Annotated in this window: 44 protein-coding genes and 1 other RNA gene (2 of these 45 cut by a window edge); 18 read left to right on the top strand and 27 right to left on the bottom strand. The window is 36.1% G+C overall.

Going from position 1 to position 57,671, the window contains the following annotated elements; genetic code table 11:
* From chiA to LPB89_RS10500, 8 genes are all read right to left on the bottom strand, one after another.
* On the bottom strand, positions 1 to 842 hold the start of the coding sequence (chiA, locus tag LPB89_RS10535; protein ID WP_230701702.1) for a T9SS-translocated chitinase ChiA. Its footprint begins 3,898 nt before the window's first position; the window shows 842 of its 4,740 coding nt (coding positions 1-842); its start codon is at positions 840 to 842; its stop codon lies beyond the left edge, outside the window.
* A gap of 508 nt (positions 843 to 1,350) precedes the next feature.
* On the bottom strand, positions 1,351 to 3,417 hold the full coding sequence (locus LPB89_RS10530) for a beta-N-acetylhexosaminidase (protein ID WP_230701701.1): 2,067 nt from the start codon (positions 3,415 to 3,417) through the stop codon (positions 1,351 to 1,353).
* A 157-nt stretch (positions 3,418 to 3,574) separates the two neighbouring features.
* On the bottom strand, positions 3,575 to 5,512 hold the full coding sequence (nagB, locus tag LPB89_RS10525) for a glucosamine-6-phosphate deaminase (RefSeq protein WP_230701700.1): 1,938 nt from the start codon (positions 5,510 to 5,512) through the stop codon (positions 3,575 to 3,577).
* A 114-nt stretch (positions 5,513 to 5,626) separates the two neighbouring features.
* A complete protein-coding gene (locus LPB89_RS10520; protein ID WP_230701699.1) occupies positions 5,627 to 7,216 on the bottom strand; it encodes a RagB/SusD family nutrient uptake outer membrane protein in 1,590 nt (529 codons plus the stop codon).
* Positions 7,217 to 7,226: 10 nt separating this feature from the next.
* Positions 7,227 to 10,244 (bottom strand): SusC/RagA family TonB-linked outer membrane protein, encoded by a 3,018-nt coding sequence (locus LPB89_RS10515; protein ID WP_230701698.1) that lies wholly within the window; start codon positions 10,242 to 10,244, stop codon positions 7,227 to 7,229.
* 332 nt (positions 10,245 to 10,576) lie between these two features.
* Positions 10,577 to 11,602: a glycosyl hydrolase family 18 protein gene (locus LPB89_RS10510; protein WP_230701697.1), complete on the bottom strand. Its 1,026-nt coding sequence runs from the start codon at positions 11,600 to 11,602 to the stop codon at positions 10,577 to 10,579.
* Positions 11,603 to 11,698: 96 nt separating this feature from the next.
* Entirely contained in the window at positions 11,699 to 13,216 is a 1,518-nt protein-coding gene (locus LPB89_RS10505) for a SusD/RagB family nutrient-binding outer membrane lipoprotein (RefSeq protein WP_230701696.1), read from the bottom strand.
* Positions 13,217 to 13,227: 11 nt separating this feature from the next.
* Positions 13,228 to 16,416, bottom strand: a complete 3,189-nt coding sequence (locus tag LPB89_RS10500; RefSeq protein ID WP_230701695.1) for a SusC/RagA family TonB-linked outer membrane protein — start codon at positions 16,414 to 16,416, stop codon at positions 13,228 to 13,230.
* A 271-nt stretch (positions 16,417 to 16,687) separates the two neighbouring features.
* Here LPB89_RS10500 and LPB89_RS10495 point away from each other — a divergent pair, with 271 nt between their 5' ends.
* From LPB89_RS10495 to LPB89_RS10485, 3 genes are all read left to right on the top strand, one after another.
* On the top strand, positions 16,688 to 17,740 hold the full coding sequence (locus tag LPB89_RS10495) for a sensor histidine kinase (RefSeq protein WP_230701694.1): 1,053 nt from the start codon (positions 16,688 to 16,690) through the stop codon (positions 17,738 to 17,740).
* A complete protein-coding gene (locus tag LPB89_RS10490) occupies positions 17,730 to 18,431 on the top strand; it encodes a LytTR family DNA-binding domain-containing protein (RefSeq protein ID WP_127338755.1) in 702 nt (233 codons plus the stop codon). Before LPB89_RS10495 ends, LPB89_RS10490 begins: the two co-directional genes overlap by 11 nt.
* A 177-nt stretch (positions 18,432 to 18,608) precedes the next feature.
* The gene (locus LPB89_RS10485) at positions 18,609 to 20,084 is read left to right on the top strand and encodes an MFS transporter (RefSeq protein ID WP_230701693.1); all 1,476 of its coding nucleotides are present in this window, start codon (positions 18,609 to 18,611) and stop codon (positions 20,082 to 20,084) included.
* Between the two features lie 81 nt (positions 20,085 to 20,165).
* On the opposite strand, the gene fsa is transcribed toward LPB89_RS10485, so the two are convergent.
* Positions 20,166 to 20,822 carry a fructose-6-phosphate aldolase gene (gene fsa / locus LPB89_RS10480; RefSeq protein ID WP_230701692.1) on the bottom strand — a complete coding sequence of 219 codons (657 nt, stop codon included), beginning with the start codon at positions 20,820 to 20,822 and terminating at the stop codon, positions 20,166 to 20,168.
* 337 nt (positions 20,823 to 21,159) lie between these two features.
* Between fsa and LPB89_RS10475 the strand changes: the two genes are divergently transcribed.
* The 6 genes from LPB89_RS10475 to LPB89_RS10455 all read left to right on the top strand — a co-directional run bounded on the left by LPB89_RS10475 (position 21,160) and on the right by LPB89_RS10455 (position 24,544).
* Positions 21,160 to 22,425, top strand: coding sequence for an ATP-binding protein (locus LPB89_RS10475; RefSeq protein ID WP_230701691.1), 1,266 nt, complete (start codon positions 21,160 to 21,162; stop codon positions 22,423 to 22,425).
* A 22-nt stretch (positions 22,426 to 22,447) separates the two neighbouring features.
* Positions 22,448 to 22,930, top strand: coding sequence for a hypothetical protein (locus LPB89_RS10470; protein ID WP_230701690.1), 483 nt, complete (start codon positions 22,448 to 22,450; stop codon positions 22,928 to 22,930).
* A 13-nt stretch (positions 22,931 to 22,943) separates the two neighbouring features.
* The gene (locus tag LPB89_RS10465) at positions 22,944 to 23,192 is read left to right on the top strand and encodes a hypothetical protein (RefSeq protein WP_230701689.1); all 249 of its coding nucleotides are present in this window, start codon (positions 22,944 to 22,946) and stop codon (positions 23,190 to 23,192) included.
* 9 nt (positions 23,193 to 23,201) lie between these two features.
* Positions 23,202 to 23,375: a hypothetical protein gene (locus tag LPB89_RS22030; RefSeq protein WP_370635508.1), complete on the top strand. Its 174-nt coding sequence runs from the start codon at positions 23,202 to 23,204 to the stop codon at positions 23,373 to 23,375.
* A 10-nt stretch (positions 23,376 to 23,385) separates the two neighbouring features.
* The gene (locus LPB89_RS10460; protein ID WP_230701688.1) at positions 23,386 to 23,832 is read left to right on the top strand and encodes a DUF4304 domain-containing protein; all 447 of its coding nucleotides are present in this window, start codon (positions 23,386 to 23,388) and stop codon (positions 23,830 to 23,832) included.
* A 283-nt stretch (positions 23,833 to 24,115) separates the two neighbouring features.
* Complete coding sequence (locus tag LPB89_RS10455; RefSeq protein ID WP_230701687.1) at positions 24,116 to 24,544, top strand: DUF5958 family protein; 429 nt, start codon at positions 24,116 to 24,118, stop codon at positions 24,542 to 24,544.
* Positions 24,545 to 24,728: 184 nt separating this feature from the next.
* Here the strand turns inward: LPB89_RS10455 and LPB89_RS10450 are convergent, their stop codons facing one another.
* Together LPB89_RS10450 and ffs are read right to left on the bottom strand one after the other, a co-directional pair.
* Positions 24,729 to 25,532, bottom strand: coding sequence for an SDR family oxidoreductase (locus LPB89_RS10450; protein WP_230701686.1), 804 nt, complete (start codon positions 25,530 to 25,532; stop codon positions 24,729 to 24,731).
* 188 nt (positions 25,533 to 25,720) lie between these two features.
* Positions 25,721 to 25,818: signal recognition particle sRNA small type (gene ffs, locus LPB89_RS10445), an RNA gene on the bottom strand.
* 88 nt (positions 25,819 to 25,906) lie between these two features.
* Here ffs and LPB89_RS10440 point away from each other — a divergent pair.
* Positions 25,907 to 26,956 carry a glutaminyl-peptide cyclotransferase gene (locus LPB89_RS10440; RefSeq protein ID WP_230701685.1) on the top strand — a complete coding sequence of 350 codons (1,050 nt, stop codon included), beginning with the start codon at positions 25,907 to 25,909 and terminating at the stop codon, positions 26,954 to 26,956.
* 164 nt (positions 26,957 to 27,120) lie between these two features.
* Positions 27,121 to 28,359, top strand: coding sequence for an imidazolonepropionase (gene hutI, locus LPB89_RS10435; protein WP_230701684.1), 1,239 nt, complete (start codon positions 27,121 to 27,123; stop codon positions 28,357 to 28,359).
* A gap of 50 nt (positions 28,360 to 28,409) precedes the next feature.
* Here hutI and LPB89_RS10430 read toward each other — a convergent pair whose 3' ends face one another.
* Positions 28,410 to 29,288 carry a hypothetical protein gene (locus LPB89_RS10430; protein WP_230701683.1) on the bottom strand — a complete coding sequence of 293 codons (879 nt, stop codon included), beginning with the start codon at positions 29,286 to 29,288 and terminating at the stop codon, positions 28,410 to 28,412.
* 97 nt (positions 29,289 to 29,385) lie between these two features.
* Here LPB89_RS10430 and LPB89_RS10425 point away from each other — a divergent pair, with 97 nt between their 5' ends.
* Both LPB89_RS10425 and LPB89_RS10420 read left to right on the top strand, forming a co-directional pair.
* Positions 29,386 to 30,423: a formimidoylglutamase gene (locus LPB89_RS10425; protein ID WP_230701682.1), complete on the top strand. Its 1,038-nt coding sequence runs from the start codon at positions 29,386 to 29,388 to the stop codon at positions 30,421 to 30,423.
* A gap of 133 nt (positions 30,424 to 30,556) precedes the next feature.
* A complete protein-coding gene (locus LPB89_RS10420) occupies positions 30,557 to 31,807 on the top strand; it encodes a DEAD/DEAH box helicase (RefSeq protein WP_230701681.1) in 1,251 nt (416 codons plus the stop codon).
* Here LPB89_RS10420 and LPB89_RS10415 read toward each other — a convergent pair.
* The 3 genes from LPB89_RS10415 to aroC all read right to left on the bottom strand — a co-directional run bounded on the left by LPB89_RS10415 (position 31,804) and on the right by aroC (position 36,513).
* Complete coding sequence (locus LPB89_RS10415) at positions 31,804 to 33,993, bottom strand: response regulator (protein ID WP_230701680.1); 2,190 nt, start codon at positions 33,991 to 33,993, stop codon at positions 31,804 to 31,806. The two genes, LPB89_RS10420 and LPB89_RS10415, sit on opposite strands and share 4 nt — an antisense overlap.
* A gap of 125 nt (positions 33,994 to 34,118) precedes the next feature.
* A complete protein-coding gene (locus LPB89_RS10410) occupies positions 34,119 to 35,399 on the bottom strand; it encodes a dicarboxylate/amino acid:cation symporter (protein WP_230701679.1) in 1,281 nt (426 codons plus the stop codon).
* Positions 35,400 to 35,454: 55 nt separating this feature from the next.
* A complete protein-coding gene (gene aroC / locus LPB89_RS10405) occupies positions 35,455 to 36,513 on the bottom strand; it encodes a chorismate synthase (RefSeq protein WP_230701678.1) in 1,059 nt (352 codons plus the stop codon).
* Positions 36,514 to 36,701: 188 nt separating this feature from the next.
* Between aroC and LPB89_RS10400 the strand changes: the two genes are divergently transcribed.
* Together LPB89_RS10400 and LPB89_RS10395 are read left to right on the top strand one after the other, a co-directional pair.
* Positions 36,702 to 37,526 carry a UDP-2,3-diacylglucosamine diphosphatase gene (locus tag LPB89_RS10400; RefSeq protein ID WP_230701677.1) on the top strand — a complete coding sequence of 275 codons (825 nt, stop codon included), beginning with the start codon at positions 36,702 to 36,704 and terminating at the stop codon, positions 37,524 to 37,526.
* Positions 37,527 to 37,646: 120 nt separating this feature from the next.
* A complete protein-coding gene (locus LPB89_RS10395) occupies positions 37,647 to 38,144 on the top strand; it encodes a porin family protein (RefSeq protein ID WP_230701676.1) in 498 nt (165 codons plus the stop codon).
* 79 nt (positions 38,145 to 38,223) lie between these two features.
* Here the strand turns inward: LPB89_RS10395 and LPB89_RS10390 are convergent, their stop codons facing one another.
* From LPB89_RS10390 to LPB89_RS10360, 7 genes are all read right to left on the bottom strand, one after another.
* Complete coding sequence (locus LPB89_RS10390; RefSeq protein ID WP_230701675.1) at positions 38,224 to 38,646, bottom strand: protease complex subunit PrcB family protein; 423 nt, start codon at positions 38,644 to 38,646, stop codon at positions 38,224 to 38,226.
* Positions 38,647 to 38,669: 23 nt separating this feature from the next.
* The gene (gene bshA, locus LPB89_RS10385) at positions 38,670 to 39,806 is read right to left on the bottom strand and encodes an N-acetyl-alpha-D-glucosaminyl L-malate synthase BshA (protein ID WP_230701674.1); all 1,137 of its coding nucleotides are present in this window, start codon (positions 39,804 to 39,806) and stop codon (positions 38,670 to 38,672) included.
* Between the two features lie 354 nt (positions 39,807 to 40,160).
* A complete protein-coding gene (locus tag LPB89_RS10380) occupies positions 40,161 to 40,643 on the bottom strand; it encodes an ABC transporter ATPase (protein ID WP_132035213.1) in 483 nt (160 codons plus the stop codon).
* An 89-nt stretch (positions 40,644 to 40,732) separates the two neighbouring features.
* Complete coding sequence (locus LPB89_RS10375; RefSeq protein ID WP_230701673.1) at positions 40,733 to 41,524, bottom strand: (Fe-S)-binding protein; 792 nt, start codon at positions 41,522 to 41,524, stop codon at positions 40,733 to 40,735.
* Between the two features lie 135 nt (positions 41,525 to 41,659).
* The gene (locus tag LPB89_RS10370) at positions 41,660 to 42,997 is read right to left on the bottom strand and encodes a (Fe-S)-binding protein (RefSeq protein WP_230701672.1); all 1,338 of its coding nucleotides are present in this window, start codon (positions 42,995 to 42,997) and stop codon (positions 41,660 to 41,662) included.
* Between the two features lie 5 nt (positions 42,998 to 43,002).
* Complete coding sequence (locus LPB89_RS10365) at positions 43,003 to 43,968, bottom strand: MlaD family protein (RefSeq protein ID WP_230701671.1); 966 nt, start codon at positions 43,966 to 43,968, stop codon at positions 43,003 to 43,005.
* A gap of 50 nt (positions 43,969 to 44,018) precedes the next feature.
* Positions 44,019 to 45,146, bottom strand: coding sequence for an N-acetylmuramoyl-L-alanine amidase (locus tag LPB89_RS10360; RefSeq protein ID WP_230701670.1), 1,128 nt, complete (start codon positions 45,144 to 45,146; stop codon positions 44,019 to 44,021).
* 82 nt (positions 45,147 to 45,228) lie between these two features.
* Here LPB89_RS10360 and LPB89_RS10355 point away from each other — a divergent pair, with 82 nt between their 5' ends.
* Both LPB89_RS10355 and LPB89_RS10350 read left to right on the top strand, forming a co-directional pair.
* Positions 45,229 to 47,937: a putative LPS assembly protein LptD gene (locus tag LPB89_RS10355; protein WP_230701669.1), complete on the top strand. Its 2,709-nt coding sequence runs from the start codon at positions 45,229 to 45,231 to the stop codon at positions 47,935 to 47,937.
* Between the two features lie 86 nt (positions 47,938 to 48,023).
* Positions 48,024 to 48,404 carry a RidA family protein gene (locus LPB89_RS10350; protein WP_230701668.1) on the top strand — a complete coding sequence of 127 codons (381 nt, stop codon included), beginning with the start codon at positions 48,024 to 48,026 and terminating at the stop codon, positions 48,402 to 48,404.
* A 131-nt stretch (positions 48,405 to 48,535) separates the two neighbouring features.
* On the opposite strand, the gene LPB89_RS10345 is transcribed toward LPB89_RS10350, so the two are convergent.
* The 5 genes from LPB89_RS10345 to LPB89_RS10325 all read right to left on the bottom strand — a co-directional run bounded on the left by LPB89_RS10345 (position 48,536) and on the right by LPB89_RS10325 (position 56,778).
* The gene (locus tag LPB89_RS10345) at positions 48,536 to 48,910 is read right to left on the bottom strand and encodes a methylglyoxal synthase (RefSeq protein WP_230701667.1); all 375 of its coding nucleotides are present in this window, start codon (positions 48,908 to 48,910) and stop codon (positions 48,536 to 48,538) included.
* A gap of 12 nt (positions 48,911 to 48,922) precedes the next feature.
* Positions 48,923 to 49,774 (bottom strand): N-acetylglucosamine kinase, encoded by an 852-nt coding sequence (locus LPB89_RS10340; protein WP_230701666.1) that lies wholly within the window; start codon positions 49,772 to 49,774, stop codon positions 48,923 to 48,925.
* 130 nt (positions 49,775 to 49,904) lie between these two features.
* Positions 49,905 to 50,909 carry a type I glyceraldehyde-3-phosphate dehydrogenase gene (gap, locus tag LPB89_RS10335; protein ID WP_127338725.1) on the bottom strand — a complete coding sequence of 335 codons (1,005 nt, stop codon included), beginning with the start codon at positions 50,907 to 50,909 and terminating at the stop codon, positions 49,905 to 49,907.
* A gap of 89 nt (positions 50,910 to 50,998) precedes the next feature.
* A complete protein-coding gene (gene pfkA / locus LPB89_RS10330) occupies positions 50,999 to 51,985 on the bottom strand; it encodes a 6-phosphofructokinase (RefSeq protein WP_230701665.1) in 987 nt (328 codons plus the stop codon).
* A gap of 305 nt (positions 51,986 to 52,290) precedes the next feature.
* Positions 52,291 to 56,778 (bottom strand): translocation/assembly module TamB domain-containing protein, encoded by a 4,488-nt coding sequence (locus LPB89_RS10325; RefSeq protein ID WP_230701664.1) that lies wholly within the window; start codon positions 56,776 to 56,778, stop codon positions 52,291 to 52,293.
* A gap of 206 nt (positions 56,779 to 56,984) precedes the next feature.
* Here LPB89_RS10325 and tsaD point away from each other — a divergent pair, with 206 nt between their 5' ends.
* Positions 56,985 to 57,671, top strand: partial view of a tRNA (adenosine(37)-N6)-threonylcarbamoyltransferase complex transferase subunit TsaD gene (gene tsaD / locus LPB89_RS10320; protein ID WP_230701663.1) — the 5' portion only. It continues 336 nt past the right edge of the window; 687 of the gene's 1,023 nt are visible here — the first part of the coding sequence; it begins with the start codon at positions 56,985 to 56,987; the stop codon falls past the right edge of the window.

Below are 57,671 nucleotides of genomic sequence, written 5' to 3'. Positions count from 1 at the left end.
GTCGCTCCGTAAAGTGGGTCATTTGTGTTTCCGCTGGCGTACAATGGTGCATTGTAGCAGGTTTTATCATACCAGTTTCCACCAAAATCATAGCCAAAATAAGTAATATAATCACAATACGTCGAAATGTCTTCTGTCATTCCGTACTGTGCTCTGTTAGATGGGCCTAAATATTGCTGCGCCACTTTTCTAACATTGTTTCCGGCTGCAATCGTAACCAATTTATTGGGCATTGCCTGACGCATTGCTTTCAGTAAATACACTAAATTCTTGTTGTCGTCCGGGCTGTACTTTTGTGGAGGAATTGGTGCCCCGTTGATCACCTCGGTACCGTCTGTTCCTCCGGAAAGAGGATATTCCCAGTCAATGTCGAATCCGTCAATAAATGGATAAGTAACAATGAAGTTCGCCATATCTGCAGCCAAAGCGGCTCTTGCTACCGGGCTGGCGGCAATTGGAGAAAGATCCTGACCTTTGGTCCATCCTCCAACAGAAATTAAAATTTTTAAATGCGGATACTTTTCTTTTAACTTTTTCAAGTCATAAAAGTTCCCTTTTACAGGGGCATCCCACGGAATTCCGCCTTCCATATGCTCAAAATCAGCATAGGTATCCAAACAATGAAGTTTTGTATTCTCCGGATGGGCAGGGTCAAAAGTTGTCCCATAAAAAGAATAATTCAAATGCGTCAATTTACTTCCGTCAATTTTCGGAACGTTAAAGTCCCTCGCATAAATGGACCATTGCGCATAATACCCCACTACTTTCTTTCCGTGAGCTGGTTGGGCTGACGCGAGTAAGGGAAACAATAACAATAAAAGCAATCTGTAATAATGTTTCATAATTAATAAATATTGGTTAATAGAAAAAAATATTCCAATTACAATCACTTACATACTGAAATTCAGTACATAAAAACGATAATCGGGATTCAACTGACTGCAAATGGAAACTTTGCAATCATTGGAAATTAATTCGATTTACTTCTATAAATAAATATTACTATTACTGATTCTACCATAATCATTAGCAAATAGTATTGATTGATATTTATGTATACTTCTTTTTTAAAAAATTAGTAATAAATAAAAAAAAGATAAATTTGGGGGGCAATTCTACTTTCTAAAATTCTACTTTATTGTCATGTTTTTGGGTATTCTTTTATTTGGTTTTTAAAGGTTAATAAATATTTTAATGGTTATTTTTATTATTGATTCTGAATTTATTTTTGAAGTTTAAAAGAGCCGTTATAAATTCGTCACTATAATTATCTCTACCAGAAACGTTCTGATAGAGATAACTAGACAATCTGGTAACTTAAACTTACTAACTACTAATTCAAACCAAACTTTATATTAATTTCTTTAAACTTTTGTAAACAGCCAGCTCCACATCAGCATGATCCTTGGAGTCACATTCTTCTACCAGTTTTTTCAGATCATCTGCTTTTAAAGTTGATTTGTTATCCAAAACAAGTAATAATTGTTCCGACACATCATTCAGCTTTTTAGCTAAAGGCAAAATAGGCTGAACTAAAGGTGCATTGGCACTCAATTCATTTAAACCTTTGTTGACGGCAATCCACTTGTTCAAATATGCCACTACTTTTGCCTTATTATCCGTTGATTTATTGGTTAAATATTGATTTACTGCATCATCAAAGGCCAAAGCATCTTTAGCATCCGGTGTACAGGCGTCTGCAAAAAGGGTAAACGGAGAATACATCTGATATTCAGTTCCGCCTTTATTGCGTTTATATCCTTTTAACGGTTCACAAACATTCGAAAATTCGCTCAGCGGTTTTATGTTCTGATTGTTCGCGATGTTTCTTAAGATAACTGCTTTATTGCGAATGTGTGTCAATCCGAGTTCTTCTAATCTAAACGAAACTACTTCAAGTCGTTTACGCATGTTTGCCACATCGGTAACCGTTTCGGCAGACCATAGTCTTTCTGCAATTGCAGCTGTTCTCGGCCAAACTCTTGAATCTATTGTTGTTGGTGTTGCAAGCTCTGTCCACATGGTGGCTTCTCCTCCTAAAATCCTTGCTTTTTCCTCGGCAGATAAATCGGCTCCTTTTGGCATCGGATCATTCAGGTAATGACTTTCTACCGGATACATCAAATCGATATAATATCCGTTCGACAAAACGGTTTTGTATCCTTTTTTTACGGCGTCTACCAATGATTGTCCTGCAATAACTCCTTCATTTGGTCCTCTCCACGAATGTATGATGGCATCTTTTGACATGTTTTTTGTCAAAATTTCTTCCCATCCCATGAGTTGTTTACCATGTTTTTTAAGCATAGGCACCAGCTGCATCGTGAAATACGTTTGTAATTCGTGGTTGGTCGCTAGCTTATTTTTCTTTTTAAACTCCTGAATTTTTGGATTTGCGTCCCAATCTTTCCCTTCGTTTTCATCTCCCCCGATATGAAAATAAGACCCGGGAAATAGAGGGCACACTTCGTCAAATAATTCACTAAGTAATTGATATGTTTTAGGATTTGAAGGATCTAATGTTGGCGAAAAAATACCTGCATTTCTTTCAATTCCATAGGTCGCAATAGCAGTTCCCTGAATATTTTTTTCTGCAGTTCCTCCAGTCAGCGTAATCACTTTACTGCCAATTTCCGGGTAAGCGGTTAAAATGGCTGATCCGTGGCCGGGAACATCTATTTCCGGAACTATCAAAATACCGCGCTCATCAGCATATTTTACGATATTTTTAATTTCCTCCTGTGTGTAATACAATCCATCCGAAGCCAGTTCTATTAGTTTTGGATGTTTTTTTGTTTCAATTCTCCATCCCTGATCGTCTACTAAATGCCAGTGAAAAACGTTCATTTTCATAGCTGCCAGTGCGTCAATATTTCTTTTGATCACATCAACCGGCTGGAAATGCCTGGCCGCATCGATCATCAGGCCTCTCCAGGTAAATCTTGGAAAATCTGAAATCTGGGAGTTTGGGAAGTAAAATGAGGTACTATTATTCTGTACCATTTGCAATAACGTTTCGAGGCCATGTAGCGCTCCTAAATCGCTGGTTGCGTTTATTGTAATTTTGTTCTGAGTGATATCCAGATGATAACTTTCATCTTCATATAAAGCAATCTTTCCGCTTTTGGTACAATTAATCTGTAACTCGGCTGTAGGAACTTCATTTAATTTTGCAATAAAACCCTGTTCGAAAAAGATACCGGTTCTACCATCTAAACGACGTAAAAAACGTGTTACACCGCCAAAGATTCTTGGATTTGGATTTCCGGTAATGTTTACTTTAAAATTTCTGGTTAAAGTAAAATTTCCTTCATTTAATACAATACTCTGAGGCCAGGGCATAAGGTTGAGCTGCTCTTTCTGAATCTGAGCGCCGGAGGTGAAACCCGCTAATAGTAGGACTAATAAATATTTCATTTTAATGTTTTTGAAAGATGTTATCCGGAGACAACATTAATAATAGATAAAGAAACAAAACTCAGAAGGATCTCTGCTGAACCTCACTTTCCTTATGAGATCCATCTGATTTTTGTAATTTGATTCGCTCTCACCCGAATCGGTTTAAAAAACAACTTTAGTAATCAAAACGTTTAAAGGCTTCAATTGCTTCATATTCAGCCAAACCTAATTCATCATATAAGATGGCTGTATTTTTATTACGGTCCTCTGCCCTCACCCAAAATTCCCTGGAATCATTTCCCTGAAACATTACCCTGTCTTTTTGGGACTGGTGGTATAAAATCGCGTGACGTTTCAATAATACTTCTGATGGAGAAAGCGGAACAGCCATATCAATTTCGTGAATATCCCATTCGTGCCAGGCTCCTCTGTACAGCCATAACCAGCAGTCATCCATGTATTTCTCCGGTTTCAATTGCTTCATAGCTGCAAAGATCGCATTCAGGCAGACTTCATGTGTTCCGTGCGGATCAGCAAGATCGCCTGCTGCAAATACCTGATGTGGTTTTATTCTGGCAATGATATCCTTTACGATGGCAATATCTTCAGGTCCCAGCGGGTTTTTCTTTACTTGTCCGGTTTCATAAAACGGAAGATCCAGAAAATGTGTGTTTTCATCTTTTAAGCCAATGTATCTTGTAGCTGCATAAGATTCCCTTCTTCTGATTAGTCCTTTTAATTTTCGAACTTCCAATGAATCAATCTCATTTTCTGACTTATTATTCAAAAATTCAATTATAGATTTAAAATTTATGGCACTTGTTGCATCACCCACAAAATCTTTGGCAACTTCAGCAAATTTTAAGGCTTCGTCGTCTGTAACGGCTATATTTCCGGAGGTTTGATATACTACGTGTACATCATGCCCTTGTTTTATCAATTTTGAAAAAGTTCCTCCCATAGAAATGACGTCATCGTCAGGGTGTGGACTAAAAAGAATCACTCTTTTTTTGGCCGGATTGGCTCTTTCCGGACGATGTGAATCGTCGGTATTTGGTTTTCCGCCTGGCCATCCGGTAATGGTGTGCTGTAATACGTTGAACATATTGATGTTCAGATCATAAGCAGAACCTTCTTGCGCCAAAAGATCAGACATTCCGTTATTGTTGTAATCACGGTCTGTTAATTTTAAAATAGATTGTTTTGTTTTTTGGCATAACCAAACAATTGCTTTGCTTTTTAATTCTTGTGTCCAGATACATTCTCCTACTAACCACGGTGTTTTAAAACGGGTTAATTCTACTGCTGCAGACTGATCCAATACGAAAGTGGCATTGGGATGGTTTTGTAAAAAAGTGGCAGGAACTTCAGAACTGATATCACCCTGAACGGTTCTTTTGATGATATCGGCCTTATTTTGTCCCCAGGCCATTAATACAATTCTTTTTGATCTCATGATGGTAGAAACTCCCATGGTAATCGCCCTTTTCGGAACGTTATCTATCCCATTAAAATCGGAAGAGGCATCTACTCTTGTAATGTGATCCAGTGTTATGATACGTGTTCCGGAGTTGATATGTGATCCCGGCTCATTGAACCCTACGTGGCCGGTACGTCCTATACCTAATAATTGAAAATCAAGACCTCCTGCGTTTTTAATATTCATTTCGTAATCGATACAATACTGATTGAGTTCTTCGATTGCAACGGTACCATCCGGAATATTAACATTTTCAGGTTTAATATCAATGTGATTAAAAAGATGCTGGTGCATGAAATAGTGATAGCTCTGATTGTTCTCTTTTGTCATCGGATAATATTCATCCAGGTTAAAAGTGATCACGTTGCTAAAACTCAGGCCTTCTTCTCTGTGCATTCGCACCAATTCTTCATATACTTTTATAGGAGAAGAACCTGTTGCTAAACCTAATACGCAAGATTTACCTTTCTCTTGTTTAGATCTGATTAACTGAGCGATTTCATGTGCTACAATTAGGGAAGCTTCCGCAGAATTTTTGAAGATTTCATTATGGATTTTTTCAAATCTGGTTTCTTCAAATTTTCCCGCGCTTTTATAGCTGATATCAGGTTTAATTTCTAAAGCACTTTTCATTTTTTTCTTTTTATAGTAATTACCCTTTTGGTTTATGAAATGGTATAAGTAACTCTCATTACTTATACCATTTTCCAACCAAACTTATATTCTTTAACTTTTGATATTATTTTTTTAGAAATTTGGAGCTGTAGTATCCCACCAAAGTCTTGTGCCTCCGGTATCAGGACCATTAAGTTTAGCAATACCTGAATCTACTCCAGCCTGATTGCTTGCTTTTTCAGATTGAACGAAATTAATTCTACGTACTCCTAAAGTGGATGAAATTGTTCCGCCACTATTATTTTTAAGTACAGGGAATAATTTAGGATACCCCGTTCTTCTGTAATCTGACCATGCTTCCTGACCTTCAGGGAAGCCTGCAATCCATTTTTGAGTAATAATTTTTTGCAATTTTACCTCATTAGTAGCAGCGTCACTCCAGGCAACTGTAACATTGTTGACTGCTGGTGAGTTATTTACCGGGAACTCAGGATCAACATATGCTTTAGGCAATTTTGTATTATCAGCAATATAAGCTGCTACTCCTGACGCATCTCTTTGTCCAAATGAAGCAGCGATACCTTGCTCGTACAATGACTTAGCATCGCCTCCCATATCCCAACCTCTCAATGCACCTTCGGCTCTAAGGAAATAAGCCTCTGCAGTAGTCATTAAAACTATTTCGTTTGTTTTTGCAACAGCTCCTAAACCGGAAAAATCCTGATGATCTGCTTTTGCTGCAATTTCAATTCCAGTACGAACGCCTTTATATTGACCTGTAAATTGGGTTGATTGATCAAAATAACTTTCGATTCTAGGATCATCATATCCGCCCATTATAGATTCCATATCAGCAGACATACGAATATCCAGCCATGAACCGCTAATTGTTGCAAGTGGATTTGTGTAAACCGGAGATACAATCTTAAACAAATCTGCATTTGATGCCATAACTCCAAATTTGTGAGCTACTGCCTTTTCTGCCTGTATTTTAGCTAATGCAGGATTAACTTTTACAATACGCATGGCCAATCTTAAACGCAATGTATTCGCAAATTTCACCCATTGTTTATATTTACCTTTGTAGCCAGATAAATCAGTTGTCTTAAAAGTAGCTTCACCAGTATCTCCGTCATCAACTCTCTTGGTTAAATCTGCTACAGCAATATCCAACTCATTAAAAAACTGGTTATAAACTTGTTCCTGGCTATCATATTCTGTAGTAATGGTATTTCCATATTTAGAGTAGATAATAGGACCAAAAGTATCTGTTAGCCTATGCATCCCTTCAACTTTCAAAATCAATGATAAGGAATAAAACTGATCAAATTTACCTTTTGATTTTCTTTCAATATCTACTGCATTATACATTACGTTTTTATATGCATAATCCCATATAAATCCATTCCAGCCATCAACTAACGAGTAAGTTGTGTTATTTACACCTCCTGCAAAACCAGTTGGTGTAGCCATGTATCCTGACCAGATATCACTATTAAGATTTTGCTGTAATTGGTATACCCACTCAAAATTTGCGGTGATTACCTGTATATTATTAAATATTGGTGCAAAACCTTGTTTGATATGGTTGAAATCCTGTTCCAATAGTTCGGGTGTAATTCCCTGTTTATTGGTGTTAATTTCTTCAAAATTATCTGTGCAACCAAATGTGGTCAACAATGATAAACAGACAGCTGCTTTTGTTATATTATTTAGTTTCATGTTTTTAATTTTAGAAAGTTACGTTTAAATTAAGACCGATACTTCTAGTAGATGGTAAACCATAAATATCTACTCCTTGTAAACCCTGACCTGTACTTAATGCAATGTTTGGATCAAAAGGTGCATCTTTGTAAATAAAGAATAAGTTTCTGGCAATTAAAGAAATACTGGCAGATTGAATAAAAGGTAAAGCTTTAGGATTGAAATTATATCCTACAGATACTTCTCTTACACTCACATTTGTTGCATCATAAATATATTCACCAGTAATACCGGCTCTTCCTCCAACTTGTGTGTAATATGATTGTGCCGGTATATTCGTTACTGCAACACCATCACTAGCTCTAACTGCGTTCACTGCTACTCCACCTGCATTTCTTGCATCACCTGAGGCTTTTGAAACTCCAAATGAATCATTTTGCGCTTCCGTTAAACTCATGACATCTCCTCCAAAACGCCCGTCAATTAATACGTTTGCAAAGAAAGAACCAAACTTAAATGAGTTTGAAAAACCTAACATAAAATCCGGATTAGAATTTCCAACTTCTTCGAAATCAGTTTTTTGAAAAGTACCATCATCATTCATTAAAATTCTTCCCTGAGCATCTTTTTTGAAGTTGATACCTTCAATTACACCATAAGGCTTTCCTTCAATTAAAGCATATCTGTAACTATTTACACCTGCTTCAGTTAAATTAACTCTACCACCTAATTCAGTAGGAATTTCTTTTACCTTATTTTTGTTTTGAGAAAAATTCACAGTGGTATCCCAGGAAAATTTATCTCCTCTGATAATTCCTCCGCTTAAAACGACCTCGATACCTTTGTTTTCAATACTTCCTGCATTGATTCCGTAAAAATCATATCCAAGATCATTAACTCCCGCTACTACTTGCAGGTATTGATTTTTAGTTTCAGAATTGTAATATGAAACTTCAAAACCTAATCTGTTGTTGAACATTCTCCATTCTGTACCAAACTCAAATTCAGATTTCAGCTCAGGTTTTAATTTTTCACCTGGTCTTGGTCCTACTTTAGGATTTATTCCTGATACGCCTGGAGCAGAATAATAAGTTGGATTACTAACAAAAGGATAAATATCATTACCAACTTTTGCATACGTACCACGAACTTTACCAAAGTTGATCCATTCTGGTAATGTTGTCATTTCGCTAATAAGGGCAGTTAAACCTACAGATGGATAAAAATATGGATCTGACACTGTAGATGACCAGTCATTTCTTCCTGCAAGATCTAAGAACAACATATCTTTATATCCAAAAGTAGTTGCAGCAAATACTGATTGCACTTCTCTTTGAGAGTCCACAGTTTGATAATTACCTGTATTATTATTGAAATTATGAAGTGTAAACCAGTTTGCAATACCTAATCCGCCACTGATTCCAGAATCTAAAATTGTCTTATCGTTTGTTAACGTATTAGTGATACTTGCACCAATATTTGCATTGAAAGAAAAATCAGTTGCAATTTTTGTATTGATTGTGGCTATTAAATCACCATAACGTTGAGTACTCAAAGAGTTTTCATTAATATATCTTCCGTTTACATTAGAAAGGGTACCTTGTGTGGTAGCATATATTTTTTTATCAAAAATACTTGTTACTCTGTTGTAACTATATCTTGATGCAATAGTTAACCAATTGTTTGCTTTATAAGATAAAGATAATGCTCCATTAAAAAAGTCATTTTTATCTTCAGATTTGTTTCTGTTAATTGCCCAATATGGATTTTGCATAATATCTCTGTTCGTCATCCAGTTTTGAGCCATTAAATTTCTAGAGGGATTATATACCTCGAAATTATTTTTATAATACTCAAAATCATTTCCTCTTGGCATTAAATAAACACCAGTCAAAGGATTAAAGTAAAATCCATTTACCGGTTTATTAGCAATAGTCTGGCTTGTATAATTTGCATTTGCTGCGAAAGTTAATTTATCACCAAAAAATTTAGCTGTTTGTCGAATACCAAAATTATTTTTCTTCAAGCTGTTGCCAGGAACAATACCTGTAGCAGATGTATTAGCATAAGAAAATGCAGTTGAAGAAGTTTCAGTACCTAGTGAATAACCTACCGATGTAATTTGAGTAGTTCCTGTATTAAAAAAATCTTTTACATGATCTGGTGTTTTTTGTTTAGCACCCCAAGATTCATCTGCTCCGGCGGCAGCAATATAATCTGTTTGAAATTTAGGCATGTATGCCGCTTCCTCAAAAGTTGTAACAGAAGACGCGGTAATATTTGCTTTACCACTTTTAGCTTTTTTTGATGATAGTAAAATTACTCCATTAGCTCCTTGAGATCCATATAACACAGAAGCTGCAGCACCTTTAAGTACAGTCATCCCTTCATAATCATCTGGATTTACAAGAGAGATTACATCTCCTCCATCACGGTTACCTCCCGACAAACTACCAAATGAATCATTTGGCTGGCCTGAACCTGAATTCAACATCGGAATACCATCAATAACATATAAAGGCTGGCTATTAGAAATTGAAGAATTTCCACGAATAACTACTTTTGTAGATCCACCTGTACCACCTGAACTTTTAGTTACAGCAACACCGGCAATTTTACCGGCTATTGTATTGATAACGTTAGCATCTTTTACACGAGTTAACTCTTCCCCTTTAAGCTCCTGAGCGGCATAAGTCAAAGATTTTCTGGTTTTCTTGATACCCAATGAAGTTACCACAACTTCGTTAAGAGCATTTGAAGCTGCCGGAACTAATTTAACATTAATTGTAGCGGCATCACCTACCACTATAGACTGTGTTTCAAGACCTACATAAGTAAAAACCAATGTTTGTCCTTTTTGTGCTTCGATTGCGTACAAACCGTCAAAATCGGTTGTAGCACCTTTTTGACCTCCTTGTACAGCAACAGATGCCCCTGGTAACGGCATCCCATCAGAATCTGTAATAATACCTTTGACACTTTTTACCTGTGCAAGCGAAACCTGCGCAGTAAAAACAATCATAAAGATTAAGAAAATTTTTTTCATGTTTATTTATTTTGTTAGTTATGGTGTAAATTTATTCTTAACGTATTGTTAAAAAAAATAAATTATACAAACGGTTATTTTTTTTAAACCAACGACATAAAACAATCAATAATACGTTTTGCGAAAACGTTTTCTCCTTATTAAATTCTGTCATTTATTTAAATTTTACAATATTATATACATCAATTTAACTATTTCTTTCTCATGCTGCAATTTTCAATAAGTCTTTAAAAATGTGCTGTTTAGATAAGAAATTAAGATTTTTTTAATAAAAATTATTGCATGTCTGCAGAATAGCAATTATTTATTTTTATGCTACAATCTCATTGAATTTAATTACCGCACAATCCGGTAGTTTTAAATTTTAAACTGGTATATTGTTTATGAATTACCTCTAATAAAGAATAGTCGCCAAAAGAATCCTGTGCGAGTTCCCAAATCATAATTCCTCCGGTATATTGAGAAGCATATTCCACTTTTTGTGCAATTGTAGGTCTTCCGTTATAATAAATTTTTCCTAATTCATCCTGATCTGCAAATTGAGGTCCGACTTCTACAATCTGGCCGTATGTGGAGCTGGTCACCGTTGCATAAGTAAAATTATAACCGTAAAAAGGTACTCCCAGCGTTATTTTCTCACTTGGAACATTTTGAAGTTTATGCCAAAAATCAATTCCGTCCCTGGCATTGCTCATCGAACTGTGCTGACCGGGATTATTGGGTGTCCACGGCCCTGTACTGTCATAAGACATTATATTGATAAAGTCGAATGCATTTAAGGCTGCTGAATTTATATTTTCGAAACGGGAATTATTGGGCAATGCGGCTGTTAAAAGTTTTTTATGCTCCGTAAGGCCTTTTCTTAATTCTAAAACAAATCCGCTATAACCCGGCGTTACGGCTTCCCATTCGAGATCCACATCGACTCCGTCAAGATGATGAAGCTCCACAAAGTTTAAGATACTTTGAATTAAAACGGGCCTGTTTTCGGCCTTATCAATTAAAAAAGACCAATTGGCTGCCTGTTCTTCCGATAATACGCCGCCTGCCAGTGAAATACTGATTACAATAGTAGGATTAACCGATCTGGCATATTGTATAAGAGCATCGATATCTCCGTTGAAAATCAGGCTCCCGTCTTTATTGGGATTTGCAAAAGCAACATTCAGATGGGTCAGTTTACAAAACGGTATCGAAGTCATTTTACTGATATTATCCGAAGATAAATACCCCACTACCCTTGCTGTTTTTGTTTTGGTTTCCTCGGGATCTGATTCTTTTTGCGTGGTACAGCTATAAACGGAAATAAGCGAACTTATAAAAAAAAGGATGCCTAATAAGGCTTTATTTTTTATCATAATTTTGAAATTTTAAACGTGCTGTTTGTAATTTTAATTAGATTGAAATAATACCTTATCAGGCATAACTTTATTCTTTGTATTTTTTTAGGATTTTTAGTTTACATCCCACCAGACTTTATTTAACCAGTCATTCGTACCTCCCATTCTGGAAAGGGCATCCAGATAGTTTTTGGAGTTTTTCTGCATCTCATCGTTTGGATAATACAAACGTGTCGGAGTTACGCCCTGCGTTTCCGAATCCGGATTGGTTATCGGTAGTAAATGCGGATATCCTGTTCTTCTCCAGTTGGAATAAGCTTCGATGCTATTAAATAAATAAGTCACCCAAAGCTGCGTGGCAATTTGTTCTTTTTCGGTTCCGGCCACTAAAGGCTTAGCTGACAAAAACGTATTGATAGCCGTCTGGCTTGCCGCAGGAGCACCATACACTTCTAATTGTTTAATGCCTGCTTCAACCCCCTTTTTATAATAATCGGCTGCTGCACCCGTAACCCATCCTCTGTAGGCAGCTTCAGCCAATAGCAATTGTGATTCTGAATAACTCACATGTAAAAACGGAGTAGTTTTAAGCTTTAAATAAGGCTGAATACCCGAAATTGCGTTCGAACCACCCGGCATATCCCATTGAAAAACTCCGGGAACATTACCCACATATAATTCTTCTCCCGGTGCAGGAGGTCCCCAGTTTGCACTTCCGGTTTTAGCTGTAGCCAGCATGGTTAATCTTGGATCGCCATTATTTCTTAAGAAATCAATCATCAAAGAACTAAAGTGATCTGCATGCTCGTTTCCGATAAAAGCATAAGACAATCCGTTACCTCTGAAATCAAGTGCTCCCGGAGTATCATTGAAAGGAAAATCCAAATGATGCATTACGCAGTTATCAGCATTACTTTCGAAAACACCATTCTGAAAAGCGGCCTTTGCCTGTTTTTCAGCTTCAGCAGGGCTTACTTCAGAGATTCTCATTGCCAGACGCAAACGCATGGTATTGGCTAATTTTTTCCATTTAGTAATATCGCCATCATAAAACAAATCTCCTTTTACAGCACCACCATTAGCATTCAGCTGTGTAAAAGCTTCTTGAAGTTCTGTAAAAAAGGCATTGTAAATATCTTGCTGTTTATCGTATTTAGGCGTTACTATTCCTTTAGAAAATCCTAAACCGGCTTCTGAATAAGGCACATCACCATAAATGTCCGTCAGACGTTGTGCAATCATTACTTTCATAATTTTGGCAACAGCGTTCATATTAACAGCTGCAGGATCTCCACTGGTTTTTTCCAGCACGTCTACAATACTTTTCATTTCATTAGAATAACCATTTCTCCATAAAGCGGTAGCATAGTCATCATTTTTCTTGAATTTGCTTCCAAATTCCGTCACGTTCCAGGCACCGGCGTAGTGCTGTACAAATCCTCCGGAATAGATTAGGTTTGCTCTCCATTGGTAATACCCGTCACCGGACATACACAATTGGGTAAATCTCAGCTGGCCAGCAGGATTTGCAGATAACGCCACCGGATCTTTTTCCAGTTCGTCAAAGTTTTCAGTACAGCCAACCATCGTAAATAGGGAGAGTACGGCTATTATTATTTGTTTAAATTTCATAATTTATTTTTTTAGAATGTAACTTTAAGATTAAACCCATATGATCTTCTAAACGGTAATGAACCATACTCAAAACCTTGTCCGTTTCCTGAAGTATACATAGATTCCGGATCAACGTTTGGCAAATCTTTATTAAAAGTCAATAAATTTCTTGCGAATACCGAAAAATAGATACTGTTGATTTTTGCTCCGTTGAAAACACTTTTTGGTATCGTATACCCTAAACTTACCTCTCTTAATTTTACATAAGAAGCATCATAAATAAATGGTGCAGGTGTATTGTTAAAAACACTGTTCCAGTAGTCCTGAGGATTTACAGGAGTAGTGTTTTTTACATAATTCGGATTATCAGCTGTTCCTGTATTTACAACACCCTCCACAACATATCCCGCAGTAGGAACCCAGGTGGACTGGCTAAAGTTAGGATCGTTTGCCACGGCCTGTGCTCTTGCGGCATTGTAAGCATCCCTGCCTTCTGTAGTTACATCTAAAAGTCCTTTCTGAGCGGCAAGTGAATTGGTCATAGAATAGACATCCATTCCAAATTTCATGTCAATTAAAAACTGAAGCGTAATTCCTTTATAAGAGAAACGATTCGTTAAACCCGCTGCCCAGTCCGGAAGTCCTTTTCCTAAAGCAACTTTACTGTCTGTGAACATAGGCATTCCGTTGGCTCCAACAATCTTTTCTCCGGACGGAGTTTTAAGAAAATCTTTTCCGATAATGGTTCCGTATTGTCCACCCACCTGCGCTACGATTGCAGCACCGGCCCAACGGGCTTCAGAAATCGTATAGGTGTCAATATCCGGGTGTAAGGAAAGAATTGAGTTTTTATTCTTAGAAAAGTTTAAATCTATTCCCCATTCAAAATTCTTTGTTTTCACTGGCGTACCGGACAAAAACAACTCAATACCTTCGTTACGTAATTCACCTGCATTTACAGAGATATACTCATATCCCGAAGTAGCAGAGGATGGCAAATCAATAGTCTGATCTGAAGTGTCTTCACGATATACCGTAATATCCGCTTTCAGCCTGTTTTTAAAGAATGAAGTCTCAAGTCCGAATTCAACTCCGGTTTTAGACTGGTACGTTAAATCAGGATTTGGTGCCGAAGTATTTTTAATATTCACCACACTACCACCGCTATAAGAAGAATAAGTAGTATAGTTTAATGCATTTTTATAGGCTCCCGGCGCGTTGGAAACCTGTGCCCAGGAAGCTCTTAATTTACCATAAGAGAACGTATCACTTTGAATACCAAAAGCATCAGAGAATATAAAACCTAACGAAGCTGCAGGATAAAAAGCATCTTTATTGATTACGCTGAACCAGTCATTTCTTCCTGTAAACTCAGCATATAAATAACCTTTATAATCTAATTTTGCAGAACCGTAAACTGAATTTGTTCTGGTTCTGGTTTCCAATGGTGCATTTTCTGTCTGATTGGAGAAATTACTGATGTACTCTGTTCCCTTTTCGATAATGTTAGTACCGAATCTTGAATTCTGCTGTCTTCTGAAATCTCTTCTGCTGGTTCCTAAAATTCCTGAAAAAGTAAGGTCACTTGCTAATTTAATATCGCTAAAAGTGGCGATGATATCTGTATTCATTTCAGAAACCGTAATATTATCCAGTCCAAGATAACCATTGTCCCTTCCCGGCCAGGTACTTCCGGCAGCCATAAAATCCTTGGCACCGAAAACATAAGTATCCAAACCGGTTCTGAACGTTAATCCCATCCATTTTTTAAGCTGGTACGTTCCGGTAACATTCCCCATAAAACGGTTTTTAGTAGAGGAGTTATGGTTTTCATTTACCACGAAATAAGGATTTAACGAATACACATTGTTATTCCATTGGTACATGGATCCGTTTGCCGGGTTTTCATAATTTTTAAGCCATGCCTGATCGATATTCGGTGCCAGACCACTTAAAGAATAACCCACATTATTAGGAGAATCCCCTAAACCTGGTCTGTTATTGGTATTTTCAACCATGTAATTTACATTGGCATCCAAAGTAAATTTATCTGATTTTATCGTTGCATTTAAGCTGGCATCGTTTCTTTCCAGACCTGTATTTGGAATAACGTCTGCATTTTTAAGATTATTGAATCCAAAACGAACAAATGCATTTTCACTTCCGCCGGATAACGCGACTCCGTTTGTAGTAGTAAATCCGGTTCTGAAGAAATCCTGAATATTATTCTCCACTTTAGCATAAGGTCTCATAGAACCGTCAAATATTTTCACTTGCTGTCCTACTGATTGTGAGAACTTTGGCCCCCAGGCATTCGTTGTATATCCGTATATTTCGGAAGGTGCTTTGGTCGGGTCCGGCAAAATCCCGTTAGATCCTGTACCGTAATCGCTTTGGTAATCACTGTATTTTGCATTTACACGGTCAAAGCTTACACCACTTGTTAATTCAACCTGTAATTTTCCTTTAGTTCCTTTTTTAGTCGTAATTAAAATAACTCCATTTAACGCTCTGGAACCGTACAATGCTGCCGCAGCAGCTCCTTTTAGTACTGTTAAGCTCTCAATGTTATTTGGATTAATGCTGGAAATTCCATCTCCGCTGTCTCGTCCGTCAAACCATTTGCTGGTAGCGGCACTATCGTTAGACAAACCGGTGTTGTCAATAGGAACTCCATCAACAATATAAAGCGGCTGGTTATTTTCACCTATACTCGAAATACCCCTGATAATCACCCTGGTACTTCCTCCTACTCCTGTTGCAGGAATAGAAACATCGACACCGGCAATTTTTCCGGAAAGTGCTGTCGCTACGTTGGTCGTAATAACTTTACTCAACTGGTCTCCTTTTACATCCTGAACGGCATAACCCAGTTCTTTCTTCTGTCTTTTAATCCCTAATGCCGTAACTACAACTTCATTTAAATTTTGTGCATCTTCTGTGAGCACAACATTTACAGTAGTGGAACCCGCTACAGTTACTGTCTTAGTTTTAATTCCTAAATACGAAAAAACAAGAACATCACCTGTTGATGCCTGTATCGTATAGATTCCATCATAATCAGATTGACTTGCTGTGGCTGTTCCCTGGATAAGAACAGTTACTCCCGGTAATGGCAATCCGTTTTGATCACTTACTAAACCTTTGATTGTTTTTACCTGGGCAAGCATGACTTGCGTAGTAAAGAAAATCATAAATATTAACACAATTTGTTTCATTTTTGTCATGGTTTTGTTGGTTAAGCGATAAAAATATTGTTAAAATTAACATAAATAAAATATTTTAAACAAACAGCCCAAAATCTTAAACAAACGACACAAAACAATCAACATTATGTTTTACGAAAACGTTCTATCCGAAAAATATACCATCATTTCCATTTTTTTTTAAAATTTTATTCAAAAGAATTGCGTTTTAACCTGTAATTGTTTAAAGTTGCAAAATCTTTATTCAAAAAGACAAACACTCGTAATTCCTTAAAAAATAAAGTTGAACGAACTTCAGAAATTAAAATTCGACATAAAGCTTCAGAACCATATTTGGTTTTGGGGAAGTTATTTCACTCTTAATTTTTTAAGATGGGGAGCTTACTTCAACGATTACCCTTATTCATTCAAATCGAATCTTATTGAGTTTTCGCTGCACATTCCTTTGGTCTATTTTAACCTTTTTGTTTTAGTGCCGAAATTTGTTTTAAAACAGAAATACATCCAGTATACCTTTGCCTTAATTGTAAGCCTGTTTGGAATTTATTTATTGAAGACTGCCCTTACCTATTATATTATATCCGAAAATATCTGGCCGGAAGCCAATCGCGAATACCATCCCTTCGAGATCAACCATATCGTCGCGGTTTGTATTGGGGAATTATACGTTCTGGCAATGGCATCGTCGGTGTACCTTACCTTAACCTGGCTACGCGAAAGGGAAAGAAACAGGTCCCTTCGGGAAAACCAATTCAAGATCAAGCTAAAATATCTTGAAAACCAGATTCAGCCCCACTTTTTCTTTAACACCTTAAACAATTTGTATGCGCTGTCACTCGAATCTTCCAATAAGGTTCCGGATGTAATCATCAAATTGTCCAACCTGATGGAATATGTGCTGTACGATGTAAAAGGAACCAAATTCGTGCCGCTCATCAAAGAAATCGACTACATTCAGAATTACATCGAAATTGAAAAGTTGCGTTTTGAGAATGTGGAAGTTACCATAAACCTGGAATCGGATATTGAAGACGTGGTAGTACCTCCGCTGATATTCATTTCACTGGTCGAAAATGCATTTAAACACGGTGGCTTAAACAATAAAAACTTAAAAATAAAGATTAATTGTAAAGTTATCGATACTAAAATGTTAGATTTTGAAATCCTAAATAATTTTGTAATTTCACCAAATCTTAACTCAAAAGGCGGTATCGGATTAGCCAATACTAAAAAGAGATTAAAATTAATTTACAAAAATAATTTCAGTTTAAAGCATAAAACGAAACTCAATTACTATATAATCCGTTTGCAAATACCTATTCGTAATGAAAATTAAATGCGTGTTGATTGATGATGAGCCATTGGCAATCAAAGTCCTGCAAAATTATTTCAGCAATTTTACTGACTTTGAAGTTATAGGTACTTTTAATAATTCTCTGGAAGCGCTCGATTTTATAAACAGTACTGCTGTTGACGCTGTTTTTTTAGACATTAACATGCCTATGATGACCGGTTTTGAATTAATCAGCCTGATTGAAACCAAAACCAAAGTGATCATCACGACAGCTTTCCGTGAATTTGCAGCCGAAAGCTATGATCTCGATGTGTTGGATTATCTGGTCAAACCCATTCCGCTGCCCCGATTTATAAAGTGTATCAATAAAATCACAACCGAATTTAATGTAAAAAATAATATTAAGGTAGAAACCACAAAAGGCGACTCCCATATTTTCATCAAAGTAGATAAAAAGATGATGAAAATTAATATTGAGGAAATCCTGTTTGTCGAAGGAATGAAAGAATACATTAAAGTCGTGACCCCTGACAAAACCTATATTACCCATAAATCACTGACTTCTTTATCGGAAGAATTACCTGCTGACCGTTTCCTGCGCATCCACAAATCGTATGTTATTGCCCTGAACAAGGTAAAATCCATTGAAGGGAACCGTATCCAGATCCAATCTTACACCATTCCTATTGGCCGTAACTACAGCAAAGAGGTCAAAAATAAGATTCTGGAATAAAACTCCTTCTAAATTCCGCTTTTCAATAGGTTTAAAATTAACACTTTGTTGAAAAAATACTGTTGTTGGTTTAAATTTAACATTATTTGTGCCTTTTTATTTTTTTTTGATATACTTAACAAATATATTTACGGTCTTCAAAAAACATAAATAATAAAATTAACCTTTACTACTACTATGAGTTCAGAAAATGTACAAACCAAGTGGGGGCAATTTATCTCTTTGATAATCGTCTTCTTCTTTTGGGGTTTTGTCGGATCGGCCAATGACATCCTTATCCCAGTATTCAAAAAAGTATTTACCTTATCTCAGGTTCAGTCACAATTGGTGGCCTGGGCTTTTTACGCTGCATACTTTGTAGGATCAATTATCTTCTTTTTAGTATCCCTAAAATCAGATGTTTTACAAAAATTCGGATACAAAAAAACCCTTTCTGCCGGATTAATTCTTTCTGCAGTGGGTTCCTTTTTATTCGTTCCTGCTGCCACAATGGAAAGTTTCCCTTTCTTTTTAACGGCTTTGTTTACGGTAGGTTTAGGATTTTCGATTCAGCAAATTGTAGCCAATCCGCTTGCTATTAAAATGGGAAGCCCGACTACCGGAGCACACCGTTTGACACTGGCAGGAGGTGTAAACTCTTTCGGAACTACTATTGGTGCCATCCTGTTGGGAATTGCCCTTTTTGGAATGGGAGACAACAAAAAAACAAACCTTTCTCTAGAAGATATCAAATTACCTTTTATCATTTTAGGACTTGCCTTTATTCTGGTGGCGGTTTTCATGTATTTTTCTAAAATCGAAGATCCGGCTAAAATAGATGAAGAAGAAGCTAAATTAGAACACAAACATGCTAAATTCAGCATTTTAGACTATCCGCAATTGTATTTAGGAATGTTGGGAATCTTTATTTATGTGGGAACTGAGGTAACCATCATTAGTAATTTACCAGCCTTATTAAAAACAAACGAGTTCGGTAATATTTTAGAAGATGCTATCTCTCCTTTTATTGCATTGTATTGGGGAAGTTTAATGATTGGCCGCTGGAATGGTGGTGTCAATGTTTTCAATACCTCAAACTTAGTAAACACGGCGCTTAAATTTATCGTACCGGCTTTGGCTTTTGGCGTGATTATCGGAGCAAACGTTTTTGCTGCGCATGATGTTTCGTCTTTCTATATTTATCCAATCTGGATCTTACTATTTATTGCGGTAAGTTTTGTAGGTGGGAAAAATGCCGGAAAAACATTAATGCTTTTCGGAATCTCCGGTTTATTAATGATGGTTGCCGGATTAGTGTGCCCGGATACGGAAATTGCTAAATTCTTCTTTATTTCAGGAGGATTGTTCTTATCGATCATGTGGCCTTCTATCTTCGATTTAGCGATCGCAGGATTAGGAAGAAACACCGGAAAAGCTTCGTCTTTCCTAATCATGATGATTCTTGGTGGTGGTGTTATTCCATTAGTTCAGGGAAGTATCTGTGATTTAGACGCAACGCATCCAAACGGAATATTAGGTATTACTTACACGCACTTCTCTTATATCGTACCTTTACTTGGTTTTGCTTATTTAGCGTTTTACGGCTTCTATTGCCCTAAAATATTAAAAAGCCAGGGCGTAAGTCACGTTCAGAGCGAAGGAGGAGGACACTAAAATCTCCTGAAAAACAACATAAAAAAAGACCCGTTTTACGATTGTAAAACGGGTCTTTTTTATATTTAAATCCTGAAAAAACTATTTGTTTCCTTTCTCAAAATCAGCTACAAACTGAGCCAGTCCGATATCGGTTAAAGGGTGTTTCAACAAACCGTAAATAGCAGAAAGAGGTCCGGTCATTACATCAGCACCAATTTTAGCGCAGTTAACGATATGCATCGTATGACGTACGGAAGCAGCAAGAATCTGAGTCTCATACCCATAGTTATCATAGATTTCTCTAATTTCCTCAATCAGGTTCAGACCATCTGTAGAAACATCATCCAAGCGGCCAATAAACGGAGAAACATAAGTGGCACCTGCTTTTGCAGCCAATAAAGCCTGACCCGCAGAAAACACCAACGTCACATTGGTTTTAATTCCTTTATCAGAGAAATATTTAGCAGCCATAACACCTTCTTTTGTCATTGGCAGTTTTACTACGATCTGCTCGTGCAATTCAGCCAGTTCTTCACCTTCTCTGATCATTCCGTCAAAATCAAGTGCATTAACTTCAGCACTCACATCACCTTCAACAAGATTACAAATAGCAACGTAATGCTTTAGAATATTATTTTTTCCGGTGATTCCTTCTTTTGCCATCAATGACGGATTTGTCGTTACACCATCCAAAACACCTAAAGCCTGCGCTTCTTTAATCTGAGCTAAATTAGCTGTGTCAATAAAAAATTTCATATTTATTTATATTTAATTGTGTTCATAATCGGGGCGTGACCCCATTTTCAAAAGGCGCGCTCCACAAACCGCTTATTCGCGCCTTTCGCAAATGCGGTCGGGCTATCCGTACTACTTTGGTAGTTCACTCCTATCCCTCACGCAAATCGTCGTAAAATTACAACTAATAATTTCAAAAATTAAACTCTCCAAAAATAATTCTGAAATTAAAAGCCCTTTGCCTTTAAAACTTAAATCGCCTGAAAGGGAAATATTTTGTATTTTTAAAAAAAAATTAAGTTAGAAAGTGCCAGAAGAAAATTTCAAACAAGACATTCTCAATATCCAGAGTATACCAATGATCCCTAAATTACTAAGTGTAATTTGCCAGACCACCGGAATGGGCTTCGCAGCAGTGGCCCGGGTAACCGAAGACCGATGGATTACCTGCGCCGCCGAGGATCATCTGGAATTTGGTTTAAAACCAGGTGATGAACTGGAAGTACGAACAACAATCTGCAACGACATCCGACAAAACATACAACCTGTAATTATAGATAACGTAAGCGAAGATCCCGATTTTCATGACCACCATACGCCTGCCATGTATAAATTGCAAAGTTATATTTCGATTCCAATTATACGTCAGGACGGCACTTTCTTCGGAACGTTATGCGCTATCGACCCAAAACCAAACAGCCTGAAAACATTTAAAGTACTTGAAATGTTTCATCTTTTTGCGGACCTGATTTCTTTTCATATCGCAGCCGTAGAGCAGGAAGTCGCGAGCAAAACCATACTGAAAGAAAAAAGCAGTCTACTCGAAAAAACAGAAGGCCAGAAAAAACAAGCCGAAAAACTAAAATCAGATGTAGAGAAAAAGCTGATCGAAAAAAATATTTCCCTGGAAAAAATGAACAGCGAACTCGAAGCTTTCAACTATATCTCGAGTCATGATCTTCAGGAGCCTCTAAGGAAAATTCAGCTTTTTACGGATATTATCGAAAAAGGAGAAATCGAAAACCTTTCTGAAAAAGGCAAACATGCCTTTGATAAAATCAGGATTTCCGCTTTCAGAATGCAAAACCTGATAAATGACCTGCTCCTCTATTCCAAAACCAAATTTGACGAACGAAAGTTTGAATCAAAAGAGCTGAACAGCATCGCAAACGAGGTTATTGAAGACCTTTCAGAAGAGGTACAAAACAAAAACATACACTTTGAAATAGGGAATTTAGGTCAGCTGCCTGTAATCGAATTTCAGTTCAGACAGCTGTTGTACAACCTGATCAGCAATTCGATAAAATTTTCCGATCCGGATCGCGAACTTACTATTAAAATAACCGCAAAAACCACTAGCAGCTCAGATTCCGATTACGCAAAACTGCTTCCCGATACCAAATACTGCAACATCACCATCGAAGACAATGGGATAGGCTTTGATCCCGCATATACCGAAAAAATATTCGGTCTCTTTCAGGCCTTGCATACCAAACCCACAAAAAGCACCGGAATCGGACTTACCATCGTAAAACGAATTGTAGAAAACCACAAAGGATTCATCAAAGCCGAAGGCGCCATAAACAAAGGGGCTGTTTTTAATATTTATATTCCTGTGGCGTAACCGCTCGCAATTCTCTTAAACTATGCCACAATTTGTTCTTGAAAACAATCAAGTAAAGTTCAGTGTCCGAAAGTCACCTTTTATCATTCGACTGGTGTTATATTTTTTTGCTTTTGCCTTTTTTATTTTCCCAACTGCCGGAACAATCGCTTCCATCGCTTTAGGAGAAGGTTTACATTTTGGATTTATAATCGGAATCGGGATTTTTTCCCTTCTAGGATTCTATTTATTGCGAGTAGCATTATGGAATACGTATGGTGAAGAAATTATAGCATTTTCAAAAAATGAAATTATTTACGAAGCCAATTACGGATGGTTTCGCGATGCTAAAAAAACAATTAAAAACGAAAACCTTACTTATTTCGTTTCACCAATTGGCTACGAAGAAGACAATGAAGGCATCCTGATTCTGGACAATGGAAAAGAAATCATTGAATGTGCCGTTAAAATGCCACAACAGCAAATTGAGGAACTGATAATGTTGTGTAAAAACAATAAGTTTTAAAGCTGCGCATTCTATGAAGACTTCGGGGAGCTGGGGCTTAGGAGCTGCAGCCCCTTCAGGAATAGTTGATGGAATTAATGCTCTTATTTATTTAGGAAGGGGACAAAATGCAAATGCAGCAATTGCGGTAATTTCTATAATTCCATATGTTGGAGATGCGGCCAAAGGTATTAAATATACTAAATCGACAATGAAAATTGGTCAAGAGATGCATACGGCATATAAAGTTGCAGATGAAGTTGCAGACGTCGCTATAAAGTAATACAGAGGAATAAAAGGTATTCGTCCAGATTTTGTTGATTTTAGCACAAAGACAATTTATGAACTAAAACCATTCAATCCACGAGCGATGAGAGCGGAAAAAAAACAATTAAAAAATTATAAGGCGGCTTTTGAAGAAGCTTATCCTGGAACAATTTGGACTACAGTTTTAGATACATACTAAAAAGTAAAAAATGGAGAAAAAGGAATTAGTTAAATTTATGGATGAAATTTTCACACCCTTAGAATTCAAACGAAAAGGAAACAATTGGATTTCAAATGGAGAATCAATTAACAGAATTATAAATCTGCAAAAATCGCAATACAGTAATGCTTTTTATATTAATTATGGATATATATTGAATAATTTGCCTCTTGATAATTGGACTTCTCATGTAGATACTCGTTTAGCATTTAATGAAAAAGAACACCAAAAAGAACTAAATGATTTACTTAATTTGGAGAATGATATTGATAGAGATAAAAGGTTTTCTCTTTTAAAAGAAATAATCAATAAAAAAGTAGTAAATGAGGTGGAATCGGTTTTTAGTGAAGATGATGTTTTAAAAGTTTTGAAGAAAAAAGAGTTTTTGTATACAATACCACCTTCGGTACTGAAATACTTTAATTTAACAATATAATAGATAGCAATTAAATAAAGCCACTCCATAACGGAGCGGGAATATGATGATTTAGTGTCATATTGTAATACAATTTATACACCTATTTATTCTAGCATACCAGAGGAAATAAGAGGTAAAGCAATTGTGTAACCTATTTTGTTTATTATTGTATACCTTACAATTAAATTTCCAGCAAACCAACAACTGATAAAAATGAAGCGTGATGCTGGCATTTTTACTTATGCAATTCAAACAGAAAATATACATCAATTGTATCCCTGAAAGCAATTAAATTAAATTAATGGAAATAGCAAAAGAAATAGAAGTTAATAAATATGCACAGAATGTCATCGATATAGAAGATTTGATAGTTGTCTTTAATTCTTTTGATTTAAATGAGAAAAAAAAATATCTAAACGATCTGCTTTTTTTCATTTTACAATCTAAAGCAAAAGATGAAGATATTGAGCCTGCTATAGAACAAAGTAAATTGAGAAAAACATACACACCATGTGTATTAATACAAAAAGGAGTTGCTACACATAATCTAAAAAGACTTCTGGAACTTCCTGAAAACGAACTCAATAAATCGCTAATATTACTTTTAAATTTATTTAAAATAGCATACCAAAAAAGATTTGAAACTGAAAAAGTTGACACATATAAATGGTGGTATTGGGATCTCTCTGATAATAAAAATATTGAACTTATTTTGAAAAATTATAAGTAAAATGATTGGTGGCGACATCATTTTCAATTATCAATTTGTAAACTTCAATAAAGTACTTGAACGCAATATTAGATTACACCAATTAATTTAAATACAAGCCCTTGATTTAAGAAGTATATCTTATGAAACGCTATGCAAATGCTAAGCGTTTCATTTATAGTAATCACCAATTATCAGTTCACTTTTACAACTTATAATGATTCATCAACATCTTCTCATAAACCGTATCCGGAAGAATTCGCTTTAATACGATGGAAAATTTCTGCATAAAAACACCCACTTTGTAGTGCACATTTGGCTTTTTAGCCTGCATGATTTTATAGATTGCTTCAGCCATTTCGTTCGGATCGCTTCCGGAATCTACGTGTTCGTTCATGGTAGAAAGGACGTCTCCGTACACTTTTTCGTAGGCAGAACCTGAAATTACAGGGGCATGATAACGTCCCGCAGCAATATTAGTCGCAAAATCGCCCGGTGCCACGTTGGTGATATCGATTCCGAAAGATTTAACTTCCATACGCAAGGCTTCGGTAATGAGTTCCAGTGCCCCTTTTGAAGCCGAATAAACACTTCTGTAGGGCAATCCCATATAGCCCGCAATAGAGGTAATATTGATAATCAGACCTGATTTTTGTTCGCGCATTTGAGGCAAAACAGCTTTCATGACCTCAATCGGACCAAAGAAGTTGGTTTCGAAATTATTCTTGATTTCCTGCATCGGAATTTCTTCCAAAGGTCCGGTAATGCCAACTCCTGCATTATTAATTACGACATCTAAACGTCCGGTCGTGGCAATAATTTTTGCAACCGCCGTTTGTATGGAATCTGCATTTCGAACATCTAAGGCTACAAGAGGAAAAACAGAATTAAATACTTTTTCAGGATTTCGGCTGGTTCCGTAAACGGTGAATCCTTTTTGATGTAAAAATTCTCCAATAGATTTTCCGATCCCTGAAGATCCTCCGGTAATTAAAACGACTTTATTCATTATTAGGTTAGATGTTAAATGTTAATACGTTAAATGTGATTGTCTATAATTAGATCTGAATGCATTAGGTAAAACTTCTAACCTCTCACATATTACTTCTAACTTCCGACAGGTCCAAAAATAAAAAAATCCTCCATAAGGAAGACCGCTTTTGTATTAATTCTAAAAAAGAATTTCGATAAAATAAAAAATGGCAAGCGACCTACATCGCACCGCTCAACCACGTACCCTTGCTATGTTCCCATCCTGGGGGAGTCTGCAGGAGCTGGTCGTGTAGGACTTGCCGGTGCAAATATACAATCTTTTTATATTTTTGCAAGAGCTTTGTTGCTATAAAAATATCGTCGTATATTGGCTTATTCAAATTTTTAACTATGAAAAAATATAACTTCCTAGCTGTCATTTTATTAGGAATCACATTAATCGGATGTAACGGTGCAAAAAAAGGTGAAAATTCTTTATTTACAATCGATGATTCGGCTTTTCCGGCACATTTTACCTCAAAAGAATCCGTTTCTATCGCTATTTTAAATCCAAATTCGAAAGAAATTGACAGCATTGTTTATTTGGTAAACGATAAAAAAGTGGGAAGCACAAAAGGTGCTGAGAAATTCAAATTTGAATTAAAAGATCAAAAATTAGGATACCAATACTTAAAAGCAACCGCTTATTATGGTTCTGAATGGTCTGATGCAACCAAAAGAATCGAATTGGTTTCCGATATCGAACCAAAATTAATGAAATATAAAATCCTAAATACGTATCCTCACGATACAAAAGCTTTCACCGAAGGTCTGGAATTTCATGACGGTGTTCTATTTGAAAGCACCGGGCAAAAAGGGGATTCTTATTTCAGGGAAGTCGATTATAAAACCGGTAAAGTAATTACGCAGGTTGATCTTCCCGGTGAATATTTCGGAGAAGGAATTACTTTTATCAACGGAAAAATATTTCAGTTGTCATGGGAAGAAAAAACAGGTTTTATCTACGATGCAAAGACTTTCAAACTTGAAAAAAAATTCAAATACGATAAAGATCTTGAAGGCTGGGGTATGACGAATGACGGAAAATACATTTACCATTCTGACGGAACGGAGAAAATCTGGAAAATGGATCCGGCGAATCAGAAATTAATAGATTATATCAACGTGTATTCCGGAACTTCAAAGATCAAAGCCATCAACGAATTGGAATACATCAACGGGAAATTTTATGTAAATGTGTGGCAAAAAGATGCCATTGCTGTGGTGAATCCAATTTCCGGAGCAGTGGAAGGAATTTTGAACATGTCTGAATTGCGTAAATTCATCAAACATCCGCAAGCTGAAGTTCTAAACGGAATTGCTTACAATCCGCAAACCAAAACTATTTTTGTTACCGGAAAATACTGGGAGAAAATGTTTGAAATAAGCGTTTCAGAATAACAATAAAAAAACAAATTTTCAATTTTTAAATTCCAAATTTCAATAGTAAAACACAAATTTCACAGATTTTCACGAATTGATTGGTGATAATTTGTAAAATTTGTGTTTTTATTTTTCCTCTATATCACTTAAAAACAGCATTGTATATATATTAAATCAACATCATGATAACTTTAATTACTAATATAAAAGAACTGCTGCAGGTTCGGGAAACTTCCGTTTCTAAAGTTTCAGGATCCGAAATGGCAGTGCTTCCCTCCATCAAAAATGCTTTTTTAATTTTAGAAGAGAATCTAATCGCTGATTTCGGCGAGATGAAAGACCTTCCTGAAATTAAGGCAGATAAAATTATTGATGCCACCGGGCGAATCGTTTTACCTGCGTGGTGCGACAGTCACACCCATATCGTATACGCCGGGAACCGCGAGCAGGAGTTTGTAGACCGGATTAACGGACTTTCCTACGAAGAAATCGCCAATCGAGGCGGCGGAATCTTAAATTCAGCCCTTAAATTAAATGCAGCTTCTGAAGAGGAAATTTACGAGCAGTCCAAACTTCGCTTAGAAGAAGTAATGCATCTAGGAACCGGGGCCGTTGAAATAAAATCAGGATATGGTTTAACAACAGAAGGCGAATTAAAGATGCTTCGCGTGATAAAAAAACTCGCAGAAAATTATCCAATTGCCATAAAAGCGACTTTTTTGGGTGCTCACGCTTTTCCATTACACTACAAAGAAAACAAAGCAGGTTATATCGATGAGATTATTACCAAAATGCTTCCGGAAATTACCAAGCATACACTCGCTGATTATATTGATGTTTTTTGTGAGACAGGGTATTTTTCTGTAGAAGAAACCGAAAAAATCATGGAAGCGGGAATACAATACGGTCTGATTCCGAAGATTCATGTGAATCAGTTTAATTCTATTGGGGGAATTCAGGCCGGAATCAAATTTAAAGCCCTTTCTGTCGATCATCTTGAAGTTATGACCCCGGAAGACATTGAAGCTTTAAAAGGCACGGAAACGATGCCCGTTGCTTTACCATCCTGTTCTTACTTTCTGAGTATTCCATACACGCCTGCGCGCGAAATGATAAAAGCGGGATTGCCTTTGGCTCTGGCAACCGACTTTAACCCCGGCTCTACTCCATCCGGAAATATGAATTTTGTGGTAGCCACGGCCTGCATCAAAATGAAAATGACTCCCGAAGAAGCTATAAATGCCGCCACGATAAACGGGGCTTATGCAATGGGACTTTCGGAAACACACGGAAGTATTACAAAAGGAAAAAAAGCCAACTTAATCCTCACAAAACCTGTTTCATCCTATTACCAGATTCCATATGCGTTTGGAAGCAATTTGATTGAAAGTGTTTTTCTCGAAGGAAAAATTTTAGCATAAAAAAAAGAGGAGTTTAAAAACTCCTCTTTTTTATTTTATAAACCTCTTTCTTATCTTAAAGAGAAACTAGTTTTAGAAACTAACTCATCATTATCAAAAACATTGATAAAATAAGTTCCTTTAACGAAATCTTTACCTGGTAAATCTTCCACAACATTTACGCTTTTGTTTTCGTACTGCACTGTAGTTTTAAAACTGTACGTTAGAGTGTTGTCACCAAAGCTTTCTGTTTTCTTATCTCCTAAAACATTGTTTTTAGCATCGATAACCTGTACATAGTACGTTTTATCTCCGGATTTAGCAATTTGGTTTTCAGCAATAGTAAAACTTATTTTCAGAACGTCTGCACGGCTTGCTTTATCAGTTTCGATTTGTTTTCCTGAGCTTCTTAATTTGTACGCTGCAGTTTTTGTATTCAAAACAGATAACTTAGAACCTTTTTCAACTGTTTTAGCCAATTCTTCGTTTTGGCCTACTAAAACTTCGTTGAATTTTTTAGATTCACCTAAAACCACAATAGTACTGTCTCTCTGAACTGTCAAAACACCATTTTGTTTTTTCAGTTCATCGTTTTCAGCAACTAAAGTTTTCATTTTAGTCTGCATACCCTGTACCTGATTTCTATATTTAGAAACATCACCTTTAGATTTATTTAAATCATCCATTAAAGCAACTACTTTATCTCTTTCCTGAATTAATTCATCAGACATAGAAGTATTTTCTGCAATGGCAGCATCATACGTTGCTTTTAATTCCTGTAAATCTTTCATAACAGATTCTTTCTCTGTCATAGTTGTGGTAAGTTCTGTTTTAACTACATCTGTATCAGATGATAATTTAAAAATATACACTAAGCTACCAATAAGTAGGACTGCTAAAACTGCGATTACCGCTTTTAGACTTGAGTTGTTGTTCTTTGGGTTTTCCATATTTAATAATTTTCTTTAATAACAAATTTAAGAATTAATATAAGGTAATAACGTAAGTTAATACAATTATATTATTTTTGGACAATAATTTTTTTTTATGGATAAATTAATTCCTTTTACTATTAATGATTTAGCAAAAGTCACAAATCACCGAAGTGGTGAAATAAAGTTCGGAGAAAAAATGATTATCGTTCCAAAGGGAGTTGATAAAATTGATTTTCTGAAAGAAAGTGAAGCTAAATACGTTCTTTTGGGAATTCCGGAAGATATTGGTGTGCGTGCTAATTACGGAAGACCCGGAACAGCATCAGCCTGGGAAAGTGCCATAAAAAGCATCGCTAACATTCAGCACAACCGCTTTGCAAAAGGAAGTCAGATTATTGTTCTCGGACAAATCAATGTTTCTGAAGAAATGCGCGAAGTAGAAAATCTTGATTTTAATGATATTGATGACCGTTCGAAACTAAGTCAGCTGGTAGAAAAAATTGACAAGGAGGTTTCACATATCATCTTTAATATTGTTAAGGCTGGAAAAACACCTATCATCATCGGAGGAGGCCATAACAATGCTTACGGAAATATAAAAGGTTCTGCCCTTGCCAAAGGAAAACCGGTTAATGCCATTAATTTTGATGCGCACTCTGACTTCAGGATCCTTGAAGGCCGCCATAGCGGTAACGGATTCTCTTATGCCTACGAAGAAGGTTTCCTGAAAAAATATTTCATTTTTGGTTTACACGAAAATTACACTTCCAAAAGTGTACTGGACATTATAAAGAAACTCGAAGACCGCGTACGCTATAATACCTATGACAGCGTAAACATCCGAAAAGAAAAAGAATTCTATAAAGAAATGATTTATGCACTGGATTTTGTAAAATCAGATTCCTTTGGAATTGAAATTGACCTGGATGCCATACCGAATATCGCCAGCAGCGCCATGACCATCAGCGGATTTTCGATTGAAGAATTACGTCAGTTTGTTTCGTTTTTCGGAGAACATAAAAACGCTACTTATCTGCATATTTGTGAAGGAGCACCGGATTTGGACCAATCGCCAAACAATCATTTAATTGGAAAATTAATTGGCTATTTAATAACTGATTTCATTAAAGCCAACAACGAAAAAATTTAATACAGGCAAATTACAGCTGCTGAAAATTAGTCCATTTGCCAAATAAAACCGGATTCAAACAGGCGATTGACTGAATAAAGCTATCTTTGCACAGAATTTTAGTACTTAAAACTAAAATCTTAATACCTAAGATATGTTATTCGAAGATTTATCACTTTCAAAAAGTATACAAAAAGCCGTATTTGAAGAAGGCTACCTAAACCCTACTCCTATCCAGGAACAATCTATTCCGATTGTGTTGGCAGGCAGGGATTTAATTGGCTGTGCACAGACAGGTACGGGAAAAACAGCTGCATTTGCTATTCCAATTATACATCAGTTGCACCGAATTGTTGGCTCTACTAAAAAAGCCAAAGTAATTCGTGCCCTTATAGTTACACCGACACGTGAACTGGCGGTTCAGATTGGACAAAGTTTTGAAACTTATGCCAAATACACCAACCTGACACAATTAACCATTTTTGGAGGGGTTTCTCAAAATCCACAGGTTGATACCTTAAAACAAGGAATCGATATTCTGGTGGCCACTCCGGGAAGATTGCTTGATTTACAGAAACAGGGTTTTATTGATTTGGATCATCTTCACACTTTAGTTTTGGATGAAGCAGATCAAATGCTGGATATGGGTTTTATAAACGACGTAAAGAAAATCGTAAAGCTTACGCCAAAAAACCGTCAGACTTTATTATTTTCAGCTACAATGCCTATTGCCATTCGCGAGCTGGCAGAAATGTTTTTACAGGATCCTGCAAAAGTAGAAGTTTCGCCTGTTTCCTCAACGGCTGAAAATGTAGAGCAGCGTGTTTACTTTGTAGAAAAAACAGAAAAAAGAAATTTACTGTATCATTTAATAAAAAATGAAGACTTATCAAACGTGCTGGTTTTTTCAAGAACCAAACACGGCGCTGATAATGTTGTAAAAGCGCTACGTAAAAAAGATATTCCCGCCGAAGCAATCCACGGCGATAAATCTCAAAATGCAAGACAGCGTGTTCTGGATGCTTTCAAAAATAAAGAAGTGGGTGTTCTTGTGGCTACCGATATTGCAGCGAGAGGAATTGACATCGACCAGCTGCCTTTTGTCATCAACTTTGATCTTCCCAATATTCCTGAAACTTATGTACACCGAATTGGAAGAACAGGACGTGCAGGAAATGGCGGAATAGCGATTTCATTTTGCAGTAAAGATGAGGAACCGTACTGGAAAGACATTCAGAAACTAATAAAAGTAGATGTAAAAATCATTACTGACCATCCGTATCAATGGCATTCCGGAGCTCCGGACGCAACGGCAGAGAAACCTAAAAATTCAAACCGAAGCGGTGGTGCCCATAAATCGAGAAAATCAAATGCTTCTAAGCAAAATAAAAAACGTTGGTATTAACAACCAACGTTTTTTGTTTCAGATATTAAGTAATTAATTATTTTAAACAGTGTAACCGGTTCAAACGGTTTAATAATAATATCATTCATTCCTGATGAAATAGCTTCATCCGTAATTTCATCTTTATCAAAAGCCGTCAGGGCAACAATTGGCGTTTTTATACCCAGCTGGCGAATTCTTTTAGTGGTTTCAAAGCCGTTCATCAGCGGCATATTAATATCCATCAGAATAAGATCAAAATACTCATTCCCGAGTAATTGTATAGCGCTAAAACCATCATCAACTACTTTGCAGATGTAATTGTTTTTTTCAATTATTTTCTTGGTTACCAGCTGATTTATCACATTATCCTCCACAATTAAAATCTTAAAAACTTCATTTGAAGTCAGGTCTACCTGAATTTCATCAATGATTCGTTTTGTTTTTTCAGGATCATGTTCAAAAGGAATGGTAAATGTAAAAAGTGTTCCCTTGCCAAGATCACTTTTCAGATTAATCGTCGTATTGAAAAGTCCTAACAGTCTTTTTACAATACTCAACCCTAGTCCGGTACCCTGATAATCTTCATCTTTCCTGCCAACCTGCACAAATTTTTCGAAAATTTTAGTCTGATCTACCGCTGCAATTCCAACTCCGTTATCCTGTATCTGAAATTCCAGAAAGTGTAATTTTCCTTCTACCTTAACAAGATTGATAATAATTTCAACCTCGCCGTCCTTGGTAAATTTTAGCGCGTTGCTGACTAAGTTCATCAGGATTTGCGCGAGCCTGAGTTTATCACCGATTAAATATTCGGGGATTTCAGGATCAATATCTATCGAAATTTTGTTGTTGTTTTTCTGAGACAGGAAGGAAAGTGAATTTTTGATCATCGAAATTTCGTCCGAAATATTGAAGGTCAGGCTTTCCAGTACGACCTTATTTTCCTCAATTTTATTAATTTGAAGAATATCATTTACCAGGGACAGTAAATATCTCGCCGAAAATTTTAGGGAACTCAGATGCTGGCTGCTGGACAATTCCTTATGTTCTTCAAGCAGCATATTGGTTATCCCCACCACACCGTACAAAGGAGTACGCAATTCATGGCTTATAGTCGAAATAAACTGGGTTTTGAGCAATGAGGCTTCTTCTGCTATTTCTTTTGCTTTTACAAGTTCTAAATTATGTTTCTTTTTAAATCTGATGTTGGCAATCAAAGTTATTATTAATAACAAAAGTATAAATGAAATTACCACAAATAAAATAACAATGATCCGGGACTTTTTAAGACTTTGATATTGTGAATCTTTTTCATCCTCAATTTTATCAATTTGTCTTTTATATTCATCTAACTCAAGATTAAAACCCGCAATAGAGGCTTTCTTAAGTTTTTCATCATTGTAAATTTGTTCCGTTATTTTATTATAGGCCTTTAAATTGAGATACGCTTCCTTATCTTTTTTAATTCTGTTCAGAAATTTTGAATATTCAAGGTGCGCATAGGCCAAATCTGATTTTTCAATATAGGTTTTCCCTAAGCTTACCGCTTTTTGAAAATAGTAATCGGCTTTAAGGTTATCCCCTTTATGACTGCAATACATACCGTTGAGCATATTGGCAATTACAACCGTATTATCATCCTGAAATTTTGCCTGATGGGCATTAATAAATTTCAGGTAAGGATATCCTTTACTAAACTGACCAATATCAAAATAAGACCATGCTATATTGACATTCGTAAAATAAATCTGGCTGGAGTCTTTTATCTTGGAACTGAGTTCGATTGATTTTTTATAAAAATCAATTCCTACTCTGTACTGTTTCTTTTCAAAGCAATAAATATTACCTAAGTTATTGTACAGCATATTCTTAATACTGTCATTATTTGCTTTGTTGGCATAAAACAAACTTCTTTTATAAAAGAAAATAGCTTTATCAAATTCCACCAATTCGCTATAATTGGCAGCAATGATGTTATAAGAACGGGCAATTAAATAATTGTTTTTATTATGAGTGGCATGATTTAGCGCAACTCTTGAAATAATTAATGATTTTTCGAAGTTTGACTGCCGGAAGTTCGAGAGTGCTTCCAAAACAAGTTGATTGATTTTACGCTCTGATAAATGTTCAGATTGCGCGTGTACTGAATTATCTAAACAATTCAGGAACAGGAAAAGAAGTAAAAAAATCCGCATTGGGGGCATGAATCGGCTAATTTGATCAAATATACATTTAAAAATAAAAAAAAGCTGTATTTCGCATAAAAATACAGCTTTCTTTTATTTCTGGCCTTTAAAATTGTAAAGATTTTTCTTTCGAAAAAGTATTTTTATTTTTCTAAAGCAATATCCTGTTCCTTATCGTTTTCCCATTGTCCTACAACCGATGTTGCCAAAGCATTTCCTAAAACATTGGTAGCACTCCTGAACATATCACAAAAATGATCAATTGGTAATATCAGTGCAATTCCTTCAACCGGAATATCAAACATTCCGCAGGTTGCCGCAACTACTACAAGACTTGCTCTTGGCACTCCGGCGATTCCTTTACTGGTCAGCATTAAAACCAACAGCATTACCATTTGTGTCCCTAAATCCAGATGTACTCCATAAGCCTGTGCAATAAAAATACTGGCAAAAGTCATGTACATCATACTTCCATCGAGATTAAACGAATATCCTAACGGCAACATAAAGGATACAATTCTGTTTTGTACACCAAAATCTTCTAATTCCTCTGTCAGTTTAGGAAAAACCGCTTCACTGCTTGTTGTCCCGAAGGCAATCACCAATGGTCCGATAATACGTCGTAACAATTCTGTCATTCTTCCTTTCAGGAAAATATAACCCACGATGATCAAAACAACCCATAAAGTGCTTATCCCAATGAGGAATGATCCGAAAAATTTAAAATAAGTAATCGCCAGTTCCTGGAAGTCCCGGATAGCAAATACACCTGCAATGGCACCAAAAACCCCGATCGGAGCAAATTTCATTACATAATTTACCATTTTTAAAACAATATGCGAAGTCTTATCCAGCGCATTGATAACTGGTTTTACAGTACTGCCTAATGATGCAGCGGCCAGTCCGAAAAAGATGGAAAATATTACAATCTGCAGAATTTCGTTGGTTGCCATGGCCTCAATGATACTTTTAGGAACGATATGTTCTACAAAGTTCTCAAAAGAAATTGATTTTGTTTTAGCCGTTACTTCTGATGCTGTTGCAATATCAACATGTGCTAATTTTAGGCCTACTCCCGGTTCTAAAATATTAACATAAAATAATCCGATTAATAATGAAATAAAAGAAGCTGTAAAAAACCAGCCTAAAGCTTTTCCTCCAATTCTTCCCACTGCTTTTATATCTCCAAGTTTAGCAATTCCCACGACAAGTGTAGTAAAAACTAAAGGAGAAATAATCATTTGTACCAGTCTGATAAAAATGGTCGCCAGCATTTTTATTTTATTGCTGAAAGATTGCGCAGCCTCAGGCGAAATCGAATTGTGCAATATAATTCCTAAAATTGCCCCAAGAACCATGGCAATTAAAATCTGCCCTGTTAGTCCTGAAAGAAATGATTTTTTTTTGGTTTCTGTAATTTGCATTAATTTGTTTTTTGTTTATAATTAAAATATAAGACCCTCACTGCCTTACAATTTATTAATATGTTTTGTTGATTAAATAAAAATCAGCCAGAACAATCGCTGCCATTGCTTCAACAATTGGCACTGCGCGAGGTACTACACACGGATCATGACGTCCTTTTCCGGTCATTGGTGTAATATTTCCTTTATTATCTAATGAATCCTGGGTCTGCATGATCGTTGCAACGGGTTTAAAGGCTACCCTGAAATAGATATCCATACCATTACTGATGCCACCCTGAATTCCTCCGGAGAGATTGGTTTTAGTTGTTCCGTCAGGATTGTATAAATCATTATGCTGACTGCCTTTCATTTCAGATCCTGAAAAACCACTACCATATTCAAAGCCTTTTACGGCATTGATAGAAAGCATTGCCTTTCCTAACTCGGCATGTAACTTATCGAAAACAGGTTCTCCTAAACCTACCGGAACATTCTGAATCACGCAGGAAACAACTCCTCCAACGGTATCTCCCTGCTTGCGGATATCACGAATATATTCTTCCATTATCGCTGCCGATTTTTCATCGGGACAGCGCACCGGATTGCTTTCTGTTTTAGAAAAATCCAGTTCCTGATAGGGTGTATCTAAATGAATTGGCCCTACAGAAGAAACGTAGGCATTAATTTTAATTTCCGGCAGCATTTGTTTCGCAATAGCACCCGCTACTACCCTGCTTGCAGTCTCGCGGGCAGAACTCCTTCCTCCTCCGCGATAATCGCGAAAACCATATTTCTGATCGTATACATAATCAGCATGGCTTGGCCGGTAATTGTCTTTTATATGGGAGTAATCATCTGATTTCTGGTTCGTATTCGGAATAATGAAACCAATTGGTGTTCCCGTAGTTTTACCTTCAAATATTCCCGATAAAAACTGAACGCTGTCCGGTTCTTTTCTTTGAGTTACTATTGCGGATTGTCCTGGTTTTCTGCGGGACATTTCCACTTCAATTGCGTCCAGATCAAGTTCTATTCCGGATGGGCAACCGTCAATAATTCCGCCCAAAGCTTCACCGTGGGATTCTCCAAATGTCGTTACTTTATATAGGGTGCCGTAGCTATTTCCTGCCATTGTAATTTGTTTTGAGCAAATGTAAGTTTTATGAATTAAATTAAAAAATTTAAAATTGGTAATATTAAGTAAAGATTAAATTGCTTAAAAATCACAATTTATTAAAATTGTGGTCGATTTGATAACCTTTTCATAAAATATAATACGTTTAAGATTCTTTTATTTGCTAAACTTCAAATCAGGAAAAATTGAAAAAAAGAAATGTTGAACTGGTCATTATTTCAGATGTCCATTTAGGGACATACGGCAGTCACGCCAAAGAACTAAACAACTATTTATCAAGTATAAAACCGAAAACACTTGTCTTAAATGGCGACATTATCGATGCCTGGCAATTTAGAAAATCCTATTTTCCGAAAAATCACTTAAGGGTTATTCAGAAAATAATCGGAATGGCCTCTAAAGGAACAAAGGTGTATTATATCACCGGAAACCACGACGAAATTCTCAGAAAGTTCAGCGACATGAATATGGGGAATTTTGCTTTAGTCGATAAACTAATTCTGGAACTGGACGATAAAAAGGCCTGGATTTTTCACGGGGATGTTTTCGATGCTTCCGTACAACATTCAAAATGGATTGCAAAACTGGGAGGTCTTGGATATGACTACCTGATTCTCCTGAACCGCCTTATGAACTGGTTTTTATCCAAGTTGGGAAGAGAACCTTATTCTTTCTCCAAAAAAATAAAAGCAAGCGTAAAAAAGGCAGTAAAGTTTATTTCTGATTTTGAAACTACTGCAACTGATCTTGCGATTGAAAAAAAATACGACTACGTCATCTGTGGTCATATTCACGAGCCAAAAATAATTCAAAAAGAAAATAAATACGGATCTACCTTATATCTCAACTCCGGGGACTGGGTCGAAAACCTAACAGCTTTAGAATATCATAAAAAACGCTGGAAACTTTTTTCCTATTCACAATCCAATTTTACCGAAGAAGAAAACCTCTTCGAAATGGAAGATATTTTAAGCAATCATCTTATTACTTCTATTCTGAAAAGCAAATAAAATTCAATCTGAATTTCGGCAAAAATACACCTAATGTGAATTATGTAACAATTTAAAATAATTTTATACGTTTTGGTTTTTACAGTAATTGTAAGTTTGAAAAAAATTAATAACCATTTTATGAAAAAAATTATTTTATCTGCCATCATGCTATTAGGTTTAGCTTTTACGGCACAATCACAAGAAATTTCTAAAAATGCTTTAGGAATACGTTTTGGAGACAACAACGGATTTGGAGGTGAAGTATCATATCAATTAGGATTAAATCAAAAAAACAGGTTAGAGTTTGATTTAGGATGGAGAAACAGCCATGATGTAGACGCTATTAAAGGTGTTGCACTTTACCAATGGGTATGGAATATCGATGGTGGTTTCAACTGGTACGCTGGTGTCGGTGGAGGTGTAGCTGCCTGGGATTACGATTACCGTTTCAATAATGACCGATATAATGATAGCGGAACTTATGTTTTTGCTGCAGGGGATATCGGTATCGAATATAGATTTAAAGAGGTGCCTATTACACTATCATTAGATGCAAGACCTGAAATTGGTTCCGGATACTATGATGATGACAATTTTGGATTTGATGTTGGTTTAGGAGTTAAATTCAGATTCTAATAAAAACTAAAAAATAATTGTAAAAAGAAACCTGTCGTTTATAGCGACAGGTTTTTTTATGATGAAAGGTAAGTGAAATCTATTTGATAATAATTTCCTTTTTCGAGCGGATTTTAACTACTGTGTAAGGATAAGTAATCACCTGCATGTTCATGGAATCCGGAGCCGGATTAACTTCTTTTACCGTAATGATGATATTCTTATCTGTTTCTTCTACTTTTTCAATTCCTATTGAATAACCACCGGTATTCTTTTCACCCATATTCAGGATAACGTAATTTGAATTGGCGATATCATCCTGTTTCATTTTATCTTTAAGAAGCGGATCATTTTCCAGCATTTTGATTTCATTTGGCTCGGTCAGAATTTCAAAGAACCTGATATTTCCACCCCCGTCAGACTGCTCCGTTAAAATCTCATAAAGAGCTTTTGAATCCGATGCTTTCTGTACGCCACAAGAAACCAGTGCAAAAACGGCTAAAACTGAAATTACTTTTTTCATTTACGCTTATTTTAAGATGAATGTTAATTTTTATAATCGTCTATCGCTCTTTGGTACAAAGCTTCATATTTCGGTAATATATTTTTGATATCGAATTTTCTGGCCACTTCCAGTGCGTTGGCTTTAAACTGATTTAAAACGGCGTCCTCTTTTAAAATTTTCAGTGCATTTGCAGCCATTTCTTCCACATCTCCCACATTGCTCAGATAGCCTGAAAAACCATCGAAATTTACCTCTGGCAAACCTCCTGAATTACTTGATATTACCGGAACACCACAGGACATTGCTTCCAAAGCGGCCAAACCAAAACTTTCTGTTTCCGACGGAAGCAAAAACAAGTCAGTCATGCATAAGATTTTGTCAATTTCATTACTGTTTCCAAAGAAAATCACTTTATCCAGAATACCTAATTCCTGACATAAAATCTCTGCTTTTTCTTTTTCGGGACCATCACCAACCATCATTAATTTTGCCGGTATTTCTTTCTGGATATTATAGAAAATCTTGATGATATCCGGAATACGTTTCACCTTTCTGAAGTTACTGATGTGTGTGATAATGCGCTCATTTTCCTTTGCCATCACATAACGGTGACAAGGCGCCAGCGGGTCTTTTACCATTTTATCAAGCTCAATAAAATTCGGAATCACCCTGATTTTATTTTTGATTTTGAATAATTTCAAGGTATCATCCTTCAGACTCTGGGAAACCGAGGTCACATAATCCGATTTATTGATACTGAAAGTTACAGCCGGTTTATAGAAAGGATGATTCCCTACTAATGTAATATCTGTTCCATGAAGTGTTGTAATCATCGGAAGGTTAATACCTTCGTTTTTCAGCATTTGCTTTGCCATATAACCCGCATAAGCGTGTGGAATCGCATAATGTACGTGAAGAACTTCGATCTTGTATAATTTCACCATATCAACCAATTTGCTTGACAAAGCCAGCTCATAAGGCTGATAGTGAAAAAGAGGATATTCAGGAACGTTTACTTCGTGATAATGTACATTTGGATTCAGAAGTGCCAGCCTAACGGGCTGACTGTATGTAATAAAGTGTATTTCGTGTCCGCGTCTGGCTAATTCAAGACCTAACTCAGTGGCTACTACCCCACTACCGCCAAAAGTCGGATAACAAACTATTGCTATTTTCATGTATTAAATTTAATACTACGAAAGTACTTAAAAATAGCGTTTAATTGGAGTTTTCAATTGTTAGATTTTTGTGAATAATCGTTTTGTCAGATTATTAGATTGTTGGATTTTGGATTTTGGATTTTGGATTTTGGATTTTGGATTTTGGATTTTGGATTTTGGATTTTGGATTTTGGATTTTGGATTTTGGATTTTGGATTTTGGATTTTGGATTTTGTTAAAACCTGACGGGTTTTGAAAACCCGTCAGGTTTCAGTTTTCCAAAACCTGAAACCTGAAACCTGAAACAAATTAAAACAAAAAAAAAGCACGAAATCTAAATTTCATGCCTCTCTATTTTACTTTTATTATTTCTTAGAAAAAACGACTGTGCCAGCTATCGGCAGCAGGAACTTCCCAGGATTCGTTGTATTCTTCGATATTGTTAACCAGGTTATTGAAAACAATGGTATTTTCAGATACTGATTTATCCTTAACCATTTTTTTAAAATCGATTAGAGGCTTGTGAGCAATATGCTCACCAAGTTTAAAAGTAACGTTCATTTTATCTAACAGATCAACGTTATATTTTTTTTCTAATGCCTGAATAAATTCAACAGAACTATCGATAGAACATCCCGTAGCAGCCTGTACGTCCTGATTAACAGCCAGAATTATAAATCGGTTGTATTTCAGTTCATAGGAAGCTTCAAGACTTGTTCCGTGTGCGGCCCAGCCTTCCACAAAAGTTTTAAGATCGGACTCTATTTCAGAAAATTCCTCATCAGAAAATTTTCTGTTTGATTGATAAATCCAAATTCTGGATTCACCAGGTAAATTTTCAAAAGGGATATACATTTTAATTTTAGATTTTAGATTATTGGATTTTAGATTTCTTAAAGTTTCAAAACTTAGAACCTTAGGATCTTAGCAACTCAGTACCTTAATTACAAATCCTGTGCATTCGCAATTAACTCTGCAATGTCCATTACTTTAACCTGTCCTTCTTTTTCCTTATTTTTAATTCCATCAGTCAGCATCGTATTACAAAACGGGCATCCCGCAGCAATAATATCAGGCTGAACTTCTAACGCGTCTTCGGTACGCAAAACATTTACTTCCTTGTTTCCTGGTTCAGCATCTTTAAACATTTGTGCACCACCGGCTCCACAACATAAACCATTTGATTTGGAACGCTTCATTTCAACTAATTCAACATCCAGTTTCTGAATTAAATCTCTTGGGGCTTCATATACTTTATTGGCTCTTCCTAAATAGCAAGGATCGTGAAAAGTAATTTTCTTTCCTTTAAATTGTCCGCCTTCAACAGTTAGTCTTCCATCATCAATTAATGATTTCAGGAATTCCGTATGATGGATTACCTCATACTGCCCACCCAATTCAGGATATTCATTTTTTAAGGTATTAAAACAATGCGGACAAGCCGTCACTATTTTCTTCGCTTCATAAGCATTCAGCACCTCAATATTCATCATGGCCTGCATTTGAAACAAAAACTCATTTCCGGCACGTTTTGCAGGATCTCCGGTACAACTCTCTTCTGTACCAAGTACTGCAAAAGAAACATTTGTACGGTTTAAAATACGCACAAACGCTTTTGTAATTTTCTTTGCTCTATCATCAAAACTTCCTGCACAACCTACCCAAAACAGAACTTCCGGCTGTTTTCCTTCGGCTAGCATTTCTGCCATTGTTGGAACTATTAAACTTTCTGACATCTTATTTTTTTGTTAAATCGGTTCATCGTTAATTTGGTTAATCGGTAAAAACTCTTTCTTTATGATTACCCACTAAAAAACCTAAAATATTTTCTTATCGGTTAAACGGTTAAATAAATAACCTATTAAGCAATTTTAATTCTCATTTTTCCAGTTCAGCCTGTCCTGCTGATTGTATTGCCAAGGTGCTCCGTTATTCTCAATATTGGTCATCATGGCATTTAATGACATCGGAGCAGCACTTTGTTCCATTACTAAATAACGTCGCATATCCATAATAATAGATAATGGACTGATATTTACCGGACATTCTTCTACACAGGCGTTACATGAGGTACAAGCCCACAATTCTTCCGGTGTAATATAATCGTTCAGCAATGTTTTGTTATCCGGAACAAAAACACCTTTATTGGCATCTATATTTTTTCCTACTTCCTGCAGACGATCCCTTGTATCCATCATAATTTTACGGGGAGACAATTTTTTACCCGTCTGATTCGCAGGACATGCGGACGTACAACGACCACATTCTGTACAGGTATAAGCATTCAGCAGCTGAACCCAGTTTAAATCCTGAACATCACTCGCGCCAAATTTAGCCGGAGCGGCATTTTCGTCAACCGGAGCCGCTGCAAACGGATCTGCATTCGGATCCATCATTAACTTTACCTCCTGGGTAACGGATGCTAAATTGTCAAACTGTCCTTCCGGTTTCAGGTTCGCAAAGTAAGTATTTGGAAACGCTAAAAGAATATGTAAATGTTTTGAAAAATACAGATAGTTCATAAAAACCAAAATACCCGTAATATGCAACCACCAGAATACTTCAGACAGCAACATCACCAATTCATTCGACATACCGTTAAATAGTGGCGCTATAAACTGACTTACCGGAAAACTTCCTGCTTTATGAAAATGTGAAAATCCTCCGGGAACATTTTGCAAATGAAGGTCTGAGGCATTCATCAATAAAAACAAAGTCATCAGAACCATCTCAAAATACAGGATGTAATTGGCATCACTTTTAGGGAATCCGTTTAGGTCGGGATTTATAAAACGTTTCAATCTGATGATATTTCTTCGGATCCAGAACGTAATTACGGCCACTAAAACCAAAAGAGCCAAAATTTCAAATGAAGCAATTAAAACATCATAAACCACACCTAAGTAAGGAGCGAAAATTCTATGGGTACCGAACAAACCATCAATGATGATTTCGAGTAATTCTATATTAATAATTATAAAACCAACATATACAAAAATATGAAGTATACCGGCAACAGGGCGTCTCACCATTTTAGACTGCCCAAGAGCAATCATAGCCATGTTTTTCCAGCGTGCTTTAGAATTATCTTTTCGATTTACATCTACTCCCAGGTTAATGTTTCGGATGATTTTTTTTACGCTCGTTGCAAAAAAACCGAAACCAACTACCAAAAGTATGGCGAATAAAATATTATCTAAATAACTCATATTTATTATTTTTTACTATTTGAATTTGCGTCTTCAGCTGGTGCCACGTATGGTTTGTTTTTCTTTCCAAAAAGAGAAACATTCACATAACGTGTCGGATAAAGGCGGACATCCTGTAGTAATAACTCTAATTCTTTCGAAGTTTTCGCCAGATTATTATACAATGCATCATCGTTTAATAATTTACCGGCCGTACCTTTTCCTGAATTTAAGTTACTCATTATGCCATCTACTTTAGCTAAAGTCTGGTTTAAATTTCTAACTGTTTTTCCTAAATCAGCTTTGTTTAAAGAATCTGATATCTTATTAAAGTTATTGGACATTTTATTGAAGTTGGTCACAACTCCGTTAATCTGACCTTTGTTCGTATCCAGAATAGTGTTAAGCGTTCCGGAAGCCCTGTGGAATTGTTCCATAGTCTGGCTTAATTCTGCCAACGTTTTTTTGATATCTTCCTGCCCTTTTTTGTCCAGCACATTATTCAGTCCCGATACCAGAACATCAATACTTACCAGCATTTTTTCCAGTTTAAGCTGAATTGGTTCAATCTTGCCTCCTAAAGACTCCGTCAGACCCAACTCGACAGCAGGAATAAGTGCCTGACCATCCTCCGCTAATTCCTTATCAGCAAAATTAGGTACAATTTTAATTTGTTTTCCGCCAATTAAACTTGGTGAATATAAAGCTGCGTGACTGGTTTTAGAAATAGGAAAATCGGTTTTTAGCTGAAGTTCAACTAATAATTTTCCTGTTGTTTCATTGATTGTAATTTTAGTAACCTTACCTACTATAAGTCCGTTTAAGGTAACAGGTGCAGATGCTGATAATTCCTCCACATTATCATATTCGACATATAATGTTTTGTAATTCGTAAAAAGGTCTCGGCCTTTTAAAAAACTATAGCCCCAAATAAATAATAAAATTGAAGCGATGACTAAAATAGCCGTTTTAATTTCTCTTGTTATTTTCAAAATTCTAAGTGTTTGTACAAAATTAATATAAATATTCGAACTTGTGGCTTTTATTTAATTGCGTCCTGAATACTGATTTTTTCTCCGTCTTTATATGCAATTAAAAAAGCGGCTCCATACCCTTTACCTTTAGCTTCTTGCAGATATTTTTGTGCTGTTTCGTAACTTGAAGTTTCCTGATAGAAATACTTATATATATTGTTTTCAAATAACATCGTTACATTTTTAAGCCCTTTAAAGTTTTTAGGCTCCAATGGCGTTTTTTTGATACTGGCGATCAGCTGTACTTTAAAGAAAGTCCCTTTAGGCGCAGTTTTTACCGCAGCAGGAGCTTCAACTACCTTTTGTTTTGCCGGTGTTGAAGTATCTTTTGCAGGTCTTTGGTCTGCAATTTCAGGTACTCCTGATCCAAAATATTCCCGCTTATAACTTATGATAGCTTCAGCGATGGCTTTGGCAATGTCATTTTGTCCTTCTTCAGAATTTAAAAGATTGCCTTCTGTCGGATTGGAAACAAAGCCGGTTTCTACCAAAACTCTTGGCATATACGCTTTATGAAGTACCATAAAAGGCGCTTGTTTTACACCTCCCTGACGTAGTTTCTTCCCTAATCTGTCAAAATTATCCTCAATTTTACTGGCCAATGAAATACTGTTGTCCATGTATTCTTCCTGCATAAGTGTCATTCCGATCATTGATTCGGGAGAATTAGGATCGTAACCTTCGTATTTACGCTTGTAATCTTTTTCTAAGGTAATAACGGAGTTCTCTTTCTTCGCAGCTTCAAGATTCGATGCCACTTTACTCAAACCCATTACATACGTTTCGGTTCCGTCTGCTGCCGTATTTTTGTTTGCATTACAGTGTATAGAGACAAAAATATTGGAATTGGCTCTGTTCGCGATATTGGCTCTTTCTACAAGATCAATGAAAACATCTGTCTTACGAGTATAAATAACATCAACATTTGGGCTTTGTTCTAATATCTTCCCAACTTTCAAAACAATCGCAAGAGCAATATTTTTCTCAATCCTTCCACTGTAAACTGCGCCAAAATCGTGATCACCATGTCCCGCGTCAAGTGTCACTTTGAATACATTCGATTGACTGTAAGAACAAAAAGTCGTTATCATTAGAAAAAAACTAAATATTAGTCTAGTTTTGTTACGTATATTCATAAATCTAAAAGTTAATTTTAATAAAATGCAACTGCTATAATTTTTACAATTGATTATTTTTGACAAAAAATTATATGTAAGTTTGACACGTCAAAAAACAAGCCATACTTTTACAAAAATAGCATTTAAACCTTTGCATACAAACTTATTTAATATCGTTTTAATATCATTTTTCCTAACATTAGGATGTGGTAATCTATATTCACAAGAGATAAAAACAAAAAAAACAGCGCGACCAGCTGTAAAACAACCAGATAAGGCTGTAAAACCTGTAATAACAGCAACGGATACGATAAAACTGGATACGGTCAGGCCTAAAAAAACTTTTCTGGACGGAAAGGTACGATATGTAGCCAAGGACTATGCAAAGATTGATCAGAAAAAGAAAACAATTACGCTTTACAACGAAGCGGAACTTTATTACAAAGATGTTGAGCTGAAATCAGGTATTATTGTACTGGATTACGATAAAGACGAAGTGTACGCCGGAAGGATAAAAGATTCTGCTGGAGTTTTAACCCAATATCCCAACTTTAAGCAGGGAGCAAGTGAAGTACAGCCCGATTCTATCCGATTTAATTTTAAGACCAAAAAAGCCCTAATCTTCAATTCAAGAACCGAACAGGGCGAATTTAAAATAAAAGCGGCGATCACTAAAAAAGAAAATGATTCTGTTTACTTTTTGAAAGGCGCGCGTTTTACCACTTCTAAAGACGTTGACAATCCTGAATATTATTTCCAGACCAATAAAGTGAAATTCATTCCCGGAAAAAAAGTGATAACCGGTTTAACCAATATGGTTATTGCCGATGTTCCTACTCCAATCGCTTTGCCTTTTGCTTATTTCCCGATGAGTCAGGAAAAAAGTGTATCGGGGATTATCATACCTAGCTACAACGACTCGAATACCCGTGGATTTTCACTCCAGAATATGGGGTATTATTTTGCTTTAAGTGATAATTATGATTTAACCGTGCTGGGAGATTACTATACCAACGGTAGTTATGCCATGCGCTTTGAATCGGCTTATGCCACAAGATACAAATACCGGGGGAACATCAATGTCCGTTTTGAGAATTTAATTAATAGCGAAAGAGGCTATCCTGACTATTCAAAACAAAACATTTACAACATTCAGTGGTCGCACTCCAAAGACACCAAATCAAATCCAAATTCAACGTTTTCTGCTTCTGTAAATATGGGTAGCAGTAAATACTTTAAACAATCCATAAACCAGGCGAACGTAGGTTCCAATCTTAACAACACGTTAAGTTCTTCGATTTCGTACAACAAGACCTTTAATACAATTCCACAGGCACGTATTTCCTTAACAGCTACGCATTCGCAAAATACACAGACAGAGCAGATCAACATGACTTTACCGACCTTACAGGCAAGTATTGACCGTGTCTATCCGTTTGTTGGAAAGGATGGTGTTAAAAAAGGTTTTATTAAAAATATCAACCTGCAATATAACCTGAGTGGTAAAAACAATATCGTAACAACGGATTCCTTATTTTTCAAACCACAAATGTTCAGAGATGCCCAGATAGGTATGCAGCACAGTATTCCATTGAGCACGAACTTCAAAATATTCAAGTATTTTAGTGCCGGAGCATCTACCAATTATCAGGAGACCTGGGTCACTAAAACCATCGACAGAACTTACGATTTAAGTCAAAGCAAGGTAGTCGACAGAACCGTTAATGGTTTTGATGCTTTCAGGACTTACAATTTCAGCACAAATTTGGGAACTACCATTTACGGAACTTTTAACTTTGGCGCTGACAAAAAAATCCAGTCGATTCGTCACGTTATGAGACCTTCCATAACGTATGCCTATACCCCTAGTTTTGAAAAATATTACAACAATTATGCTGTCGATGCTTCCGGAAGAATTACGAATTCATATACCCGTTTTGAAAATGGTGTTTACGGCGCTCCGAGTAAGGAAAACTCAAATATAGTAGGATTCTCTTTAAGCAATACTTTTGAGGCTAAAGTAAGAGACAGTGACAGTACGAAAACTGAACCTAAAAAAATCATGCTGCTGAACAACCTGAATTTCAATACCAGTTATAATTTTAATGCTGACGGAAAACAGATTTTAGCCTGGCAGCCTGTACTTGTAAGTGGTGGAACCCAGTTTTTTGACAATAAAATGAATGTCAATTTCGGAGCTACTCTTGATCCGTATGCGATTGACAATTCCGGAACCAGAATAAATACTTATAATATTGACAATGGCGGAAGTTTATTCCGACTGACAAGTGCCAATGTCACGATGAATTATTCGTTCTCCAATAAGGGCGGAAAAGAAGAAAATAAACAAAGTGAACGGAATGGTGGCCGTAAAGATGATTTATTTGGTACCAATACAGACTTAAATGACACCCGAAACAGTCAGTTTGCCAAGGATAAAGATGACGATGAGGAGAATGTAATTACTGAGTTTTTTAATTCAAAAATACCATGGGATATGACCATGGCCTACTCGTTAACCTACTCCAACATCAATCGTGAGAGCAAAATAACCGGAAATTCTATTATGATTTCCGCCAATATGGATATTACGCCAAAATGGAAAGGCGGGGTTTCTACCGGTTATGACTTTGTACAAAAAGGGGTTACGTTTACCCAATTTCGTTTTGAAAGAGATTTATTAAGCTGGAGAATGGCTTTTAACTGGAGTCCGCTTGGAACAAACTCTAACTGGAATTTCTTCATCGGAATCAAATCAGGAGTTCTTAGTGACATTAAATGGAACAAACGAAGCGCTTCTAACAGATAAAAATCGTAATTTTAGATTATTCTTCTTACCCTGTAAATCAATAATAGCTTATACAAACAGCTATTCTGACTTTAAAATCAATTACTATGAAAAAAATAATTTTTACTGAAAAAGCGCCGGCTCCAATTGGCCCCTACAATCAGGCTGTACTATCAGGAAATACGTTGTATGCTTCCGGGCAAATTGCCATCAATCCTGCCTCGGGAGAACTGATTACTGACAATATCAATGATGAAACCCATCAGGTCATGCAGAATATTGCTGCCATTTTAGAAGCAGCTGATATGACTTTTGAAAACGTAGTTAAAGCCACTATTTTTATTATGGATATGAATAATTTTGGCGCTATAAATACGGTTTACGGATCTTATTTTGACGAAAAAACTGCTCCGGCCCGCGAAACGGTTCAGGTAGCATGTTTACCGAAAAACGTAAATGTAGAAATTTCTGTAATTGCCGTACAGTAACAACGCTACTAAATGTGCCGCTCTTCATTTATTGCAGGTGGCACATTTTTTTTAACAATTAAAATAAAAAAACCGCTTCAAAATGAAACGGTTTCCTTTGGCAAATAAATTGCGCTATTTTTTTCAGATAATTATAATTGTAAGGCAATAGCATTTAACAACAATTGGGCAGAAGCTTCATTAGTTGCTAATGGCACATTATGCACATCACAAACACGAATAAGCATATTAATATCAACTTCATGGGCATGGCTTGCTAACGGGTCTTTAAAAAAGAAAACCATCTGGGTTTTACCCTCAGCAACTCTTGCAGCAATCTGAGCATCCCCACCCATAGGACCGGAAAGCATTTTTCTCACCTTAAAACCTGCATTCACTGCTTTACTTCCAGTTGTACCGGTTGCAATCAGCCTGATGTTTTCCTGCAGCAACAGGGTTTTGTTTTTATTTAAAAACTGTACCATATCTGCTTTTTTCCCATCGTGAGCTATAATAGCAATTTCCATAGTTTGATCTTATTATTGATTAGCCACGTGATAAGCGATCAATCCGTCAATAGGTCTTCTTAATACATTACCCAATTGAAGCTCGTATTTATCAAATGTTTCCTGTAATTCGTCTTTTAGATAAAAAGCAATAGAACCTACGAAATGTACCGGAACTTCTTTGCAATTATCATATTGCTTGATGTAGTTTTTAACGAAAGATTTCATCCCTTTAAAGATGATTTTTCTACAAAACTCAGTGTCTTTATGTTTGATTAAGAACTTAGCAAAAGTCGCCAAATACGCATTTGGATTCGGTTCTTTGTATAATTTGTTTTTGATGAAATCAGGCTCTAAATTATATTCTTTTTCAAATTCAACTGCCAGTTCCTTAGGCATTTTATTGAAGTAATATTTTCTGATTAATTCTTTTCCGAAAACATTCCCGCTACAATCATCCATAGCAATATAGCCTAATGACTGTACTTTCTGATGCAATATTTTTCCATCAAAATAGCTGCAGTTGGATCCTGTTCCCAGGATACTTACAATTGCTTCCTCCCCTTTTGGAGTAGTAGCATAAACTGCCGCATAAGTGTCTTCGTGAACTTCTACAATTGCATTCACAAAAAAATCGCGAAATATACGAGTTAATTCGGTCTGCATTCTTTCTGTTCCGCAACCTGCTCCGTAGAAGAACAAATGTGTTGCATTATTTTTATTTTGCAAAATATCAAAACGATCGCTTATTCTTGTAATAACTTCCGGACCGTCAAGTATTTCAGGATTTAATCCTAAAGTTTGTGTGGTGAATAATACTTTTCCATTATCATCAATTGCAATCCAATCGGCTTTAGTAGATCCACTATCAACTATTAATTTCATTTTATTTAGTTTTTGGATTAGTTTTTCTTTAACTAAATAAAAAGTGTATTTTTTACATTAATTAAAGGAGTAACAAAATAAGAAAATCCCGTTACTTTGAAATAACGGGATTTTGCAAAAATATATAATATTATTTTAAACCTGCGATGTGCACAGATAAATCAATCAGTTTACTAGAGTATCCGTACTCATTATCGTACCAGGATACAAATTTGAAGAAAGTTGAATTTAAACCAATTCCGGCAGTAGCATCAACGATTGATGTTCTTTTATCAGAAATAAAATCCTGAGAAACCACTGCATCTTCAGTATATCCTAAGATACCTTTCATGGAAGTTTCAGAAGCGTTTTTCAAAACAGCTAAGATTTCTTCGTAAGTAGTTTCTTTTGCTACTTTTACCGTTAAATCTACTACAGAAACGTCAGCAGTAGGAACACGGAAAGACATTCCTGTCAATTTTCCATTTAAGGCAGGAATTACTTTTCCAACCGCTTTTGCAGCACCTGTTGAAGAAGGAATGATGTTGATTGCAGCAGCACGTCCACCTCTCCAGTCTTTTCTTGAAGGTCCGTCTGATGTCATTTGCGTTGAAGTTGTTGCGTGAACAGTTGTCATTAAACCTTCAACAATTTCGAAATTATCGTGAATAACTTTAGCTAAAGGAGCTAAACAGTTTGTAGTACAAGAAGCGTTAGAAACGATTGTATCTGTAGCTTTTGCAGTTTCATGGTTTACACCCATTACAAACATTGGAGCATCTGCAGACGGTGCAGAAATAATTACTTTTTTAGCACCACCTTTAATGTGCTCATTTGCCGTTTCGATAGTTGTGAAGATACCAGTACATTCCGCTACTACGTCAACATCAACTTCGTTCCATTTTAAGTCAGCAGGATTTCTTTCTGCAGTGATACGGATATTTCTTCCGTTTACATACAATTTTCCTTCTTTTACTTCTACAGTTCCGTTGAAACGACCGTGAACTGAATCATATTTTAATAAATAAGCTAAGTGATCTACATCTAACAAGTCATTGATTGCAACAACTTCTACATTATCTCTATTGAAAGATTCTCTGAAAACGATTCTTCCAATACGTCCAAATCCGTTTATTCCTAATTTTACTTTTGACATTTTACTTGATTTTTGCTTTTGTTTTTATTACACTATATTAAAGTCTAATTTCCTCACAATAAACTTCTTTTCTTTTTTAAACTTATATTTTAGGTTGACATTATATCTGACACCCTTAGTAATTCCCTATCAATTTCTGATTTTCCTTTGATTGCCTGTTCCAAAGGAGTCAAAGCCACTTTATCAGATTGTAAACCAACCATGTAATTTGACTTTCCTTCTAGTAAGGATTCTACTGCTTTTACACCTAAACGGCTTGCCAGAACACGGTCAAAACAAGATGGTGAACCACCACGCTGCATGTGTCCTAAAACAGATACCCTTACATCATACTCCGGTAAATTAGCCTCTACGTAATCTTTTAATTCGAATACGTTTTTACCAATTTTATCTCCTTCGGCAATTACTACTATACTTGATGATTTCCCTGAAGCTTTACTTTTTTGAAGAGAATCCAGCAATCGGTCTAAACCTAAATCTTCTTCAGGAATAAGAATTTCTTCGGCACCTGCACCAATTCCGGCATTAAGAGCAATATGTCCGGCATCTCTACCCATAACCTCTACAAAAAACAATCGGTTATGCGAACTTGCAGTGTCCCTGATTTTATCAATACAGTCAACAACAGTGTTTAAGGCTGTATCATATCCCAGTGTATGGCTGGTTCCAAAAATATCATTATCAATTGTACCCGGAATTCCCATTACAGGAAAACCAAATTCTGAATTAAATATCAATCCTCCGGTAAAACTTCCGTCACCACCAATGACAACTAAGGCATCTACCCCGGCTTTCAAAAGATTTTCGTGTGCTTTTTTTCTACCTTCGGGAGTTCTAAACTCAACTGAACGAGCCGATTTTAAGATCGTTCCGCCTTTGTTTACAATATTATTTACGCTTCGGGGACCCATCTCTTTGAAATCTCCTTCGATCATTCCCTGATACCCTCTATAAATTCCTATGCATTCTATATTATGATAAGCACATGTTCGAACAACTGATCGTATTGCAGCATTCATTCCTGGTGAGTCACCTCCTGAGGTTAGAACACCAACTTTTTTTATTGTTTTTGGCATTATTTAAGTATTAAAGTGTAAAATTAGCAAACATTCACCACTTTTCGGGTTATGATTATAATAAATTAATAAAATATGTTAAATTCAAACGTTTTCGTTAATAAGTTTTTCGATATGAAAAAATTCATTAAAAATAATAAAAGCCTCTTTTTTTAATTAAATCTTTAAAATTAACAATACATTAATGAAGTGTTACAAAAATTCAGGTTTTCCAGATATCACGAAAAACAGATTGAACCTTTAAATTTAGGCATAAAAAAACCATTATGAAACATAATGGTTTTGAATAATCTGTTTTTAACAAATTAAAAATCTTCGTTATCGGGAATTACGCCCTGATTGTTGTTGTTAGTGGGCTGTGGTTTCTCTTCTTCTTTTTTATCCGGTTTCTTTTTATTCTTATCGGCATCTTTCTTATTCGAGAAATTAATGTATTCCGGATTCAAATAGGAATCCTGCAATTCATCAGAAGAAGTCTTCAGAGACCTTTCTAATTTATGGCTTTTAAATATTTTATTGACCAGTTCGCTGAAAGTATCGAAATCAACTTCATACGAAATACCGACTCCCTGTGTATAACCAATTCCCTGACCTATATAATTGATGTCATTTTCTTTATTAAACAAACGCAGGTTCATTGACCCGTCTTCATTTACCCTGTAAAGTATTTCAATATCACCCACAATTGCCGATTCGTTGACTCCACCTACCGGTACCCCTACTTTACCGTTTATGGTAATCCTTTCGTTTACCTGAGAGGTAATATTAGCCACAAACTGACCATCTGCTTCCTGTCCTATTCGTTTGTCTGCCGAGATAAAATTCAAGTCAATATTAAATTTATCGTTATCTGATTTTATAATGCCGCCCAGTAAACTCGCAGCTGTTTCGGCAAATGTTCCCGACAAATCGCTTTGGTTAAATCCATCCGGACTCATAAAGGATCCGGTCGACAATAAATACAGTGCCTGAGTCTGGCGTACATCCTTATCATCCAGCTTATACTGTATTTCCGATTTCAATACATTACTTACAGAAGGAAACTGAATATCGAAATTAGGCTCCGGACTTGTTAAATCGCCCCTTAATCCTATGACTACTTCAACCGGTACTTTTTTATTAAAGGACGAATTATCCAGTAATACAGCAGGATTTGCAGACGTCCTGTAAACGGCTTCCAGGTTCAGCTGGGCTTTCATCGGGTTGCCCTCCCAAATAATAGATCCTCCTTTTTTAACGGCGAATTTTTTATCGATCAGACCTCCATATTTAAAGTTATAAGTTCCTTCATATGCCTGGAAATCCCCCCACATATTAAATTTACCCAGTGTATTAATTTTAAACAATAGCGATCCGTATCCTTTACCTTTCATACCATGTCCTGAATTACGGTCCAGAATTACTTCTACTTCAGCATCAGGCGTAATATCAAAATCAAATTCTAATTCAAGGCCACCATAATTTCTTGTCTTTTCGACAATACCATTGGCTAAATTGTACTTCTCTTTTGGCGTTACAAAATGTATAAAACTGTTTTCCCCGACACTTTGCACATTATTAATAGGGATCTTGACCTCGGTGCCTTTTTCGGATTTTGCAGCGACTTTGATAAATAAATTTGACGTAGGTCCCGTAATACTGGCAGTACCATTAATAAAAGCTGTACCAAAATAAGCGGCATCATCGCTGTCTTTGGTATCAAGTGCCAGTAATCGTTTGGAAGTAATGTTCAGATCCAGCTTCCAGTCCCCAAAATTATGATGTTCGATACTACCATTGAGCAGACCTTTGGTACCGTATTTGGTATCGGTCAGCTGATTATTTCGAAACAGAAACTTCTCGTCTGTTAAATCGATCACCGTTCGGTCACTTAATTCGTAATCTGTATTCAGGTACGGAATCGTCATACCGGCTTTTTCTACATACAACCTACCATTAATTTCGGGCTTCTTAAGATTTCCGACAATTGCCGCATTACCCGAAACTGATCCCCTTATATTGGAAAGAACACCCGCTCCGACCGTACCTAAAGTAGCCAGATTAAATCCTTCGAGTTTTAAATTCAGGTCTAAAAAGGTTTCTTTATTTTCTACTGCGAAAGTTCCGGAGGCTTTAAATGATTCGGTAAAACCATTTTGTATGGACGAATTTATCGTAAACTTTTTAAAACTTTCATCTCCGGAGATATCAAAATTCAGAGTTCCCAGCTCGGTTTTATTCAAATTAAGGTGATCAATGACCAGAGAGGCTGTCGGCTGATAAACATCTTTGTTTTGTTTGTAATTGACGGTTCCGTTCAGATTACCATTGAATACGAATTTCGAATTAAAGGGCGTGATTTTATTGATATCAACATCTTCAAAATTCAGCACCAGATCTTTATAGTCACTGCCTTTTAAAACGCCGTTCAGATCAATTTTCTGATCTTCGTGTGAGAGGACAATATTGTCAATCGTAAAATTCTTAAACTCTTTGTCAAAAATAATCTGATTGTCTTTTTCCGCATCTTCATTCAGGTACCATAAATAGTCTTTAAATTTCATCTCCGACTTATGAATCCCTACAATGTTATTTTTGTTTTTATCTATGGTGTGGTACAAATTCAGGTTGTAATAATCCTCACCTTTATTGCCTCCCTTAAACTCAGAGCGTACAAACAGAGTATCATTCGAAGTAACATTAATTAAGCTAAAATCACGAACCTTGTAATAAGGTGTCTTGATACTGTCCAATTCGATAAAGGCATTGTAAAGCGGATTTTTATTGTCGATATTGATTCTGATATTGTCGAAGGTATTTTGTGCCGCCGTAATTTTTTGGGATTTGAACCTGAACTTGAATTCTTTCAGATCCGAATCAATTTTACCAAGCAAAACCGTTGAAGAATCGATTTCTATTTCCGGATATAACATTTCTACTACCTTATTGTAGACATGCAGGTTGAAGCGTAAAAACTGTCCCTTCTTAACTTTATAAGGTTTATAGTTGGTATAAAGGCTTCCAACGGAATTCATGACCAGTTTTTTTAATTCTTTGAACTGAAATTTACCTACGATTTTCCCATTCACCACATCCGATGAATTGATGGTAATGGTACGTAATTTGTCGGCATCAAAATTAGAGTTGATCGTTACTTCGTCAAAAGCATAGGTAGATTTTGGATTTTGGTATTCCGCATCCTTAATATAGATATTCCCCTGCAGGTTTTCAATAGAATTTCCGGTTACTTCCACAATGGCATCTCCGGTAAAATGCGAAATAGAATCGTTTACGAATTTTAATTTTCGCAAGTCCGCATTTTCAACATTGATATGAAAATCATATTTGCTTTCGCGTTTGCTTAAATCCACCAGACCATCAAACGTAAGGCTCAGATTGGGGTCGTTGACAGATAATTGTCCTTTATAATAAGGCAGCTTAAAATTACCGTTTATAACAATATTATTATAAGTGTACTTATTGTAATCTAACTTGGAAATATCTCCTTTTACAATCGTATTCAGGTATTTTTCGGTAAAACCAACACCATCCACATTGAGATCCAGGGTCGTCCTGCCAATATCTTTGCGATCCAGTAGCGCCCCGACATTAAAATTATCCAGGATTATATTTCCGGAATAGGAAGCTTTGTCAATAAAATCCATATTATTCATATGCAGATTAACCTGACCATTTCCTAAATCGGTTATCATTTTAAAATCGGATTCTAAAGCAGTTGTCGAAACTTTTGCTTTACCGGTAATATTAAATTTACCCAGTCTCTGAAGTTCTTTCGGAAGTTTTTTGCCCAGCACTACAGGCATCAGAGTAACCAGGTTATTGTAACTTGAAATCAGTTTGTCAAATTTTCCGTTCATGGAAAATTTTTGGTCTTTATTTCCTAAAAGATTCCTGAAATTAATCGTTCCGGCAATTTTTGATCCGTTAGTATCACTAAGCCTGAGTCGTCTCAAATTAAGATTGTTCAGGGTACCGATGATTTTTGTTTTGATTTTAAAATGCTGGTTTTTCCCCAATCCGTCATAAAAATAACGAATGTCGTTGGTAGCAATTGAAGCCGAATCCAGCACCACATTGAATTTAACTTTATCGGTAAAATTCAAAAAATCTTCCGGTTTATAATTCAGTATCGCCTGACCATAAATAGACGATCTTTTGGTTTTTATGGCCAGATTCTCGACCTTGATCTGTTTTTTGGTATAACTGAATTTCCCCGCAAAATTAGACACATACAAACCACGATGATCTAAAAAAGAAAACCTGTGAATAATTGTTGTAACATCAGGTCCATATAGTTTAAAGTCACTGATATAAGCATTCAGCTTTTTGAAATCGATAAAATTTGGTGTTTTCTTATTTTCATCGACTACTGTGAAAATCCCCTTGGAAATATAGGCGTTTTTAGCGGTCAGTAAAAAATGCTTATTTGTCTTGGAAGGCTTGTCGGAGTCAAATAAGCGGATAAATTTATTGATATTGTTTTCGGATTCGTTTTTATACGTTTTCAGGTTAAAGATTAAACCCGTCAGGCGAAGGTCCCCAAAAATCAGATCGCCATCGAGCAGTCTTTTTACACTTAAAATATCCGTACTAATGATATCCGAATAAATCAAAACCTTATTGTGATGATCTAAAATCAAAACCTTCTTCAGTTTGACACCTCCAAAAATATTTACAGCCACTTTATCGATGCTGATTTTAGTTTTAAAATCCGCATTAAGTGATTCGGTGATATAAGTGGCAATTTTTGTCTGAACTACAGGCAAAGACAGAATGATCGCCAATGCCAACAAAAGTAAGATTAACCCAATTAGGGTCCTGGATATTATTTTCTTTACTTTTTTGATAGCTCTTTTATTTTAGTTTTCTTTTAAATTTATTTTGAACAGACAAAGGACGACTGTTTTGATAAAATTTCTTTAATTTTGGCGTTTACTTCAATCAAATAAAATTTAAAAAATTTGATTTGTCAAATATAATTCAAAATTCGTGCCTTTATATGCAAAATTCAGAGGTTTTTATTCTTGCCATCGAAAGTTCATGCGATGATACTGCTGCTGCAGTTTTACATAACGATAAAGTACTCTCAAATGTTGTCGCCAATCAGTTAATTCACAATCAATATGGCGGTGTGGTTCCTGAATTAGCTTCAAGAGCCCATCAGCAGAATATTGTCCCGGTTATTGATGCTGCCCTTCGTAAGGCAAATGTACAAAAAGATCAGTTAACCGCCATTGCCTTTACGCAGGGACCCGGCTTAATGGGGTCACTTCTGGTAGGAAGTTCTTTTAGCAAATCATTATCCCTGGCCTTAAAAATACCGTTAATTGCTGTAAATCACATGCATGCACATATTTTGGCACATTTTATAGAGGAAGAAGGTTTTGACAAACCTGAGTTCCCTTTTTTAGCTTTAACCATTAGCGGCGGACATACACAGATTGTAAAAGTAAATGGCTTTTTTGATATGGAAATTATCGGGGAGACCACTGATGACGCTGTCGGGGAAGCTTTTGACAAAAGTGCCAAAATCCTGGGACTTCCTTATCCGGGTGGCCCGTTAATCGACAAATATGCACAGTTGGGAAATCCGAAAGCTTTTGCTTTTACAAAACCAAAAGTGCCGGGACTGGATTTCAGCTTCTCTGGATTGAAAACAGCGATTTTGTATTTCATCCAGAAGAAA

This window comes from Flavobacterium sp. ENC, assembly GCF_020991415.1.
Taxonomy (GTDB): domain Bacteria; phylum Bacteroidota; class Bacteroidia; order Flavobacteriales; family Flavobacteriaceae; genus Flavobacterium.
The sequence above is the reverse complement of the archived record's forward strand: the minus strand, read 5'-3'. Positions and strand labels throughout refer to the sequence as shown.

What these genes read in the sequence shown, in the direction of transcription:
- LPB89_RS10485 (WP_230701693.1), top strand. Translation starts at nt 18,609, where the DNA reads ATGAGTTCAGAAAATGTACAAACCAAGTGGGGGCAATTTATCTCTTTG.
- LPB89_RS10415 (WP_230701680.1), bottom strand. Translation starts at nt 33,993, where the DNA reads ATGCCCCCAATGCGGATTTTTTTACTTCTTTTCCTGTTCCTGAATTGT.
- LPB89_RS10350 (WP_230701668.1), top strand. Translation starts at nt 48,024, where the DNA reads ATGAAAAAAATAATTTTTACTGAAAAAGCGCCGGCTCCAATTGGCCCC.
- LPB89_RS10395 (WP_230701676.1), top strand. Translation starts at nt 37,647, where the DNA reads ATGAAAAAAATTATTTTATCTGCCATCATGCTATTAGGTTTAGCTTTT.
- LPB89_RS10425 (WP_230701682.1), top strand. Translation starts at nt 29,386, where the DNA reads ATGGATAAATTAATTCCTTTTACTATTAATGATTTAGCAAAAGTCACA.
- LPB89_RS10530 (WP_230701701.1), bottom strand. Translation starts at nt 3,417, where the DNA reads ATGAAATATTTATTAGTCCTACTATTAGCGGGTTTCACCTCCGGCGCT.
- LPB89_RS10490 (WP_127338755.1), top strand. Translation starts at nt 17,730, where the DNA reads ATGAAAATTAAATGCGTGTTGATTGATGATGAGCCATTGGCAATCAAA.
- hutI (WP_230701684.1), top strand. Translation starts at nt 27,121, where the DNA reads ATGATAACTTTAATTACTAATATAAAAGAACTGCTGCAGGTTCGGGAA.
- LPB89_RS10470 (WP_230701690.1), top strand. Translation starts at nt 22,448, where the DNA reads ATGCCACAATTTGTTCTTGAAAACAATCAAGTAAAGTTCAGTGTCCGA.
- LPB89_RS10520 (WP_230701699.1), bottom strand. Translation starts at nt 7,216, where the DNA reads ATGAAACTAAATAATATAACAAAAGCAGCTGTCTGTTTATCATTGTTG.
- LPB89_RS10410 (WP_230701679.1), bottom strand. Translation starts at nt 35,399, where the DNA reads ATGCAAATTACAGAAACCAAAAAAAAATCATTTCTTTCAGGACTAACA.
- LPB89_RS10515 (WP_230701698.1), bottom strand. Translation starts at nt 10,244, where the DNA reads ATGAAAAAAATTTTCTTAATCTTTATGATTGTTTTTACTGCGCAGGTT.
- LPB89_RS10440 (WP_230701685.1), top strand. Translation starts at nt 25,907, where the DNA reads ATGAAAAAATATAACTTCCTAGCTGTCATTTTATTAGGAATCACATTA.
- pfkA (WP_230701665.1), bottom strand. Translation starts at nt 51,985, where the DNA reads ATGCCAAAAACAATAAAAAAAGTTGGTGTTCTAACCTCAGGAGGTGAC.
- fsa (WP_230701692.1), bottom strand. Translation starts at nt 20,822, where the DNA reads ATGAAATTTTTTATTGACACAGCTAATTTAGCTCAGATTAAAGAAGCG.
- LPB89_RS10505 (WP_230701696.1), bottom strand. Translation starts at nt 13,216, where the DNA reads ATGAAATTTAAACAAATAATAATAGCCGTACTCTCCCTATTTACGATG.
- LPB89_RS10370 (WP_230701672.1), bottom strand. Translation starts at nt 42,997, where the DNA reads ATGAGTTATTTAGATAATATTTTATTCGCCATACTTTTGGTAGTTGGT.
- LPB89_RS10420 (WP_230701681.1), top strand. Translation starts at nt 30,557, where the DNA reads ATGTTATTCGAAGATTTATCACTTTCAAAAAGTATACAAAAAGCCGTA.
- LPB89_RS10450 (WP_230701686.1), bottom strand. Translation starts at nt 25,532, where the DNA reads ATGAATAAAGTCGTTTTAATTACCGGAGGATCTTCAGGGATCGGAAAA.
- LPB89_RS10360 (WP_230701670.1), bottom strand. Translation starts at nt 45,146, where the DNA reads ATGAATATACGTAACAAAACTAGACTAATATTTAGTTTTTTTCTAATG.
- LPB89_RS10510 (WP_230701697.1), bottom strand. Translation starts at nt 11,602, where the DNA reads ATGATAAAAAATAAAGCCTTATTAGGCATCCTTTTTTTTATAAGTTCG.
- gap (WP_127338725.1), bottom strand. Translation starts at nt 50,909, where the DNA reads ATGTCAAAAGTAAAATTAGGAATAAACGGATTTGGACGTATTGGAAGA.
- LPB89_RS10430 (WP_230701683.1), bottom strand. Translation starts at nt 29,288, where the DNA reads ATGGAAAACCCAAAGAACAACAACTCAAGTCTAAAAGCGGTAATCGCA.
- LPB89_RS10500 (WP_230701695.1), bottom strand. Translation starts at nt 16,416, where the DNA reads ATGAAACAAATTGTGTTAATATTTATGATTTTCTTTACTACGCAAGTC.
- LPB89_RS10340 (WP_230701666.1), bottom strand. Translation starts at nt 49,774, where the DNA reads ATGAAATTAATAGTTGATAGTGGATCTACTAAAGCCGATTGGATTGCA.
- aroC (WP_230701678.1), bottom strand. Translation starts at nt 36,513, where the DNA reads ATGGCAGGAAATAGCTACGGCACCCTATATAAAGTAACGACATTTGGA.
- bshA (WP_230701674.1), bottom strand. Translation starts at nt 39,806, where the DNA reads ATGAAAATAGCAATAGTTTGTTATCCGACTTTTGGCGGTAGTGGGGTA.
- LPB89_RS10390 (WP_230701675.1), bottom strand. Translation starts at nt 38,646, where the DNA reads ATGAAAAAAGTAATTTCAGTTTTAGCCGTTTTTGCACTGGTTTCTTGT.
- LPB89_RS10345 (WP_230701667.1), bottom strand. Translation starts at nt 48,910, where the DNA reads ATGGAAATTGCTATTATAGCTCACGATGGGAAAAAAGCAGATATGGTA.
- LPB89_RS10465 (WP_230701689.1), top strand. Translation starts at nt 22,944, where the DNA reads ATGAAGACTTCGGGGAGCTGGGGCTTAGGAGCTGCAGCCCCTTCAGGA.
- nagB (WP_230701700.1), bottom strand. Translation starts at nt 5,512, where the DNA reads ATGAAAAGTGCTTTAGAAATTAAACCTGATATCAGCTATAAAAGCGCG.
- LPB89_RS10380 (WP_132035213.1), bottom strand. Translation starts at nt 40,643, where the DNA reads ATGTATATCCCTTTTGAAAATTTACCTGGTGAATCCAGAATTTGGATT.
- LPB89_RS10375 (WP_230701673.1), bottom strand. Translation starts at nt 41,524, where the DNA reads ATGTCAGAAAGTTTAATAGTTCCAACAATGGCAGAAATGCTAGCCGAA.
- LPB89_RS10455 (WP_230701687.1), top strand. Translation starts at nt 24,116, where the DNA reads ATGGAAATAGCAAAAGAAATAGAAGTTAATAAATATGCACAGAATGTC.
- LPB89_RS10460 (WP_230701688.1), top strand. Translation starts at nt 23,386, where the DNA reads ATGGAGAAAAAGGAATTAGTTAAATTTATGGATGAAATTTTCACACCC.
- LPB89_RS10475 (WP_230701691.1), top strand. Translation starts at nt 21,160, where the DNA reads ATGATCCCTAAATTACTAAGTGTAATTTGCCAGACCACCGGAATGGGC.